The organism is Kribbella sp. VKM Ac-2569, from assembly GCF_004216905.1.
GTDB lineage: Bacteria > Actinomycetota > Actinomycetes > Propionibacteriales > Kribbellaceae > Kribbella.
In genome coordinates, this window is sequence record NZ_SGXJ01000001.1 from 1,144,950 (window position 1) to 1,202,141 (window position 57,192).

Below are 57,192 nucleotides of genomic sequence, written 5' to 3' on the forward strand. Positions count from 1 at the left end.
CGGCGCCTCCGCGACCGAGAAGCGAGAGGTGCGCGGCTCGAACGCGTGCCAGTGGGCGATGATCCGCGACGCGCTCGCGGCCGGCTGCGATGTCTACGATCTCCGCGGCATCACCCCTACCCTCGACGTCGACGACGCGCACGTCGGGTTGATCCAGTTCAAGGTCGGCACCGGCGGTCAGGCGGTACGGTACGTCGGGGAGTGGGACCTGCCCCTGCGGCCGGTGATGTATCGGGCCTTCGACCTCTACATGAGGCGGCGCGAGTACCTGAGAGGCAAGCGAAGATAGCGTGATGGTCAAGGACTGGCACCACTTGTTCGACACCTTCAACGGAGTCGTCCTCCTCACGATCGCCGCCGCGCCGGTGGCCGTTCTCGTGGTGTGCGTTCTGGCCGTCCGGCGACGTCCTGACGCGCAGCGTTGGCGTAGGTCGGTGGCCGAGGTCGGCATGGTCTACGGGACGGTGCCGTGGGTCTGGATGACGATGCTGCCGGGCAGTCACGCGGGCGAGGTCCCCGGTCGGTTCAGCCTGGTACCGCTGCGGGACCTGCTAACGATGTCGGCAGGTGGGATCGTCGGGAACCTGCTGGTGTTCGCGGCGCTCGGATTCTTCGCTCCGCTTCGGTTTCCTGTCTTGGCATCGATACCGCGAGTCCTTGCACTCGGAGCAGGCTGCTCGATGCTGGTCGAGATCGCGCAGTACGTGCTGCGGCTCGATCGGGTGTCGTCCGTGGACGACGTACTGCTCAACGCCACCGGTGCCGGGCTGGCCGCGTTGCTGTCGCGGCGCTGGTGGCGCGACCCGGCGACATTTCGTCGGCATATCGAAAACCGGATACAGGCTGGCAACAAGACCTCCTCTTGACTTGGAGGCATGACCTACAGCGAACCGGCTGCTACTGCGGTACGGCGCAACGTCACGGGCATCACCGTTTTCGGGTGTGAGCCGGACGAGGCCGCCTTGTTCCGGGAGCTGGCGCCACGCTTCGGCATCGCTCCGATCATCACGTCAGCGGCAGTATCCGAGGACCTTGTCGAACTGGCCCTCGGCAATCGATGCGTCAGCGTCGGCCATAAGACGCGAGTCATGAACGCCACCCTGCTCGCCCTCAGCCGGATCGGCGTCACGTACATCTCCACCAGAAGCGTTGGATACAACCACATCGACGTGCGGTACGCCGAACGCGTCGGCATCTGTGTCGAGAACGTCGCCTACTCGCCTGACAGCGTGGCGGATTACACGCTCATGCTGATGTTGATGGCAGTGCGGAACATGAAGTCGGTCCTCCGGCGCGCCGACGTACACGACTATCGGTTGGGTGCCACCCGCGGGCGAGAGCTCCGCGACCTGACCGTCGGGGTCATCGGCACGGGTCGCATCGGCAGTGCGGTGGTCGATCGGCTGCGCGGGTTCGGCTGCCGGGTGCTTGCCTATGACAAGGATCCCGGAACAGGTGTTCCGCTCGACGAACTGTTGCTGCAGAGCGACATCGTCACGCTGCACACGCCGCTTACCGCGGAAACCCATCATTTCCTGGATCGCCGGCGGATCGGGCAACTGAAGCCCGGCGCGTTCGTGATCAACACCGGACGCGGCGCACTCCTCGACACCGAGGCGCTGGTCGACGCTCTCGAAAGCGGGCGGCTAGGTGGCGCCGCACTCGACGTACTCGAAGGCGAAGAAGGGATCTTCTACGCCGACCGCCGCGACGAACCCGTCGAGAGCGAACTGCTGCTACGGCTGCAGAAGCTGCCGAACGTGCTCATCAGTCCGCACACCGCCTACTACACCGACCACGCGCTCAGCGACACGGTCGAGAACTCCATCATCAATTGCCTGAACTTCGGAAGCAGGGAACAGCATGGATAGGTTGAAGATCGGCGTCCTCTTCGGGGGCATTTCCGAGGAGCACCACATCTCGGTCAAGTCCGCGCAGGAGATCGCGAAGAACCTCGACCTCGAGAAGTACGAGCCCTTCTACATCGGGATCACAGAGCACGGCGCCTGGAAGCTTTGCGATGGCCCGGGTCCGGACTGGGAGAACGGCAACTGCCGTCCAGTGGTCCTGTCGCCTGACAGCAGCGTGCAGGGCCTGCTCGTGCTGGAGGTCGACCGGCTGGGTTCGCGGATCAGGCAGGGGCAGTACCGGACGATCAACCTGGACCTGGTGTTTCCGGTGCTGCACGGCAAGCGCGGCGAGGACGGCGTGATTCAGGGCTTGCTGGAACTGTCCGGGATCCCCTATGTGGGCTGCGATCTGCAGAGTTCCGTGCAGTGCATCGACAAGTCCCTGACCTACACCGTCGCCCGCAGCGCCGGCATCGCGACGCCGAACTTCTGGATCGCCACGGCCGACCTCGATCCCGAGAAGCTCCCGTATCCCGTCTTCGTGAAGCCGGCCCGTTCGGGTTCGTCCTTCGGCGTCAACAAGGTGTCCAGCAGTTCGGAACTGCCTGATGCTTTGGAAACTGCGAGCCAGTACGACTCGAAGGTGCTCATCGAAGAGGCTGTCATCGGCAGCGAGGTCGGCTGCGCCGTGCTCGGCAACGAATTGGGCTTGATGACCGGCGAACTCGATCGCATCGCGCTGTCGCACGGCTTCTTCAAGATCCACCAGGAGGACTCACCGGAGACTGGCTCGGAGAACTCGACCTTCGTCGTACCGGCGGACATCTCGGAGGAGTCGCGCGCGCTCATCCAGGAGACCGCGCAGGCCGTGTATCGCGCGTTGGGCTGCGGCGGACTGGCACGCGTCGACATGTTCCTGACGGCAGACGGGAGAGCCGTCCTCAACGAGGTCAACACCATGCCCGGTATGACGTCGTACAGCCGTTATCCCAGGATGATGGCGGCTGCCGGCGTACCGCTGAGTGAAGTGATCGACCGGCTGGTGTCGGTGACCCTGACCGGGAAGCTCCAGTGAACGCTGACTTCGCCTTTGTGGATGAGGTGGCGTCCGGGATTCGGTGGGATTCCAAGTACGCCACGTGGGACAACTTCACCGGCAAACCGGTGGACGGCTATCTGGTGAACCGCATCGTCGGGACCAGGGCTCTGTGCGCGGCGTTGGAGAGAGCACGCGAGAAGGCGGAACCGCGGGGTTTCGGCCTCCTACTGTGGGACGGGTATCGCCCACAACGTGCCGTGGACAACTTCCTGCGCTGGGCTCGGCAGCCCGAGGACAGGCGAACGAAGCCGCGGCACTATCCGAACATCGACCGTCTTGAGATGTTCGAAAAGGGCTATGTAGCAACGAAGTCCGGCCACAGTCGGGGCAGCACCGTCGACCTCACGCTGTACGACCTGGCGACCGGCGAACTGGCGCCGATGGGCGGCTACCACGACCTGATGGACTCGATCTCGCACCACGGCGCAACCGGCATCACCTCACTCGAAGCTGAGAACCGTCGGCATCTCTGCTCGATCATGGAGGCCGCGGGATTCAGCCGGTGCGATCACGAGTGGTGGCACTACACGTTGCTGGACGAGCCGTACCCGGACACGTACTTCGACTTCCCGATCGCCTGATGGACATCCGCCTCGCCCGCAGTACTGACGCTAACGCCATCAACGAGTTGCTGGACCAACTGGGCTATCCCCAGTCTGATCCGGCGGCGACCGCTGCGCGCCTCAAGACCTGGGCCGACGACCCAGCCGGAGCGGTCTACGTCGCCGACACCGACCGGGGCGTCCTAGGCGTCATCGCCGTACACACCTGCCCGTTCTTCGAACGCGACAGCACCTGGGCCCGCATCGTTGCCCTGGTCGTCTCGTCGCGCGCCCGCCGCCAAGGCGTCGGCGCCCGGCTTGTCGCGGCCGCGGAGTCCTTCGCCACCCACCACGGCTGCCTACGCATAGAAGTAACCAGCTCACCCCACCGAACCCAAGCCCACACCTTCTACCAATCCCACGGCTACACCATCACCCCCACCCGCTTCCTCCACCCCCTCCCCACTGACGATGTGCACTATCGACAGGTAGAGCACCCCGAGACACCGTACGCACCCAACACCACCACGCTCAGGTGCACTACCCCACCACCCAACACATCCTGTCCACCTGCACACGGCGCCGGCGGACTTCACGTCCGCCAGTGGTCGAGGGAGTTCTCGATGTAGGTGAGGTCGCGGAGGTAGCCGGCGCCGTGGCGCCATGGCTCGGGTTGTTCCCATTGCGCCTGCCAGCCGGGTCGTCCTTCGGAGGCCCAGATCCGCATCGTGTCGTAGGCGGCTTGGACGCGAACGGGGATGGTGTCGAGAACCGTGTGCCACTGCTCTTGCGTGCAGCCGTAGGCGTCCCGGATTCGCGCAAGCCGTTCGTGCACGGGAGTTGGGCTCGGCCAGCCCATCGGCTCCAGGTTCTCGGGCGCGGCCAGAGGGACGAGCGTGTAGGCCAGATACGCCAGGTCCCAGGTGCGCGGGCCGGGTGCCGCGGTATCCCAATCTACGAAGGCCACGACCGCGCCGTCTCGGGCTATCAGGTTCCAGGGAGCGGTGTCGTTGTGGCAGATGACCTCCGGATCACCAACCGACAAGGGCGGCGATTGCCACGCGTCGGTCGCGGGGCTCCAGCCCGCGACGGCGTCGTGGTACCTGCGCAACAGGGCGGCAGCGCTCTCGAGCAACGCCGGCTCGAATAACACCGGGCCAGGTGGCCACGGGTTCGCACCCGGCACCTTGGACAGGACCTCCCGACCGTCCTGATCGATGCCTAGGAATCGCGGCGCTCCGGTGAAACCGCTGGCTTCGAGATGCTCAAGGAGTTCATGGACGGATGCAGACCAAGGCCCGACCGGACGGCGGATCGTCTGCCCGATCTGCGAGACCTGATTGATGCCTCCATCGAGGCGGCGCTCGTCCTCCACACGCCATGCTCCCACGCGAGCCCATGGGTTCAGAAGCAGAACGGGTGGCCGGCTGGGTCGGCGTACACGACGTTCTGGAGGTGGATCGCGCCCAGTTCTTCGGCACGCGCCATCGCGGCCTTGGCTGCCGGGGTTTGGAAGTGGGGAACTTCGTGGTCGACCGTGAATCGGTAGTCGACGTGCAGTTGCGCCGGGTAGGCCGGGTCAGGCCACCGCGGGGCTAGGCACTGTGCGTGCTGAAACGCGAGGTTTGGCAGCTCATCGTCGTCGAGGTCGATTACGACTCGCTCGGGTGAGTCTTCGAGTCGCTCCGGTACGCCGACGAAACCCTCGTAGAACTTTGCGAGCGAACGCGGGCTGAAGCAGTCATAGACCAAGCGGGCGACTGTCGGCTCGGTCGCCGCTGGGTCTGGGTAGAGGCAGAGCGGGTGCCCAGCGGGATCGGCGTACACCCGGTGGTCGGCGTTGTCCTGAAGCAGCGCCCCACCTGCGGAGGTGACGCGAGTGCCGGCGGCGTCCAGATCCGGTACGGCGATGTCGAAGTGGATCTGCTGTGGGTACTCCGGGTCAGGCCATCGCGGCGGCCTCTGATCCGACCAGCCGTCACCGTCGAACCCGATCCGGAACTTGGGGCTTCGCGACAGGAAGAAGGTCCCGTACGCGTCGTACAGCTGCCAGCCGAGCACCTCGAGATAGAAGTTGGCCAGCACCGTCCCCCCATCCTCACCACCAAGCAGCTCGGGGCATCCGACATAGACAGTCATGCCAGCGTCATCCGCCAGAAGATGCACCACCGCTGCCTCCACACCTGTCGCGCGGCAAACACAGTCCCGTCGGCCACCATAGGTCCTGCACCGGTCGACCTCGCATCGCAACGCGGCCTTGCCGTGCGAGCCAACCGGTAGACACTCAGGTCACGCAAGAGGCCGGGTCAGGCCGATGGGACTTTGCTCAGAATCTGTGCGGCGTCGTCGTTCTCGGGGTTGAGATCGATGGCGCGTCGGAGAGCGCTCCTCGCCAGGTCGAGTTGCCCGTCCAGTTGATGGGCGCAGCCGGTCAACGTCCAGGCGTCGGACGAGTCCGGACGCAAGTCGGTCCACATTCGCAGGAGGGGCCAGACCAGACTCGGGCGGTGCAGTTCGATCGCTGCCCACGTGGCATCGACGAACCCCTCGTCGTCGAGGTTGAACTCGGCCGGCTCGACCGCGGCCAGTCGGCGGAACTCCACCTTGGCGGCTTCCGGTCCCGATGCTCTCAGCACCTCGGCGACAGGTCCGACGACCGATCGCGGGAAGGCGCGGAGGTCGGTCATCCCGTCAGGTTTCGCTGAGAGAGGTACGTCGGCGAGGGCGATATCGAGCGCCGCCGCGGCGATGTCCGAGGCAGGGATGTTGTTCGAGTTGGCCAGTACGACGACGCCTGTCCGCAACTCAGGCACCATCACGAGCCTCGATCCGAACCCGGGGTCCGAGCCGGCGTGGCTCACCGTTCGATGCCCGCGGTAGCTGCCCACGAACCAACTGAGTCCCACCGCGTCCATCCACGGCGGGCCGTCCAGCGGCAGCACCGGCTTCCACATCAGCTCGAGCAGTCCAGGATCCAGCCGCGCCCACCGCCCGTCGGATCCCTTGGCCGGCTCGAAGTGGGCCACCATCCAGCGACACATCTCGACCAGATTGGAGTGCAGGGTCGAACTCGGGGCATGGCGCCTGGTGTACGGATAGGAGCCCTCGGGCACCGTCAGTGGCATCCCCACGTGAGGTGAGGCAGCCAGGTGCGCGGGTACGTCGCCGCGCAGGAAGGTGCTGTTCCGCATTCCGAGTGGGGCCAGGACCAGGTCCCGGACTGAGTGCTCGAACGTCTTGCCCGTGACCCTCGACAGCAACAGCCCGAGAAGCTCGAAGCCGGCGTTGGAATAGGAGAACGCCGAACCCGGCTCCGACTGCAGCCGCCAGTCCGAGATACTGCCGGCGAACTCGCTGAGCGCGTCGTCGCCGAGCTGAGGATCGTGCCAGCCATAGTCGTCGATGTCGGGGAGTCCGCTCGAGTGGCTCAACAGGCGCCGGGCTGTGACCTCTCCTTCCCGACCGTCGGCCAGGGTGAACTCAGGCACCCATTCGGTGATCGGAGCATCCAGATCGAGCACCGGTTCGCCGTCGCCGCGACTGGTCGCCACGGACACGATCGCGGTCGCGACGAAGGGCTTCGACACCGAAGCCAGGTGGAACATCGTCTCGGGCGTGACCGGCGTACCGGTCCCGACGTCACGAACGCCGAACCCCCGCGAGACGACCTCCTCATCCCGCACCACCGCAACCGCCAGACCTGCCACGTCGTGCGAGCCGAGAAAGCCCTCGACCAGTGGCCACAACCCTTGTTCCATACGCTCCCGAAGGCCCGCCCCCACGTCCATCTTCCGAGAGTACGCCGCCCCGCAGCCCCTGGCGTCGCAGTTTCCTATCCGGTCTATGCGAGAACGCCGGGGTCAGAATGTGGCGATCGGGTTGACCGGGCTGCCCGACGTACCGGCGAAGCGGACCGGGGCGATCGCCAACTGGAAGTCCCACTGGCCGAGCTCAGCAGCCGTTGTCACGCACTCCTCCAGGTCGCAGTTGTCGAGCATCCACAGACCCATCGCGACGAGGCTCACGGCGTGCACCGGCATCAGTACGTCGTCGTACCCCGACGGCTGTACGTCCTGGGGCGTGTCAGCGCCGATCAACGCGACCTCCCGCTCCCGCAGCCACGGCAGGCAGGACGCGTGCCACCCGGCCTGCGTGATACCGCCGGCCGCACCGGCTTCGTGTCGAGCGCGGCCATAGCCGGTCCGCAGGAGTACCGCATCGCCGGACTGCACTCGCACACCCTGGCGACGCTCGGCCTCCTCGAGATCCTCGGGGAACACGCCCTCACCGGGTTCCAGCCACGGGACATCGCGGACTGCTGCGACGTCCAGCAGGACTCCCCGCGTGACGATCCCGTTCGCCGCCGCCGTGACGGCAGCCCACGCAGATCCGGTCTCCGCGTCGACCAGCGAGTGCGATCGCCCGTTGTACAACTTGCCGTCCCAGAAGAGATGGCACGGCGAGTCGAGGTGGGTGATCGTGTTGCCGTGGAACATCATCCCGAGCCGCTCGTTCGAAAAGCCCCAACGCCGATCCTTGTGGAAATGCGGCGGCATGTGCTCGGCGCCTGGCATGTCGGCGGCACACGGGCACGAGTTCGTCGCCCGCTCCATCTCTTCCGGTACGGCGACCTCCCAGGCGCACGACACACTCCGGCCATGGCGCACAGCCCGAGCCGCCGCCAGCCGAACGTCGTCGGTGATGTGGTTCAACGTGCCGAGCTCGTCGTCATCCCCCCACCGCCCCCAGTTCGACAACGAATCGAAGTACCCGAGCACGTCATCCTGCGTAGGCACCGCTCGCCCTGCCGTCATCCCACCATCAACTCCTCCAAGACCCACTGAACTGGCACGAAACTACATCGCCAGGCCAACAGCCGGGAGGAGCACGGTTCAGTCGCGCGTGCTCGGGGCGACCTCGCGGACCATTACGCAGTTGCCCAGGCCCTTGGGGCGGTCGTAGGTGAAGCCCTCGCGCTCGTACATCGTGCGGGTGCCGTTGTAGAGGAACGACGAGTTCTTCTTCCGGACCCCGCCGGTGTCGTGCGGGTAGCCCTCGACCAGGCCGCCGCCGGCCTGCGCGATCAGCTCGACGGCTCCGCGCAGCGCGATCGCCGCCAGGCCCTGACCGCGAACGCCGCGCTCGACCAGGATGCAGGTGACCCGATAGTCGGGCAGTCGCTCGGCAGTGGCGACGTACTCCTTGCGGTGTTGGATGTTGGGCAGCTCCTCGGGTGATCCGTACTCCGCCCAGGCGACAGCTCGATCGCCGTCGTAGACCAGCGCCGCGTGCGCGATCCCGTCGGCCACCAGACGTTGCTTCAGCACCCGGTTTCCCTCGGCGCTCTGGCCCTTCTCCGCGCAGTCGGGATGGAAATGCGTACACCAGCAACTGGCGAACATGCCCTTGTTCCGCTCGACAAGAGCGGCGAAGTCGTCGAACGTCTCCGGCGTGAGCGCCTTGATCGTGAAGTCGGACATACCGGCAACGTACCCCCGATTCCGGACGATCAGCGTCCGGTAGCTCGAACTGCCAGGGCGACGTCCGAGATCCTGCGGCGAAACCGGTAGTCACTCACGTCATGCAAAAGGCCGGTCTCCCGAGGTGGGAAACCGGCCTCTGATCTGTTGTGGAGCTTAGGGGATTCGAACCCCTGACCTCTTCCATGCCATGGAAGCGCGCTACCAACTGCGCCAAAGCCCCGCGGTGTCTTGCGACTCCGAAAGCTTAGCGGATGAGTACCTGCAAAGAAAAATCGGTTCCCTCGTGGGGCTGGTGAGGTAGACAACAGGCTGTTTGCGGTCTGCAACTGGGTACGACGAGAGCCTGATCTGCACGTTCTGTCCGCTGCTCACAGTACGTCGCAGCGCGGCCCGCACGCTCCCGAAGCAGGCATGATCCCCGCCCAACCGCGCGCCGCCGGAGGCGCAAGAGAACTGCCGCCGCGAAGCGGTGTCCTTCTTACCTTTGGGGGTCGTCGCTCATTACTGGTTCGGGGAGGGAGCCGGCGTTCCATTCTTCAATTCGCCAGCCGGCGCGGCCGGGGAGGAGGGAGACCCAGTTGCAGTTGGCGAGGCCTCCGAAGGCGGGCCAACTGGTTTGGGGGATGCCGAGGAACAGGCAGATGCCGACGCGGGCGGCGAGGCCGTGGGTGGCGATCACGATGGTGTCCTCGGAGGATCCCTCCGCAGAGATCCGAGACAACGCATCCGCGAAACGGGCCGCGACTTCTTCGATGGTTTCGCCGTTGGAGCCGCGGCGCTGGGGTTCGCCGCTGCGGATCCGGGTGGCCGCCTCGGGGTTGATGGCGGCGAGCTCGGACATGGTGAGGCCGGCCCAGTCGTCGACATCGATCTCGCGGAGCGCCTCGTCGTACTCGATCTTCAGGCCGGTCAGTACGGCGAGCTCACCCGCGGTGGACGCGGCGCGCTGCAGGTCACTGGCGAAGAGCCGCGTGGGCGCGAGCGACGCGAGTCGAGCGGCTGCGGCGCGTGCCTGCGCTACGCCGACCGCGTCGAGCGGGATGTCGGCTTGTCCCTGGATCTTGTCCTGCAGGTTCCATTCCGTCCGGCCGTGCCGCCAGACGATCAGTCGGCCCGCGCTCATTCCGCCGAAGCCGAACCAGGGACGGGCGACGGCAGCGGGATGACCGGGCAGTCGCGCCACAGGCGCTCCAGCGAGTAGAACGAGCGCTCCTCGTCGTGCTGGACGTGGATGACGATCTCGAGGTAGTCGAGCAGCACCCAGCGGCCCTCGCGGGCGCCTTCCCGGCGGACCGGCTTGGCGTCGAAGTCGACGCGGAGCTTCTCCTCGATCGCGTCCACGATCGCGCGCACCTGGCGGTCGTTGGAGGCGGACGCGACCAGGAACGCGTCGGTGATCGCGAGCTGCTCGGACACGTCGAAGGCGAGCACGTTCTCGGCCTTCTTGTCGTGGGCCGCTTCGGCAGCCGCGGTCAGCAGCTCGATTGCGCGTTCACTGGCAGACATAAACGTCCTAACGGTTGGTGTAGAGCTCACGCTTGGCGATGTACTGGACGATGCCGTCCGGCACCAGGTACCAGGTCGGGTTGCCCTTGGCGACCCGGGCGCGGCACTCGGTCGACGAGATCGCCAGCGCCGGCACCTCGAGCAGGGTGATCCGATTCATCGGCAGCTGGTCCAGCGGCAGTTCGAGGCTTTCGGTGCCGGGCCGCGTACAGCCCACGAACTGGGCCAGCTTGAACGTCTCGTCGACGTCCCGCCAGGTCAGAATCTGGGCGAGCGCGTCGGCACCGGTGATGAAGAACAGCTCGGCGTCCGGGTACAGCTTGGACAGGTCGCGCAGGGTGTCGATCGTGTACGTCGGGCCGGGCCGGTCGATGTCGACCCGGCTGACCGAGAACCGCGGGTTCGACGCGGTCGCGATGACCGTCATCAGGTACCGGTCCTCGGGCGGGGAGACCTTGCGATCCGACTTCTGCCACGGCTGGCCGGTCGGGACGAAGATCACCTCGTCGAGGTCGAAGTACGCCTGCACCTCGCTGGCCGCGACCAGGTGGCCGTGATGGATCGGGTCGAACGTGCCACCCATCACGCCGATGCGTCGTACCCGCTCCACAAAAGCCACGTCAGCCCTTCAGCAAGCCGCTCAGCTGTGCGGCCGGCCCTTGCCCATGATGACGGTGACGAGCAGCAGCAGGACGAGGACGAAGAGCGCGAACCCGCCGTACCACCACTTCGAGATGTGCGAAGCCTCGACCGCGGCCTCTTCGAGAGCCGCGACCTGCGGCACCAGGAGCGTGAACATGAGGCAGAGCCTATCTCGTGACCGCCGGAACGACAGCGACCGGTGGCCCGGACACTCGCCGCGGGGCACCGGTCGCGATAGGAAAGTCAGTTGTGGCGGCCGTTGCGGGTCAGCAGCCGGCGCCAAGTGGACGGTACGGCGTGCGCGCGGCGGGCCTGCGCTGCGGCGCGGTGCATCTCGTCGATACGGGCACGGGCAACTTCGGGGGTGATCATGGTTCCTTCACAGGGTTGGTACGGCGGAACCGGGGTGAACTGTCCCCGGTACCTCGAATTGTACGGCAAGAGTTACGCTCTCACAAACGAATTGAAGGCACGGGACATTCCTTGCCTTAGAATCTGCGGTGAACAGGAGGCGTCATGGACGCGATCGATCGTCAGCTGATCGAGGCGCTCCGGCTGAACGGCCGCTCCAGCTGGGCCGAGCTCGGCCGGGTGGTCGGCCTGTCCGGCCCGAGCGTCCAGGAGCGGGTACGACGCCTCGAGGAGCGCGGCGTACTGCTCGGCTACCGCGCGATGGTCGCCCCGGACCAGGTCGGCCTGGGCACGAGCGCGCTGATCGGGTTGTTCCAGCGCGACGACGTGGAGACCGACGACATCGTCGACCAGGTCCGCGAGATCCCCGCGGTCGAGGACTGCTGGTTCGTCGCCGGCGACCAGGAGCTCGTGGTGAAGGTCCGGGTGGCCGACGTGACGCAACTGGAGGCGGTCGTCGGCTCGCTGCGCCGCGTGAACGGCGTGGTCAGGACCCGGACGACGGTTGTGCTGTCGACTCGCTGGGAAGGACGTCCCGCACCTTTACCCGAGTGAGCAGCAGTACGGCGCCCGCAGCCAGCGCCAGGCCCGCCGCTACCGGGTAGAGCAGTCCCGGCGCGTGCTGGTACGTCGTACCGCCGATCGCCGGCGCGAGGAACATGCCGCTGATCGACGCGGCGGCGTACAGGCTGGAGTACCGCCCGATCATTCCCTCCGGCGCCGCATCGGCCACGTGCGCGGTAGCGGTCGGCTTGTAGAGCATCTCCCCCGCCGTCATCACCACGATCGCGAGCGCGGCCCCTGCCAGCGCGGGCCAGACGCCGATGATCGCGAGCCCCAGGCCGATGCACGCGAAGCCGGCCGCGATCACCCGGGTCGCACGATGGCCCTGGAGGCGTACGGCGATCGGCGCCTCGAACAGGACGATGACGACCGAGCTCGCCCCGAGCAGTACGCCGTACGCGACCGCCGGCGTACCCGCATCGCGCAGGAGCAGCGGCATTGTGGCGAAGATCTGCCGGTAGACGGTGTCGACAACCACGATCGTCGCCAGCACCATCAGGACCGGGCGGTCGCTCAGGACGGACTTCCACAAACCGGTTGCCGAGGGCCCCGGAGTACGACGCGCGCTCGGGACCCAGCGCCACACGATCGCGGCCATGACCAGGCTGGTGACGGCGTCGACGACGAAGACCAGCGAGAAGTCGTACGCCGCGAGCAAGCCGCCGAGGGGCGGGCCGATGGTGAAGCCTGCGTTGGCTGCGGTGCGAGACAGCGCGATGCCCTCGCGGCGGCGTTCGGGCGGAAGCGAGGTCGTGACGAGGGCACTGAGATTAGGGCGCCCTGCTCCACCGAAGAGACCGGCCAGAGCTGCGACGACCGCAATCGAAGCACCTGGCACGAGCGGCATCGCTGTACACGCGATCGCCCACAGCAGTTGGCTCGCGAGCGCCGCCGTACGCAGACCGAACCGGTCGCCGAACCAGCCGCCGCCGAGGTTGCCGCCGACCAGGCCGACGCCGTACGCCGCCGCCGCGAAACCGGCCTGCTGCGCCGACATACCGCGGTCCTCGACGAGGTAGAGCGTGAGGTAGACCCAGGCGAGCGCGCCGGCGCCGTTGACGAGCTGGCCGACCATCACCGCCTTGAGCCAGGTGGGCAGCTCCGCGATCCGGCGCCAGTACACGTCCGCCCCCTCCGGTACAGTGAGTTCCTGTTGGGAACTTACTCGACCGGTCGGCGTGGCGGCAACCGGGATTCCAAGGAGGGCGGACGTGCGGCGGAGCACCTTCTCGCCCGAGCCGGACTGTGCGATCGCGCAGTCCCTCGGCGTCATCGGCGACGGCTGGGAACTGCTGATCGTCCGCGATCTGGCGCGCGGGCTGGCGCGGTTCGACGAGCTGGCGGGGTCGTTGCACATCTCGCGGAAGGTGCTGACCGAGCGGCTGAACGACCTGCTGGAGAGCGGGATCGTCGAGCGGTCGGCGTACCAGGACCGGCCGACGCGCTACGCCTATGAGTTGACGCCGCGCGGGCGCGCGCTGCTGCCGGTGCTCGTTGCCCTGCAGGACTGGGGCGATCGCTGGCTGCTCGGCGACGGCTCACTCACCGGGACGAACGCCGCGGACGAGCCGCCGGCCCAGCGCCTGCAGGAGCTGGTGGGTCAACGAGTGCCGTACGTCGCGTTGCCGTCGATCGCTGGTACGACGGTTGACGTGGTGGATGCGGATGCGCGGGCGACTGTGCTCTTCGGGTACCCGGCGACCGGGCGACCGACTCGACTGCCGGACGGGTGGGACGAGATCGCCGGAGCGGCCGGGTGCACGTTGGAGAATCGCCTCTTCGCGGGCCGGTACGACGACTTCGCGTCGCAGCGGATCGCGGTCCGCGGGGTGAGTACGCAGCGGACCGACGAGCAGCAGGCGTTCGCCCAGGCGGAAGAGATCCCGCACCTGCTGCTGTCCGATGTCGATCTGGAACTGGCGGCGGCGCTGCGGTTGCCGACGTTCCGGGCCGGCGGGTACGAGCGGCTGAAGCGGGTTGTGCTGGTGGTGGGCGCGGACCGGGTGGTGCAAGCGGTGCGGTACCCGGTGACCGACATCGCGGATGCCGTCGACTGGGCGCTCACGACTGCTTGAAGAAGGCCTTCACCTCGGAAGCGATGCGTCGTACGAACTCGGGCTTGCCGTTCGGGTTGACGCCACCGGGATCCGAGGACGAGCCGTGGTCGTAGCCGTCGAACTCGATCCGGCGGCAGTGTGGTAGCACCTTCTCCAGGGTCGCCCGGCCGGGACCGAGGCCGGGAAGACCTTTGCTGCCGCCGAGGAGCAGGACCTCGGCCTCGACGGTGCGGAACTTGTCGAAGGTGCCGCCCAGTTCGGCGACGATCGTGCCCTCGGCGCGGATCGTGGGCGCCAACTGGCGCATGGTGATCGCGCCGGCGTCGGCCTGGCGCTCCTCCTTCGCCATCATCTTCTCGGTCATCCAACGGAGCAGGCCGCGCGGCATCACCTTGAGGAACGCCGGCGCCATCTCGAAACCGAACATGCTCGTCACCATTGCTCCGGCGACGTCCCCGCGGGCGATCTCCTGGTCGAACCGCGCGAGCCACTCGCGATGCGGCGCGCCGTCGGCGACGATCGCTGGCTCGTAGAGCGCGATCTGCTTGAGGTTCGGGAGGGTGCGGGCTGCCTCCAGGACCACCGCTCCCCCGGCGCTGATGCCGAACGCGCGCTCGGCTCCGGCTGCGGTGAGAACGGCGTCCAGGTCCTCGATCTCGGTGCGGACGCTGTGGTCCGGCTTGTGCGGGCCGGAGAGTCCGCGGCCGCGGCGGTCCGGGAGGTAGACGGTGAACTCGTCAGCCAGCGCCTCCGCGAACAGCGTGTGGCTGCGGGCCGACTCCATGCTGCCGTGCAGGACGACGACGGCCGGTCCTTCGCCGGTCTTGTAATAGCCGATCTCGGTGCCGTCGCGGGAGGTGACGGTGCCTTGGGTCAGTTCTGCTGCTCTCATGGATCGATAGTTACATGGGGTCTAGTTACATTGCAACTAGTTTCTTTGTCCCCTATGGTGGAGGGGTGACTTTTCGACGCTCAACGCTGGCGCTGGCGATCCTCGGCCTGCTGGAGAACGGGCCGCTGCATCCGTACGGGATCCAGCGGCTGATCAAGCAATGGGGCAAGGACCAGGTGGTCAACGTCGGGCAGCGGACCAGCCTGTACCGGATGATCGTGCGCCTGGAGGAAGCAGAGCTGATCACGGCCGGCGCGACGGAACAGGACGAGCGGTACCCGGAGCGGACGGTCTACCACCTGACCGACGAGGGGCGGGAGGTGTGCCGGGAGTGGTTGGCGGAGATCCTGACGACGCCGCGGAACGAGTTCCCGGAGTTCCCGGCGGGGTTGTCGTTCGTGATGCTGCTACCGCCGGAGACCGCGGGTGAGTTGCTTGGTCAGCGGCGCGAGCGGTTGACCAAGCGGATTGCGGAGCTGCAGTTGGAGCTCCGGTCGGAGGTGGACGGGCAGCCGGTCCCCCGGTTCGCGCTGCTCGAGACGGAGTACCAGGTCGCGGTCGCCGTCGCCGAGGCGAAGTGGATCGACTCAGTCCTCCACGACCTCCGAACAGGCACCCTCACCTGGACCCCCGGCCCGGTATGAGCCCAGCCCGGAACGAACAGGCCGAAGCGCGCGTGGGGGTTGAGGTTTGGTGGGTGGGGGTTGGGGAGGCCCGGGACGAGTTTGCGCGGGATCTGGATGAGGTGGAGCGGGGGCGGTTGGCGGCTTATCTGCGGGACGTGGACAAGGCGCGGTTTCTGCTCGGGGTGACGTTGGTGCGGCGGGTGCTGGCTCAGAGGTTTTCGTTGCCTGCAGCAAGAGTCGTTTTGGACAGGACGTGCCCGGAGTGCGCGAAGCCGCATGGGAAGGTGCGGGCTGCGGGGGTTGAGTTGTCGGTGACGCACTCCGGGGAACTGGTGGGCGTCGCGGTGGCTGATCGGCCGGTGGGGCTGGACGTGGAGAAGGTCGATCCGGGGATGGATGTCGACGCGGTGGCTCGGGTTGCGTTGACCGACGCGGAGATGCGCGAGTTGAGCGGGTACGACGGGATCGCGAAGGCGCGGGCGTTCACGACGTACTGGACGCGGAAAGAGGCAGTCGTGAAGGCAACCGGCGAAGGACTACGCGGAGATCTGCGCGCGACGGTGCCGGAGGGTGTTCAGGTGCAGGATCTCGACGTTGGCGTCGACCACCGCGCCGCGCTCGCGGTGATCTCGAACGCGACGCCCGTCGTACAGGTGCACGACGGGACGTGGCTGCTCGGGTGATTTAGGTACGGATCTGGCCTTCGCCGGTGACTACGTACTTGGTGGAGGTCATTTCGGGGAGGCCCATGGGGCCGCGGGCGTGGAGTTTCTGGGTGGAGATGCCGATCTCGGCGCCGAAGCCGAACTCGCCGCCGTCGGTGAAGCGTGTGCTCGCGTTCACCACGACCGCCGCCGAGTCGACCGCCGTCGTGAACCGGCGCGCTGCGGCCTGCGAGCGGGTGATGATCGCGTCGGTGTGACCGGAGCTGTACCGGCGGATGTGCTGCACCGCGTCCTCGAGCGAGTCGACAACGGCCGCCGACAGATCGAGCGAGTTGTACTCCGCCCCGAAGTCCTCCTCAGTAGCCTCGACCACAGTTGGTTGATTGTTGCTGGCTGCAACTACCTTGGGGTCGCCGTGGACGGTGACGCCGGCTTGCGCGAGGGCCGGCAATGCGCGGGCCAGGAACTCGTCCGCCACCGATGCATGCACCAGCAGCGACTCCGCGGCGTTGCACACACTCGGGCGTTGGGTCTTGGAGTTGAGCAGGATCTCCAGCCCGAGGTCGAGATCCGCCTCCGCGTCGATGTACACGTGACAGTTGCCGACCCCGGTCTCGATCACCGGCACCGACGACTCGCTGACCACGGTCTGGATCAGCCCGGCGCCACCCCGCGGAATCAGTACGTCGACCAACCCGCGCGCCTGCATGAGTTCCTTCACCGCGGCCCGATCCGTCGGCACGCCCTGTACGACGTCCGCCGGTAGCCCGGTCGACTCGGCGGCGTCCCGCAGTACGGCGATGATCGCCTCGTTGGACGCGGCCGCGGACGACGAACCGCGCAGCAGGACCGCGTTTCCGGACTTCAGGCAGATGCCCGCGGCGTCGGCGGTCACGTTCGGTCGGGCCTCGTAGATGATCCCGACGACGCCGAACGGCACCCGCACCTGCCGGAGCTCGAGTCCGTTGGGCAGCGTGTACCCACGGACCACCTCACCGATCGGATCCGTCAGCCCCGCGAGCTGCTCCAGCCCGGCCGCCATCCCGTCGACCCGCGCCGGGTTCAGCGCGAGCCGGTCGACCGTGGACTCCGGCGTACCGGCATCCCGCGCCGCCGCCACGTCCTTCGCGTTCGCCGCGACGATCGCGTCGGTGTTCGCCCGCAGCGCCGCCGCCATCGCGTGCAACGCCGCGTCCTTGGTTGCTCGGGAAGCCTCCGCCAACGCGTACGACGCAACCCGCGCCCGCCGCGCCAACTCGATGATCTCGCTCACCCCTTCATCGTATGGCCCCGCACGCACGAAGAAGGGCGCCGATCTCACCAGACGACCCCAAGCCCCGGACGCCCGCCACTCATCAACCGCCCAATCCTCGCCACGACCACGCTTGGGCACCGCGACGGATAGCCCGTCCGGAGGGGTTGGTGAGTGTTGGGGATCCGCGGATCGCCAGGCCATCACAATCGCTCCCAGGACGCGCGGCCGAGCGTCGCGGCGGTCACCGGTCGCGCATTGTGATGGGCTTCAGGTTCGTCGTAGGCGGGGAAGGCGGGCGATCGCGTGGGAGAGCGGGACGATCGCGGCGAGGGCGAGGGTGAGCCGGCGATCGGTCGGGGCGATCGGTACGCCCTCGGTCTTCAGCCGCCGCCAAGCCCACGCGCTGAATGGGATCACCACCAACGGCGTGGTGATCAGCCCGGGCGTGTAGCGGCGCAGTACGGCGGACTGGGCGAGGTGGGTGGCGGCGTGCAGGCCGAAGCCTGCCAACGTTGCCTGGAAAAACTTGCTGCGGCCGTTGGTGGCTGCGCCAGCGGCTGACGCGGCGGCAATCGCTACCCCGGTGAGGCCGATCGCGGTGGCTGCCTCGCTGCGGGACATCGGAAGCACCTTCGTCAGCGGCGCCGGGAGGTCGGTGCGTTGCGAGAACGACGGCATCGTGGCGAGCTCTTCAAGGTCGTGGACGATCCACGCCGCGAGCAGGCCCCACGCCACCTTCTTCACAGAAGGACGAGGTCGTCGCGGTGGACTACCTCGCGTTCGTACGCCGCACCTAGCTCGCGGGCCAAGTCCCGGGTTGAGCGGCCCAGGAGGTCGGGGAGCTCGGAGGCGTCGTAGTTCACCAGCCCGCGGGCGATGACGACACCTGTCGGCGACACGAGGTCGACCGGGTCGCCGGCGGAGAAAGTGCCTTCTACTGCGGTGATTCCGGCCGGCAGCAGCGACGCGCGGCGCTGCGTGACCGCACGGACAGCGCCTTCGTCCAACCGCAGGATGCCCTGGCCCGACGTGGCGTGTGCCAGCCACAGCAGGCGCGTCTTGCGGCGCCGGCCGGTCGGGTGGAACAGCGTGCCGACGGGCTCCCCGCGGAGCGCCTCGCCGACCCGCCCGGCGGAGGTGAGGATCACCGGAATCCCTGCCTCCGTAGCGATTGCGGCCGCCTCGACCTTCGTCTGCATGCCACCCGTGCCGACGCTCGACGAGCCGGTCTTCCCGATCGCGAGCGGCTCCAGGTCGGCAGCGCCACGGATCTCGGTGACCATCGACGTACCGGGTTTGCGCGGATCCCCGTCGTACAGCCCGTCGACGTCGGACAGCAGGAGCAGCAGGTCGGCGTGCACGAGGTGACTGGTCAGCGCGGCGAGCCGGTCGTTGTCGCCGAAGCGGATCTCGGTGGTCGCGACCGTGTCGTTCTCGTTCACGATCGGTACGACGCCCAGCTCGAGCAACCGCGCAAACGTCCGGTAAGCATTGCGATAGTGCGATCGGCGCGTCACGTCGTCGACCGTCAACAGCACCTGCCCGACCCGCAAACCGTGGGCCGCGAAGGCGTCGCTGTAGCGGGCCATCAACAGCCCTTGGCCGACCGAAGCAGCCGCCTGCTGCGTCGCCAGGTCACGCGGCCGGGTCCGCAACCCCATCGGAGCCAGGCCGGCAGCAATCGCGCCGGACGAGACGAGCACGACCTCGGCACCCTCCACCCGGCGCGCCGCGATGGCGTCGACGAGCAGCCGGAGCCGTTCGAGGTCGATCTTGCCGCGCTGGGTCAGCGACGACGAACCGACCTTCACGACGATTCGCGTGGCGTTCAACGCCTCCGCGCGCCCTGTCCTGGGATGCACCGTCATGGATCAACCGTTCTGGTCGAGTTCCTCCTGCGCCGCCAACTCGCGCGCCTCTTTGCGCGCCAGCTTCGCCGCAGCGTCCGCTGCTCGCTTCGCCTCGGCCGGGGACAGGTCGACCTCGTCGGCGTCCCAGTTCCGGCCGTACTCCGACCAGTCCTCGGTCCGCTCGCCCTCCCGGAAAGCGTGGTACTCGGTGTCCTTCGCCCGCCGCCGCTGCGCCGCGGGACGATCCTCCTCGAGCCGGTGGTCCTCACCGCGCCGGGCGAGGATCTCCGCACCGGCCTGGACGTCGGGCGCGAAGTCGAACACGATCGCGTTCGGTCCGTCCCCGATCACGACCGCGTCGCCCGGGTTCGCACCGAGCTTGAGCAGCTCGTCCTCGACCCCGAGCCGGTTCAGCCGGTCGGCGAGGTACCCGGTCGCCTCCGCGTTCGCGAAGTCGGTCTGCCGCACCCAGCGCTCGGGCTTCTGGCCCTGCACCAGCCAGCCGCCGTCCTCCGGCAGCTTCTTCACCTTGAACTCGGGCCCGCCCTGCACCTGCGGCCGGATCACGATCCGCGTGGTGTCGGGCTTCGCCTGCTCCGCACGCCGCCGTACGACGATCTCGGCCATCGCGAACTTCAGGGCCTCCAGGCCTTCGTGCGAAGCGGTCGAGATCGGGAACACCCGGTACCCGCGCTGCTCCAGCTCGGCCTGCACCATCTCGGCGATCTCGCGGGCGTCCGGTACGTCGATCTTGTTCAGGGCAACGAGTCGCGGCCGGTCCTCGAGCCCGCCGTGCGCCTGGAGCTCCGCCTCGATCGTGTCGAGATCGCTCAACGGATCGCGGCCCGGCTCGTACGTCGCACAGTCGATGACATGCACCAGCGCCGCACACCGCTCCACGTGCCGCAGGAAGTCGTGCCCGAGCCCGCGCCCCTCGCTCGCACCCTCGATCAGACCGGGTACGTCGGCGACGGTGAACGTGGTGTCACCGGCAACGACCACACCGAGGTTCGGGATCAGGGTGGTGAACGGGTAGTCGGCGATCTTCGGCCGGGCGCGGCTGATCGCGGCGATCAGCGACGACTTGCCGGCGCTCGGGAACCCGACCAGGCCGACATCGGCGACGACCTTGAGCTCCAGGACGAGAGTGCGCTCCTCGCCCTCCTCACCGAGCAACGCGAACCCGGGCGCCTTCCGCGAGCTGCTCGCCAGCGCCGCATTGCCCAGACCGCCCTTGCCGCCTTGTGCCGCGACGAACTCCGCGCCCGGTCCGACCAGATCCGCGAGCACCTCGCCGCTCGCCGAACTGATGACGGTGCCGTCCGGGACGGCGAGGATCACGTCGCCGCCGTTGCCGCCGGCCTGGTTGTCACCCTTGCCCTGGGCACCGTTCGTGGCGGTGCGGTGGCTGGAGCGGTGGTAGTCGACGAGCGTGGTGACGTCCGGGTCGACGCGCAGGATCACGCTGCCGCCGTCGCCGCCGTTCCCGCCGTCGGGGCCGCCGAGCGGCTTGAACTTCTCCCGGTGCACCGAGGCGCAGCCGTTTCCGCCGCGGCCTGCGGTGACGTGCACCGTGACGCGGTCGACGAAGCTGGGGATGGCCATCGGTGTTTCTCTACTTCCTGTTGGGTGTTACTAACACAGCAAAAGGGCGGGTCCGCGGTATTCCGCGACCCGCCCCTTCTGCGCTGTCAAGCGCAGCGCAGAGCTGCTGATACGTCCGGGTGGCGGTGTTACTCCGCCGGGGCCGGGACGATGTTGACGACGCGGCGACCGCGCCGGGTGCCGAACTCCACGTGACCCTCGGCCAGCGCGAACAGCGTGTCGTCGCCGCCACGGCCGACCAGGTTGCCCGGGTGGAAGTGGGTGCCGCGCTGACGGACGATGATCTCGCCGGCGTTGACCAGCTGACCGCCGTACCGCTTCACGCCGAGGCGCTGGGCGTTGGAGTCGCGACCGTTACGGGTCGACGCTGCTCCCTTTTTGTGTGCCATGTCTTGATCAGCTCACTTCTTCTTCGCGTCGATCGCGGTGACCTTGACCTGGGTGTAGTGCTGACGGTGCCCCTGGCGCTTGCGGTAACCGGTCTTGTTCTTGTACTTGAGGATGTGGATCTTCGGGCCTTTGGTGCGGCCCAGGACCTCGGCCGACACAGCCACGTTGGCCAGCGCCGCAGCGTCGGCCGTCACGGTGTCGCCATCGACGACGAGGACCGCCGGCAGCGACACAGTGTCGCCCACCTCATCGGTCAGGCTGTCGATCTCGATGACATCGCCGACGGCGACCTTCTGCTGGGTGCCGCCACTGCGCACGATCGCGTACACCGTGGATCTCACTCTCTGCTGGATCGGAAAACTAACGGGGGCCTGCACAGACCTGGCGGCCCACACAAACATGGCACGCGGAACCGCGCGCCGACGCTCAAGTTTACGGGTCCCCTCACAAGCGGGTCAAACTGGCGTGCCCGCCCGCTGAGGGACCCATGTCACATCGCGTCAACTACCGGTGGTGACGAGTTCCGAGGGTTCGGTCGTTTCACTGTCGGTAGCGGTCTTGCTCCGGCTGCGGCTGCTACGCCGCCGCCGGGTGCTCTTCGGGGCGCCGTTCTGCGCGGCGTCCGCTGCCTCGGCAGCCTCTGTAGCCGGTGCCTCAGCGGTCTCCGGGGCCGGGAACCCGGTGGCCTCGGGGCTCACGTGCTCGTCGGAGCCGGCGGACACCGGGTAGCCGGTGGGTTCCGGCGTACCGTCGGTCTGCTCGTCCGTCTTAGAGGAGGCGGCGGCGATCTGGGCCAGCTTCTGGGCCGCGTCGCCGTTGTGCTGTGCCTCGGGCTCGGTGGTCTGCTCGTCCTCGCCACGGCCCTTGCCGCGGCGGCGGCGCGAGCTCTTCCGGCCGCCATCCTCCGACTGCTGCGCAGGCTTCTGCTCCTGGCTGTTGCCGTTGTTCTGGCCGTTGCGACCGTCGCGGCGGCGGGACTCCTTGGGCTCGTCGTGCAGGATCAGCCCGCGGCCACCGCAGTGGTCGCAGTTCTCGCTGAACGCCTCGAGCAGGCCGGTGCCGATCCGCTTCCGGGTCATCTGGACCAGGCCGAGCGAGGTGACCTCGGCCACCTGGTGCTTGGTCCGGTCGCGGCCCAGGCACTCGACCAGCCGGCGCAGGACCAGGTCCCGGTTCGACTCGAGCACCATGTCGATGAAGTCGATGACGATGATGCCGCCGATGTCGCGGAGCCGGAGCTGCCGGACGATCTCCTCGGCCGCCTCCAGGTTGTTCTTGGTGACGGTCTCCTCGAGGTTGCCGCCGGACCCGGTGAACTTGCCCGTGTTCACGTCGACGACGGTCATCGCCTCGGTGCGGTCGATGACCAGCGAGCCGCCGGACGGCAGCCAGACCTTGCGGTCCAGCGCCTTCTTGATCTGCTCGTCGATCCGGTAGTCCGAGAAGACGTCGCTCTGGGCCTTCTCGAGCCGGTCGACCAGGTGCGGCGCGACGCCGTCGACGTACTCGCGGACCTGGTCGTAGGCACGGTCGCCGGAGACGACCAGCTTGGCGAAGTCCTCGGTGAACAGATCCCGTACGACGCGGATCAGCAGGTCAGGCTCGCCGTACAGCAACTGCGGGGACTGACCGTTCTTGGACTTCTTGTCGATCTCTTCCCAGGCGGCCTGCAGTCGGCTGACGTCGGAGGTCAGCTCCTCCTCCGAGGCACCCTCGGCGGCGGTCCGGACGATGACGCCGGCCTCGTCCGGGACGATGTCCTTGAGGATCGTCTTCAGCCGGTTCCGCTCGGTGTCGGGCAGCTTGCGGCTGATGCCGCCGTTGCCGCCGCGCGGCACGTACACGACGTACCGGCCGGGCAGGCTGATCTGGTTCGTGAGGCGGGCGCCCTTGTGACCGATCGGGTCCTTGGTCACCTGGACCAGGACCGACTGACCGGACTTCAGCACCTGCTCGATCTTGCGCGGGCCGTTGGCGCCACCAAGGGTCGCCCAGTCCACCTCACCGGCGTACAGCACCGCGTTGCGGCCCTTCCCGATGTCGATGAACGCGGCCTCCATGCTCGGCAGCACGTTCTGCACGCGGCCGAGGTACACGTTGCCGATCAGCGAGGTCTGCTCCGCGGTCGTCACGTAGTGCTCGACCAGGACGTTGTCCTCGGAAACCGCGATCTGGGTCACGTCCTCGCGGGACCGGATCACCATCGTCCGATCGACCGACTCGCGCCGGGCCAGGAACTCGGCCTCGGTGACGATCGGCGCGCGACGGCGGCCGGCGGCGCGACCCTCGCGGCGACGCTGCTTCTTCGCCTCGAGACGGGTCGAGCCCTCGATCGCGGTGACCTCGTTGGCGCTGTTCTTGCTGCGCGGCTCACGGACCCGTACGACGGTCTCGTCCGGGTCGTCGGGGGACGCGGCGCTGTCCTCGCCCTTGCGGCGACGACGACGGCGACGACGGCGGGTGGAGCTGCCGCCCGCTTCGCCGTCCTCGTCCGTGTCGGCCTCGGCGTCGGCTTCGGAGTCAGCGTCAGCGGCCTGGGCGTCGGTGTCCTGCTCGGACTCGTCGTCCTGGTCGTCGTCGGACTGCTCGTCGGCGCTGTCGTCCGCGCCGTCCGCGTCACCGGACTTGCGGCGACGGCGACCGCCACGACGGCGGCGGCGACGGCGGGTGCCTTCCTCGCCGTCCTCGCCCTGACCGTCGGCGGAGCTGTCGGCAGCCTCCGCGTCGGCATCGGTGGTCTCGTCGGTCTCGTCGCTCTTCGCGGCGGTCTCGGCGTTGGTCCTGCTGCGGGTCCTGCGGCTGGAGCGACCCTCAGGCTTCGCGTCGGTCTGGCCGTCGGCCTGGTCGGCGCTCACGGTCTGCGGGGCGTCCTCGGTGGTCGCCTCGGGCGCGGTGTCGCGGGCCTCGGCGTCGCGGCCGCGGCGGCTCCGGCGACGGCGCGTGCCGCTCGGCTGCTCGTCGGCACCCGGCTCCGGGGCTGCAGCATCCGCCGCGGCAGTCTCCGCCTGGGCGGTGTTGGCCTGGGTGGTCCTGGACTGTCCGGCCTTGGGCTGGGTGGTCCTGGCGGTCGCGGGCTCGTCGGCCTGCGGTACGTCGGTCGCGGTCGGCGCCTGGAACAGCACGGCCGCCGCAGCAGCCGGCCGACGGCGCGTACGCCGAGTGCTCGGCGCCTCGGCCTGAGTCTCGGCGCTCACGGACGCCTCGGGAGCCGTCTGAGCGTCGGGAGCCGTGGTCTGGGCGTCGGGCGCCGAGGAGTCGCCCGACGCGGCGGACTTCGTCGTACGGCGCCGAGAGCTGCGCTTGGCAGCCGGTGCCTCGGCAGGCGCACCGTCAGAAGCGCCGGCGTGCTCGCCACCCCCGGGGTTCGCGGACGCGTCCGCGGATGCGGAGGTGTCGGCGGCCGGGGTGGCTGCGGTCTTCTTGGTGGTGCGTTTGCGGGTGGTCTTCTTGGCCGGAGCGGGCTCCGCCTCAGCAGACTCCGCGGCCGGCGCGAACAGCTCCGGGAAGGTGTCCTGGGACGCGGCCTTCTTCGTGGTGCGCTTGGCGGTCTTCTTGGCCGCCGCGGCCTTCTTCGCGGGGGCCGCCGCAGCCTTCTTGGCCGGCGCCTTCTTCGCGGTCGCCTTGGCGGCCGTCTTCTTGGCCGGCGCGGCCGCCTCGGCGGCGGGCTCAGCGGTCTTCTTCGCGGCGCGCTTGCGCGTCGTGGTGGTCTTCTTCGCGGCGGCCGTCTTCGCAGTCTTGCGGGTGGCGGCGGACTGGGCGGGGGCAGCCGTGCCGGCTGCTTCGGTGGTCGGCTCGTTGTCGAGCATGTAGTGCGGGTCTCCTCAAGCCTTCCGGCGCATCCGGCGACCCCTGTCACGGGTCCGGCGCGGCCACAAGGCGGTCACGGTTCGCCTCACCGGGCCCTCAGATGGTGCACGGGCCGCGGTACGGCGGAAGCCTGCTGGATCCGCTCCGCCCGCGCTCAGGGCACAGAGGGAGCGGCGGCGTCGCCCTCCGCTGTGTGCGTCTGGCGGGGATCTGCCTGGCCGGTCGCGGTCGCCTGGTTGGCGTCGCGGTCACGAGCGAGCGGATCTTCCACCGTGCCGGTGTCCGTGGTGAGCGGGCCCTGGGCGAGCCTGGTCAAAAGAGCCGGGCCCGTCACCGGGAGCGTCGCTACCTCGAGCACGCCGGCGAGAACGTCGTCGGGTCTCACGGCCGGGGTTCCGTGCCGTAACACCACTTGCAGTATCGCACACGCCGCAACCGGCCCCGGTTCACTCGCGACGGTGAGTCGGAGAACAGCAGCCCGACAGTCGAACGAGCGAAGTCCCCGTTTGGTCATGCGCTCGACCAGAATTTCGTCCTGTTCGAGGAACGTCCGCACCGCCACGGCGGCCGCCTCCGGATCCGCTCCAGGCAGCGCGATCTGCCACTCACTGGCCTCCAGCCGCTCGGCCAGCGCACCCGGCCCCGCGACGACCACCTCGAGGACGTCCAGCCCTGGCGGCAGCGCCTCGTCGAGGGCGGCCCGAACCTGGTCGGCGTCCCGCTCGTGTGTGAGCGATATCTCCAGATACTCCGCCTCCGAGGCGGCTCCGGTCGGCGCGGCACCGGCGTACGAGATCTTCGGGTGCGGGCTGAAACCGTGCGAGAACGCCACCGGGAGCTCGGCGCGGCGTACGGCGCGCTCGAACGCCCGCTGGAAGTCGCGGTGTGAGGTGAATCGCAGCCGCCCGCGCTTGGCGAACCTCACCCGCAGCTTCTGGACCGCGGGGAGCTGCTGCGACGGCGGAGCTTGAACTGGTGGCACGCGGACAGTCTCTCAGAACCCGATCACTCCGACGGGGCGTACCGTGCCTGCACCTTGTGGAGCGCGTCGGACGAGCTGGAGTTATCCGGCACTTGTGACTGATGTGTGAGTGGTTTGGTGTGCCGGCGCGGGCAACTGGGTCTGCATTCTCGACAGGCCGTGTGGACTGGCTGGGCAGTGCACCTGAGCGTGATCGCTGCCTCGTGTACGGCGTCTCGCCGGTGCTCTACCTGTCGAACTGGCCCGCCCCCCGGCAAACCCCGGTGGCTGCCCTCGCTCCCCAAACCAGTTCGGGGACCATTTCGTCCGCGACTGGGGAGCCCCACACCCCCGAAACGGGAGGTGATCGTCCCCAAACCGGTTTGGGGAGCTCTGGTCCCCGAGAGTTGGCGGGGTGGGGAGGTGTGATGTCGCGTTGCTGCCCGGTCCGGGGAAGCCCGAAGAGCGGGGAAACAAAGTTGCACATAGCGACGGTTTCTTTCCCGACAAGACAGCTCACGCGGGCCGACGACGCAGCCCACTGTCGGGGGCACCGCCGAAACCCACGACTCGTTGTGCCTGGCGCTCACCGCACCTCAGTACCAGCGGTACGACGCACACCGGCACCTGGACAGCCCTTCGCACGAGGAGAGGAGTCGCCGGACCCGATCCATCCCGGTGGTGACCACCCGCCGGGCCGATGGCGGTGACCGGGGACAGGCAATGGTGAGTGGGGACAGGCAGTGGTGACCGGGGACAGGCAACGGTGACGGGGGACGGGTAATGCCAGGTGCTCACTCACCATTGCCTGTGGCGCGATCCGGAATCGGGTTGTTCGCCGCCCACACGTCGGACAGGAGAGCCGGTTATCCCCTCGCGTGCAGGGTTCTCCCGTCGCAGACCAGTAGAGAACCCCCAACGAGAAGGGATAACCCGTCGCCAAGGTAGCCCGGGCGGTACGACGGGAGGCGGGGAGGCGGGGAGGCGGTACGACGGCGGGGGGCGCCACTGACGCATCCGGACGGGAGAGCGGACTGAAGCTCAGGGCTGGGCCGCAGACTTTCCGGTCAGGTAGAGGGCCCAGCCGAGGAGGCCGAACGAGACCAGCGCGAGCAGGGTCCGGGCCAGGTTGAAGGCCACCCATTTCGCCTCGTCGAACGCCGCGCGGGCGGCCGCGACGTCGATCGTCGCCGGGTCGCCGGCCGCTTTCAGTGCGTCGTTCAGCGGCACGTTCACCGCCATCGTCAGGATCATCGTGACCAGGTACAGCACGAACGCGACCGCGATCCACGGCAGCGCCTTCTCCTTCAGGCTGAGCAGGCCGGCGAGCCCGGTGAAGAGCAGTGCGCCGACGAATCCGAGGCCTAGGAACAGCGGGTTCACGATCGCCCGGTCGACGGCCGTGAACGCCCCGACGAAGGTCTTGTCGTCGGTCTTCGCGAGGCCGGGCATGAACGCGTTCGCGTAGATCCCGTACACGCCGGCCACCAGGCCCGTCGTCATCGTGGCCGCCATCAACGAGGCCACCCGCAGTCCGTTCATCTCACTCCTCCAGTACGGCGGGAACTCCCCGCACCGAGAAAGTTAGAAGATCCCGGGGGCCGGGAACATGTCGGCGAAACTCACCTGCATGTCCGCCCGGCTCAGAGCTTCGCGCACTGCCCGGAACGCGGCCCGGAGACCTGGTTCGGCGCCTGCAGGTTGGTCGGCGCCAGGGTGTTGGCCGAGCAGGTGAGCGGGCCGTTCACAGTGTTCCCGGCGAGCGTGACCGGGTCGGTCGTGCGGCTGTTCGTGACGGACACCGGTCCCTGAACGGTGCTACCGACCGCGACCAGGCTGCGGGTGACGCCGCTCGCGCTGACCGGTCCGCCGATCGTGGAACTCAGCAGGTGCAGGTCTGCCGCCTGATCGGCACGGACAGGGCCGTTGACGCGCGAGTCGATGGCGACAAGGGATGCGCCGGCGGCGACCAGTACGGCGCCGTTGACGGTCGCGTTGGTCAGGCAGGTGACGCCTTTGCTGAGGTACAGCGGTCGGTCGTGCGTCCCGGTGAGTGTCGTCGTACAGGCCGGTGCCGGATGCAGGAGCGTGACGGCGAACCGGCGCGGGTCGCCGATGTTGCCGGTGGCATCGATGGCGCGGTACTCGACCTGATGACGCCCGTACCCAGGCGGTACGTCGTCCCACGGGACGATCCGCGGTACGCCGAGCTTTCCGTACACGAGCTGGTCGATCGCGGTCCCCTCGGCGGTGAACCGGAACGGTGCGGACGCGTCGGTCGGCCAGCCGTAGTAGTTGTACCAACCGTCCCCGTCGACGCGGAACTCCGGTACGACGTACCCCGCGCTGTCGTCCGTCGCGGCCAGGCCCATCGTGAACGCGTCGTTGTAGATGTACTCCGGCCCACTCGGTTTCTGCACTGTGAGCAGCGGTTTCGACAGCGTCGACGTGACGACCGGCTGTACACCGTCGACCGTCCACGTGAGCGTCTCGGAGCCGGTCTGTGCCGTCAGCGTATGCCGCCCGGTCAGCTTCAGCGGTGCGAGCGCGAGGTCGCGATCGTTGCCTGGGTTGTCGACAATCCGACCGTCGACTTTCCACACGATCGCGCCGACGGACTGCGCGGTCTCGGCGTACACGACCTCGTCGGCGCTCACCGGCTGCTCGGCCGAGGTGGATCCGGTGAAGGCCGGCGCCGTCGGCTGCGGTGCGATGGCAGACGGTTGGATTGTCCACAATCGGATTGCCGTCGGCCGGATGGCGGGATCGCGGATGAACGCTGTGTTGTCGACAATCTTCGCGGTGAGCGTGTGCGGCCCGGGCGCGAGGTCGAGCGTGGACAGGTCGACGGTACGGGCGTTCGCGGTCGGCAGCGCCGTACCGTCGAGGGTCCAGGTGACGTCGAGCTCGTGGTCGACCGGGTGCAGGGTCTGCAGCCAAACGACCTGGTCAGCCGCGACTGGGCCGGCCGGGGTGCTGTCCTGGAACAGGTTCGTCTTGGCGGACAGGCGTTGGGTCATCCGCTCGCGCGACGGCTGGTCGAAGTAGTAGCCGAGGGCCTTCATCATCGAGTGCGCACTGGGCCGCCAGACGCCCGAACCGGCGTACATGCCGCCCTCGTAGCGGCCGATCGTGCCGCCGGACTCGGACTTCTCCCCCAGCCAGCGCCACCACTTCTTGTGCTGCTCCAGCATTTGCTGCTCGGTCAGCAACGTGTGGTGGATCGAGGTCGGCTCAGGACCTACGTACGGCGCACCGCGCTCGCCGCGGGCGTAGTAGTCGTACTCGTCCTGCAGCCCACCGAGCGAGTGCCCGAGCTCGTGCGGCGTGATCAGGGCGGAGAGCGCGTTGCCCCCGGACGCCGTGGCGTACGTTCCGCCCGCACCGCCGTACGTGTCGCTGTTGCCGATAGCAAGGATCTGCCGGTTGGCGCTCGTGGTCCCCGGGACGAGGTCGGCGTATTGCGTCGCGGCGGCCTGGCTGACCGTCAGCAGGCGCTGGACGCTGCCCGGGTTGCAGCCACCCCAGAAGCCCATCTGCAGCGGGGTGTCGCGCTTCGGGTCGGTCAGACCTGGATCGCAGTCGACGCCGGACTCGGGGGACGCGATCTCGACGGCGTACACGTTGACGTAGTTCCGGTACGACTTGAACGGCTCGATGCTCCAGAGGATGTTCAGGTGCTTGTCGAGCTGCTCGCGGAACTTCGGCAGCTCGGCCGCCGTGTAGCCGTCGCCCATCACCACCAGGTTGAACCGCGACGCCGCCGGGCCGGTGACCTGGATCGGTACGACGGTCGCGTCCGGGGCGGCTGCTCTCGCGGGCAGGGTCACCAGAACCCCGGCTAGCAGTGCTAGGACTGCGATCAGGAGCTTCATGCGCATGGTTCTCTCCCCCACCTGGGCGACGGTGCCGTCAGCAGCTTACGAAGGCCGGCGGCGGAGTGTGAGGAGTTCCCGCGTGGCGACGTACGGGCCAAGTGGGCGATCGTGCGGCATCATGAGGGGTCGGGGAACGTGAGGCTGCGTGACTTTAAGGAAGGATGACCCGATGACGGAACCGGCACAGTCGCCGCGGCGCGAGCCGGACCCTGCGGTCGTGGATGCCGGCGACGGCGACGGCAAGGGCATCTACTGGGTGCTGAAGAACGTGGTCGTCGGACCGCCGGTGCGGCGGATCTTCCGCCCGAACGTGGTCGGCGCCGAGAACATCCCGGAGACCGGCGCCGCGATCATCGCCAGCAACCACCTCTCGTACTCCGACTGGATCTTCATGCCGCTGGTGCTGCGGCGGCGCGTCACGTTCGTGGCGAAGTCCGACTACTTCACCGGGGCGGGCATCAAGGGCCGGTTCCAGCGCGGGTTCTTCAAGGGCACCGGCCAGGTGCCGATCGACCGCTCCGGCGGGTCGGCGTCCGAGGGCGCGATGCGGGCCGGGATGAAGGTGCTGGAGCGCGGCGAGCTGTTCGGGATCTACCCGGAGGGCACCCGCTCGCACGACGGGCGGCTGTACAAGGGCCGGACCGGCGTCGCGCGGCTGGCGCTCGAGGCCAAGGTGCCGGTGATCCCGTGCGGCGTGATCGGGACCGACGTGGTCGCCCCGCCCGGGAAGATCGTCGCGTCGTTCGCCTCGCCGACGGTGAAGTTCGGTGAGCCGCTGGACTTCTCCCGGTACGAGGGCATGGAGAGCGACCGGCTGATCCTGCGGGCGGTCACCGACGAGATCATGTACAAGATCATGGAGCTGTCCGGGCAGGAGTACCTCGACATGTACGCCACCAAGGCGAAGGCGCTCGAGGGCCGGGCGGTGACCGGGACGCCGGAAAAGGTCCGCAAGTCGGACACCTGATCCGGGTCGTGAGATGGTCGGGGTCTAGGCTGGTAGATCGTGGACGGACCGATCGCTTACCAGGGTGAGCCAGGCGCCAACTCGGCGATGGCGTGCACCGACATGTTCCCGGACCGCGAGCAGTTGCCCTGCACGACGTTCGAGGACGCGCTCGAGGCGGTCAGCAGCGGACGTGCCGGACTCGCGATGATTCCGGTGGACAACTCAATCGCCGGCCGGGTCGCGGACATCCACCACCTGCTGCCGGAGTCCGGGCTGCACATCGTCGGTGAGTACTTCCTGCCGATCCACTTCCAGTTGCTGGGCGTTCCCGGTACGTCGCTCTCGCAGATCCGTACGGTTCGGAGCCACGTGCACGCGCTCGGGCAGTGCCGGAAGATCATCCGTGAGCACGGGTGGTCGACGGTCGTTGCCGATGACACCGCTGGTGCGGCGCGAGAGGTGTCGGAGCTGGGTGATCCGACCGTCGCGTCCCTGTCCCCGCGGGCCGCGGCCGGGCTGTACGGGCTCGAGACGCTGGCGTCCGACGTCGAGGACGAGCACCACAACACGACCCGCTTCCTGGTCCTGTCCCGCGAGCCCGAGGTCCCGCCGGTCGGGTCCGGGCCGGTCATCACGTCGTTCGTGTATCGCGTGCGGAACGTGTCCGCCGCGCTGTACAAGGCCCTCGGCGGCTTCGCGACCAACAGCGTCAACATGACCAAGCTCGAGTCGTACCAGTTGGGCGGCATGTTCTTCGCCACCCAGTTCTACGCCGACATCGAAGGCCACCCCGAGGACCCGAACGTAGCGCTGGCCCTCGAGGAACTCGCCTTCTTCTCGGTAGAGGTCCGCATCCTCGGCGTCTACCCCGCCAACGAGTTCCGCACCCAAATAGCCGAACCCGCCGCCAACCGAGCCCTCCGCCCCCACCACTGACTCAGCACACCCCCCGGTCACTGGGGACAGGCAATTGTCTGTCCCTACTCCCAACCGCCCATTCCCAGTTAGATCAAACGCCAGGACAGCCTGTACGACGGAGCTCACCTGGGTCTCGTCTTCGGTGCGGGTGTTGAACCATCGCGAGCCGGCCGTGTCCGGCGACACGTCGTGGACGGTGCGGTCGGTGGTAATTCGCGGGCGGTTGCGGATGGGCGCGCCATAGGGTCGGTGGGTGGAGATCATCAGGGTGGACGGGCGGGATTCCGAGGTTTTTCGGCGGTTTTATGGGGTGAAGTTCGGGGTCCGGCGGGAGGAGCTGGAGTTTCCTGCAGGGATGGGGGTGGAAGAGGCTCGGGTGATGATGGCTCGGGAGCATGCTGAGGTTCGGGCGGACGGGCTTGGGCTGGTGGATGGCGATACCTGGTTGGGTATCGCTTGGCTCGACTGGTGGTTGGTGGGGAACACCGACACCGTGGACGTGGAGCTCGCGGTCGCTCCGGCGTACCGGCGGCGTGGGGTTGCGACGAAGCTGCTCGACGCGGCGATCGAACGCGCTCGGGCCGACGGCCGGCGGATCGTGTCGGGGATGAACATGGCCGGTGATCCGGTGACCGGCGAAAGCCCGGGTACGGCGTTCGCGGCGGCGCGGGGGTTCGTGAAGAAGCATGCCGAGCTGCACCAGGTCGCCGAGCTGCCGATGACCGACATCGTGGAGCAGCCGGTCGACGGGTACGAGATCGTCCAGTGGCGGGAGCACGCGCCGGACGAGTGGCTCGAGCAGTTCGTGGAGTTGCTGAGCGGGATGAGCGAGGACGTGCCGACCGGCGATCGCACCTCCGAGGCGGTTCGCTGGACGCCCGAACTCGTCCGTGACGCCGAGGACCGCCGAGTCGCCCAGGGCCGGTTCACGTACACCACGGTCGCCGTACACACCGCCTCCGGCGAGCTGGCGGCGTACACACAGATGGGCGGTACGCCGGAAACCCCGGACCGGCTCAACCAGTACGACACCTATGTACGTCGTACGCACCGCGGCAACCGTCTCGGTATCGCGGTGAAAGGCCCCAACCTCCGCGCTCTCCAGGCCGGCGTCGCTCTCCCCGCCGTACTCCACACCTGGAACGCCCCGGAGAACGCGCCGATGATCGCCGTCAACACCAAGCTCGGCTTCCGCCCGGTCGCCCAACGCACGATGTGGGAGCGAACGATCTAGCTACAGCTTGCGCATCGCGCGGTAGGCGCAGTCGGCCAGGTGATCCAGCACCTGCGCCCGTCCGTCGTGCGGATGCTCGCCGGCACAGACAACCACCTTGGTGCCGACCGCATGGACCCGACCGCGGTGTTCGATCGCGTCCCGGAACACCCAGGACAGCAGAACCACCGTCAGCACCAGCCACACGGCCAGCTTCCGAGAACCGATCACGACCACAGCGTCGCACCCGGCCCATCGGCCGTCGCAGCCGGTCCCCCTCCAAGCTCTTGAAATTCGTCAACCACCACAGCGGATCGCTCGAAGTTGACTGCCGGTGCGCGAAGGGTTGTGCACGGGCGGTGATGAGCGGATCGTAAAACAAGAGCAGCGACTTGGGGGCCGACTGTTCGGTGGGGGAAGACGGCAGGACCGTCTTCGATCGAGGGCGCGCTGGGGGTGGACTCTTCGGTTCGGCGTACGCCGGCCTGCTCGTGCGCCCCCGCAGAAGGGGGAGAGATGCCGAGGAAGGCCAACGGGCGGGCGGACAAGCACCGGGACGACTACCGGATGCCGGGCGAGGCCCAAGCGACCGAGCCGAACGGGCACGCCAAGAGCGACCAGCCCACGGCGGACGGCATGCCGACAGCCGGGATGACCGGCGCGCCGGCTTCCAGCAGTACGACGAACATGAGCGGAGGTGGATCGCCGGCCGCTGACATGGGCGGTGGCGGATCGCCGGGCGGCGCGGGAATGACCGGCGGCGGAGTGCCGGGCGGTGCCGGGATGTCGGGTGGCGGCCAGGCCGGTGGTGCCGGTATGAGCGGCGCGATCGACGGCGGACGGACGGAGTTCCCGACCCGTCGCCAGTGCGGCGTGATGGACGTGCACCGGCGACTGCTGTCGACCTCACCGGCGTACGCCGCCGCGCGATCGGCACTCGAGACCGCGACGATGAGCTACGTCGCCGCGCAGCAACGGTTCACCGGGATCGCCCGTATCCCCTGTGTCGTCCACGTCGTCTGGAACACCAACGCGCAGAACATCTCACAGGCCCAGATCGACAGCCAGATCGACGTACTGAACCGCGACTTCCGCGCCACCAACCCGGACACCAGCATCGTTCCGGGCGTGTTCAGCGGCCTGATCGCGGACACCCGGATCGAGTTCTTCCTGGCCACCGAGGACCCGAACGGGAACCCGACGACCGGCGTCACCCGGACCCAGACGAGTACGGCGGGCTTCGGCACCGACGACAAGGTGAAGTCGTCGGCGACCGGCGGGATCGACCCGTGGGACACCGCCCACTACCTGAACATCTGGGTGTGCCAGCTCGGCGGCGGCCTGCTCGGGTACGCGCAGTTCCCCGGCGGCCCGGCGAACACCGACGGCGTGGTCATCCTGCACAGCGGATTCGGCACGAACGGTACGGCGGCGGCGCCGTTCGACCTCGGCCGGACCACGACCCACGAGGTCGGGCACTACCTGAACCTGCTCCACATCTGGGGCGACGACGGCAGCGGCTGCAGCGGCAGCGACGAGTGCGCCGACACCCCGAACGCGGCCGGCCCGAACTTCGGCGTACCGACGTTCCCGCACGTGACGTGCAGCAACGGGCCGAACGGCGACCTGTTCTACGACTACATGGACTACACCGACGACCGCGGCATGGTCATGTTCACCACCGACCAGGTGACGCGGATGCAGGCGTGTCTGGACACCGTGCGCAAGGATCTGCCGGATTTCGGCGGCACGGGTACGCCGGAACCCGCCGGATCGGTCGTGGCGTGGGGCTCGAACCGGCTGGACGCGTTCGTGCTCGGCACCGACCTGGCGATGTATCACAAGTGGTGGGACGGATCGGCCTGGGGACCGTCCGTCGCAGGTTACGAGTACCAGGGTGGTATCTGTATGAGCGCTCCTGAAGTCGCGTCCTGGGCGCCGAACAGGCTGGACGCGTTCGTCCTCGGCACCGATCACGCGCTGTACCACAAGTGGTGGGACGGCACGGCCTGGAACGGGTACGAGTACCTCGGCGGCGTCTGTATGAGCCCGCCGCGGCTGGCGACCTGGGGCCCGAACCGGCTCGACACGTTCGTCCTCGGCACCGACCGGGCGCTGTACCACAAGTGGTGGGACGGCACGGTCTGGAACGGGTACGAGTACCTCGGCGGGATCTGCATGAGCCCGCCGGAAGTCGTTGCCTGGGGCCCCGATCGGCTCGACGCGTTCGTGCTCGGCACGGACAACGCGGTCTACCACAAGTGGTGGGACGGCACGGCCTGGAACGGATACGAGTACCTCGGTGGCGTCTGCGCTTCGCCGCCGCGCGTCGTGGCCTGGGGCGAGAACCGTCTCGACATGTTCGTCATCGGCACCGACTCGGCGCTGTATCACAAGTGGTACGACGGCTCGGCGTGGTCGGACTGGGAGTACATGGGCGGCGTGTGTACGACGGCGCCGACCGTGGTCTCGTGGGGCCCGGACCGGCTGGACGTGTTCGTCCTCGGAACGGACTCGGCGCTCTACCACAAGTGGTGGGACGGGTCCGCGTGGGGACCGTCGCTCACCGGGTACGAGTCCTTGGGCGGGATCTGCACCGACGAGCCGCGCGTGGTCTCGTGGGACACGAACCGGCTGGACGTGTTCGTCACCGGAACCGACAAGCAGCTCTATCACAAGTGGTGGGACGGCACGGCCTGGAACGGGTACGAGCCACTCGGCGGCGTCATCAGCGACTTCAGGGTGACGGTGCCCGATTCGCCCGCCACGATCCAGCAGGGGGTGGGGATCTGACCACTCCACCGATCGGGCACTGGACGCATTCCGCCGAGGAGGACCACGACGGGATCAGCGTCTACCGCCGCGACGACTACGCCTTCCCGCCGGCCCGCGGCCGGCGGGGGGTGGAGTTCCGCGCGGACGGAACGTTCGTTCCCCTGATGATCGGCCGCGGCGACGCCCCGTCCCCCGGCCCACCCGGCCGCTGGGACACCGCCGGCCGCCTGTCCGGTGTCCCCGGGCGCATCGTTTCTGTCACTCCTGACCGGCTGGAGATCGCATGGCAAACCTGACTGCAGGACCTGTGCGCTATCTGGTCGTACCGACTGCGGATGCCGCTGACGGCGCGCAGTCGGCGCGGTTCGGGGAGCGGACGCTCCTCTGGGTCCCGGCCGACCAACGCCTCGGCCGGGCCTCCCGAACCGCTCCCGGACTGCTGCTCGTCACCCAGGTGGGCCGCAGCTTCCAGGACGACTACCCCGACGTCACTCCCCTGCTCGATCACGGCCGGCATCTGGTGATCTCGGCCGCCGACAAGCCCCGTCGACGGTCCAACCACTGCTGGCGGATCGAGCCCCTGCGAGCCGGTACGACGGTTTTCGACACCCCTCCCGTCGTACCGGCGCGCGCTGACCCGGCCGTCGCGCAACTCGTCGCCGACGTGTCCACGACGTCGTACCAGAGCGACCTGACCTGGCTGGCGAGCCTGCCGACCAGGCACTCGCTGAGTCCGACGTTCAGGCAGGCGATGGACTTCGCCGACGACCGGATGGTTGCCCTCGGCTACCAAACGTCCCGGACGCCGGTCACCGTCGGCGCCGGCCACTCCGCAAACCTGATCGGCGACCGGGCCGGTATCGGATCCAGCCGTGGACTGGTGATCGTCACCGCCCACCTGGACTCGATCAACCTGGCGGGCGGCCCGGCCGCAGCGGCACCGGGGGCCGACGACAACGGCAGTGGCTCGGCCGGGGTGTTGGAGCTCGGTCGATTGTTGGCAATCCGATCGTGGAAACACGACATTCGCCTGATCCTGTTCGGCGGCGAGGAGGAGGGCCTGTTCGGCAGCAAGCAGTACGTCGCGACGCTGCCGCCGGCCGAGCGCTCCCGCGTCCGCGCCGTACTGAACATGGACATGATCGCGACCAAGAACAGCGCTATACCGACCGTTCTCCTCGAGGGCGCACAGGTATCGGCAGCTCAGATCAGTGCGCTGGCGACCGCGGCCGCGACGTACACGGGGTTGAAGGTGGAGACCTCGCTCAACCCCTTCGCCAGCGACCATGTCCCGTTCATCGACGCCGGGATGCCCGCGGTGCTGACGATCGAGGGCGCGGACAGCGCGAACGGTCACATCCACTCCGCCAACGACACGCTGAACTTCATCGACTGGTCGTTCGCCACAGAGATCCTGCGGATGAACATCGCCGCCCTGGCCGGCTGGCTGGAGCCCGCGGCCGTCCGCCCACGCCCGGCCGGCTCGGTCGTCTCCTGGGGCCCGGGCCGCATCGACGTCTTCGCGGTCGGCACGGATTCCGCCTTGCTCCACAAGGCTTTCGACGGATCCTGGCACGATTTCGAGTCGTTGGGAGGTGTTGTTCTAAGCTGACAGGTATGTGGAGCCCGAATGCGCGTGACGTTGGCGGACTTCCGACGCGGTACGGCGTCCAGACCCGGCCGCGGGCCGTCGTACGCAGCGATGCTCTCGACGCTGCGGACCTGGCGGATTTCGAGGCGCTCGACGCGGGACTCGTTCTTGATCTGCGGTCCGACTGGGAGATGCAGCAACCCCATCCGCTCGAGGGCACATCGGCGTACCAGAGGATCCCGTGGATCGACCCGGAGGCCGAGCTGCTGCGTGACGCGGATGCGGAGCCGCGGCTGGTCGATGTCTACCGCAACAGCCTCACGCGCAACGCGACCCATATCGGCCGCGTCTTCAGCGCGATCGCGGACGCGCCGGCGGACCGGCCGGTCGTGGTGCACTGCAAGGCGGGCAAGGACCGGACCGGTCTGACCATCGCGGTGCTGCTCGACCTGGCCGGCGTACCGCGGGAACAGATCGCGGCGGACTACGCGATCAGCGAGGTGCACCTCGGGATCCAGGACGGACCGGAGTTCACCCGGACCCTTCCGGAGACGATCCTCGGGTCGCTCGAGCACCTGGACGACCTCGGCGGTGTGCGTGCGTACCTGTCCTGGCTGGGGTTGAGCGCGCTCCAGATCCATCGCCTCGCAACCCGACTCGTGCCGGTGGAAGTGCAGTCGATCGTCTTCGATTTCGACGGCCTGCTGATGGACACCGAGACGACGATGGTCGAGAGCTGGCAGGCCGAATGGGCGCACCACGGTCTGGAACTCGAGCTGGACGGCTTCTGGCCGGGCCACGGAGGCAACGTCACCGACGACCGGTACGCCACACTCGCCGCGGCCGTCGGCCCGGGCTTCGACCTGGCCGAGAGCCACGCCCGCCGCATCGCGCACCGAGAGCTGCTGCACGCCGAACTCGACTTCCGACCGGGGATCCGGGCCTGGATCGCGGGAGCACGGGAGCTAGGGCTTCGGGTGGCGATCGCCAGCAGCTCGCCACGCGAGTGGGTGGTCGGCCACCTGGAACGAGTCGGTGCGATCGACCTGTTCGACCACATCGTCACCGGCGACGAGGTGGAGACACACAAACCCGATCCGGCGATCTACGAGCTCGCCCTGCAGCGTCTCGGCGTACCCGGCTCATCGGCGATCGCCGTCGAGGACACTGCCCACGGCGTGGCTGCAGCACAGGCGGCCGACATGTACGCGGTCGCCGTACCCAATCCCTTCGTCACAGCCGCCGCGGTGGCGGAGGCCGACCTCGTTCTGGGCAGCGCTGACGAGCTCTTGCTCACCGATCTGCTTCTTTCCGCCGCGCCGAAAGGGTCGACGTCCGTAACTGAGTGACCTAATCTGCTGACCCTCTGTAGGTTTCCAACAGGAGGGTGGTCAGATGCGGAAACTCGTAACGACGGTCGCGGCCGTTGCGGCGGCTGCGGCAGGTCTGACGGTCGCGGCGCCGGCCCAGGCGTCGACCTCGGCCTGCGATCTGGTGACGGCGAAGTCGGTCGGGTACTCGGCGTTGATGCTGTACGTCGCCGTGGGCCTGGAGGGCTGCTCCAACAGCGTGACCGAGGTGCGCGTCGAACTGCAGAAGGGCGACAGCGCGAGCGGACCGTTCACCACGGTTGCGGAGACGTACGCGTACTCCGGCGGCGGCGCCTGGTTCGACGAAGGCACCGGCTGCGGGTACTACGTCGGCGTAGCCCACTGGCAGGACCAGACCGAAACAACCCCAACCCCGGCGTACTACTGCAACTGAAGGCTCGAGGGGCCTGCGGCGTCGCGCCGCAGGCCTCACACCACGGACAGCGGCAGCAGCTTCTTGCCGGTCGGGCCGATCTGGATGCTCGTGTCCATGGCAGGACACACGCCGCAGTCGAAGCAGGGGGTCCAGCGGCAGTCCTCGACCTCGATCGCGCCGTCCTCCTCGAGTGAGTCCTGCCAGTCCTCCCACAGCCAGTCGCGGTCCAGCCCCGAGTCCAGGTGGTCCCACGGCAGTACTTCGGCGTACTCGCGCTCCCGCGTCGTGTACCAGGCGAGGTCGACCGGCTCGTCGGCGAGCGCCTTCGCGGTGCAGTCGATCCAGCGGTCGTACGAGAAGTGCTCGCTCCACCCGTCGAAGCGGCCGCCGTCGCGCCACACCGCCTCGATCACGCGGCCGACGCGCCGGTCGCCGCGGGACAGCAGTCCCTCGATGATGCCGGGCTTGCCGTCGTGGTACCGGAAGCCGATCGCCTTCGCGTAGCCCTTCTCGGACCGGATCGCCGCGCCGAGCTTCGCCAGCCTGGCGTCCGTCTCCTCCGCGCCGAGTTGGGCGGCCCACTGGAACGGCGTGTGCGGCTTCGGTACGAACCCGCCGATCGACACCGTGCACCGGATGTCGCGCCGGCCGGACACCTCGCGGCCGGTCTCGATGACCCGCTTCGCGAGGGCGGCGATCGCCAGTACGTCCTCGTCGGTCTCGGTCGGCAGGCCGACCATGAAGTACAGCTTCACCTGCCGCCAGCCGTGGCTGTACGCCGCCGCGACCGTGCGGATCAGGTCCTCCTCGGTGACCATCTTGTTGATCACCTTGCGCATCCGGTCCGACCCGCCCTCCGGCGCGAACGTCAGACCGCTGCGTCGGCCGTTGCGGGAGAACTCGTTGGCCAGCGTGATGTTGAACGCGTCGACCCTTGTCGAAGGCAACGACAGCGAGACGTTGCTGCCCTCGTACCGGTCCCCCAGGCCCTTCGCGACATCCGCGATCTCGCTGTGGTCGGCACTCGAGAGACTGAGCAGTCCGACCTCCTCGAACCCGGACTGCTTCAGCCCGTTCTCGACCATGTCGCCGATCGTGCTGATGCTGCGCTCGCGCACCGGCCGGGTGATCATGCCCGCCTGGCAGAACCGGCAGCCCCGGGTACAGCCGCGGAAGATCTCCACGGAGTACCGCTCGTGCACGGTCTCGGCGAGCGGGACCAGCGGCTTCTTCGGGTACGGCCACGCGTCGAGGTCCATGACCGTGTGCTTCGCGGTCCGGAACGGAACGCCGTGGCGGTTGGGTACGACGCGCTGGATCCGGCCGTCCGGCAGGTAGTCGACGGTGAAGAACTTCGGGATGTACACACCGCCCGACTTCGCCAGCCGCATCAGTACCTCGTCGCGGCCGCCCGGGCGGCCCTCGTCCTTCCACTCCCGGATCACCTCGGAGATCGCCAGTACGATCTCCTCGCCGTCACCGAGCACCGCGGCGTCGATGAAGTCCGCGATCGGCTCCGGGTTGAACGCGGCGTGTCCGCCGGCCAGCACGATCGGGTCCTCGTCGGTCCGATCGACCGCCTGCAGCGGGATCCCGGCGAGGTCGAGCGCGGTGAGCATGTTCGTGTACCCGAGCTCGGTCGAGAACGACAGCCCGAACACGTCGAACGCCCGCACCGGCCGGTGGCTGTCGAGCGTGAACTGCGGGATCTCGTGGTCCCGCATCACCTTCTCCATGTCCGGCCAGACGGAGTACGTCCGCTCGGCCAGGATGTGGTCGCGCTCGTTCAGCACCTCGTACAGGATCTGCACGCCCTGGTTCGGCAGCCCGACCTCGTACGCGTCCGGGTACATCAGCGCCCAGCGGACACTGACCGCGTCCCACTCCTTACTGACCGAGTTCAGCTCACCACCGACGTACTGGATCGGCTTCTGCACACCCGGCAGCAGAGCCTCCAGGCGCGGGAACAGCGATTCGACAGTCATAGCCACTTCCAGTCAGCGATCAGAGCGCCTACCAGCCTAACCGCGACTCACCCCCAGATCATCATCGCTCGGGCTTCGGCGGCAACACAGGTGCCAGTACGCCGACCATCGCGTCCCGGCGCTCCCAGGTGCAGTCCTCCGGTTGATCACCGCACTGCGCCATCAACAGCGGACCGACCTCGCGGAACCCGGTGAACACCCCGGACGCCTCCAGAGCACCCCGTCCCCCGAGCAGCCGAAGATGCTCCGGCCCCAGCAGAATCTGCCACGCCGGCCCGCGAACGCTGCTCCGCGGATCACGCCGTACGTCGGAGCGCACTCCGGCGAACGACTCGTACCGCGACTGACCGTCGCCCAGGTAGAACCGCCGCGCAGCGTCGATCCAGCCCCCGACGACCGGCAAGGTCTCGACCGCCCGAGTGACGAGATCGCTCACGAACAGTCCTGAGACGAACGAGCGCATCGGATGGGAGATCTCGACAGTGAGATGGGCGGGCAGGCTGTACAGGCGCTGGTCCGCTGCGAGCTGAGCACCGATCAGCAGATCGCCCCACCGTGCCGCGTCACCCACCACCTTCCCCTCGAACTTGACCGACGTCAGCTCTCCGGACCGGAGCCGCTTTTGCACCCGATGCCAGGCCTTGTCGTCCGCACCGCTGGTCGCGTAGCGGCCGCGAGCCGATGTGTAGACGAGCGTCAGCGTCAGGCCGTACAGGGGCACATCCTGATTGTCGAAACGAACCTGCCCGCCGAGCTCCGCGTAGCCGTCGGCCACCGGGGTCAGCAGCAGGCCGCGGGCCTGTTCGAGCCAGTCCGCGACCTCATCGACCTTGTCCAGAAGGTCCGTACCCATCGCGAGCTCGATCGCCACGTGCTGCGGTCCGGCGATCGAGTGCCGCCACCCCTCCTGCCTGCTGAGGTCGTGGTACCAGGGCACCTCCTCGACGCCGTCGGGGTAGTCCGGCGGTACTTCGAGGTTCAGCGGCAACCGGTGCTCGTCCGCCGGCCGGCCCTGGACTCCGACGTTCTCGCGTGCCCAGGTGGCGGCGGCCGGCAAACTGCCGGCATGACTGGAGGGCACCTCTTGCCACTCCACGCCGAGGTGTTCCGAGACCCAGGCGCGGTCGGTGTCAGGGCCGTAGCTGACCAGGCTGATGGGCGGATCGAAGGCGACGTGCAAGGATCCGTCGATCGCGACGAAGGACGGCGGCTCACCGAAGCTCTGCAGTGAATGCTCGACGACCAGCCGGCGCCAGGCCGCGGAACTGTGGTCGATCGGCGCCGCGAACACCCCGGCCATGGTCGGCCCAGCCGGCGCTTCCTGTTCGGTCTCGGCCGCACCGAACGGCTTGCCGTCGGCGTCGACCGTGGGATCGAGATCCTGGTACTCGGTAGGGCTGTCGGCGGACACGATGCCGAGTGCCTCCAGCACCTCGCTGACGCCTTCCTCGGCGAAGACGTAGCCGCGTTGCAGGATCTCCGTCAACGCCTCCCCGTCGACAGCGAGTCCGGTCCCGGTTGCCCACTCCGCGATCAGCTGCGACGCTGCCCTGGCCCGTCCGGGCAGGGTGGTCTCGAGTTCGAGATGGTCGACGGGTCGCTCTTGGAACGCGGCGAGCATGGCCTCTCCGTACACCCACTGCCAGGCGGGTTCCCCCGCGACCAGCCCCCGGATGTCCGCGACGTCGCTGTCGAAGATGTGTGCGACGACGGCATGGCCAGGTCCCGGATCCCAGTCGGCACCCCTGGCCAGCGGAAGCTCCCACCAGACCCATCCCGGCACGGTTTTGCTGTGCCGGGCGTACGCAGCCGGAGGATCCTCCCGCTCACGCGCGATCAGGTACGTCGCCCAACGCCCCACCCTGGCCTCCTCGCCGATGTGGGTGGGAGCGTAGCGGCTGCGTCGGACAGTCCTCAGCCGAGGTGGGCGAGGAGGAGGGGATTGATGACGTCGGGGTGGGAGTAGGTGACCAGATGGGCGGCGTTTTCGATGATTTCCAGGTGGGCGCCGGGGATCTGGGTGGCTACGGGTACGACGGTTTCGGGTGGGATCGAGGTATCGGAGTCGGCGGTGACGACGAGGACCGGGGCGGTGATGTCGCTCAGCCCGGGGAGGAGGTTGGTGGTACTGAGGGCCTCGCAGCAGGCGGCGTAGCCCTCGGCGGGGCAGTCCTGCAGCATCCGTCGTACGGGCTCGATGTCCTTGAATTCGGGGAGGAACCAGCGGCCGAGGGTCGCGTCGGTGATCGCTTGGGTGCCCTCGGCACGTACCTGCGCGGCGCGGTCGATCCACATCTGCGGGTCTGCGGCCGGGTTCGACGGCGGGCAGATCACGACGAAGCGGTGGAAGCGTTCCGCGGCGTTCTGCGCGAGCCACAGGCCCACCGCGCCACCGAGCGAGATCCCGACGTACGACGCCTGCTCGACTTCGAGCGTGTCAAGCAGTTCGACGACGTCGCCGCCCAGGTCGTCGATCGTGTACGGCCCGTCGGGGACCTCCGACCCACCATGACCCCGGTGATCGAACGCCACCACCCGGAACCGCTTGGCCAGTACGTCGACCTGCGGCGCCCACATCCCCTGATCCGCACCGAGCGACGACCCGAGCAGCACTACGGGCGCATCGGCCGGTCCTGTCTCCACGTAGTTCAGTCGCATGCCCCCACCCTACGAAGTCAGCGGCATGATCGTGGTGCGGCGGTGGTGTTCGAAGACGACCGAGCTGCGGATGTCGGCGATTTCCTGGCGTTTCGCGAGGGCTAGGACCAGATCGCGGAGGGCCTCGGTGTCCTTCACGGCGACGTGGGCGAGGAAGTCGGAGCCGCCGGAGACCATGTACATGTCCAATGTCTGCGGCAGGTCCATCACGTACTTCTGGAACGCGGTTGCTACCGCCATCGCCTGCGGGCGGAGCTTGATCGAGATGATCGCCTGGGTGGACCGGTCGATCGCCTTCAGGTCGACGGCCGCGTGGTACCCGCTGATCACGCCGCGGTCGCGCAGCCCGCGGATCCGCTCCAGGCAGGTCGACGGCGCGATCTTGAGCTCGGCCGCCATGTCCCGGTTGGTCCGGCGGGCGTCGTTCTGCAGCATCCGCAGCAGCGCCGTATCAAGTTCGTCCATGCCGCCCAGTTTTCCAGATCCGCCGAACGATGTTCGGAGTACGCCGAGATCGGCCGCCCATCGAGCTAGCGTGACCGCCGTGCTGACGAACAAGATGGTCGTGATCATCGCGGCCGAAGCCCCCATCGGTGTCGCCTTCAACACCGCCGCTCTGCTCGGAGTCGGCGTCGGCAGGCACCACGACGACACCGTCGGACCCGACACCGCCGACGCCGCCGGCGTCCCCCACACCGGCATGTGCGCGTACCCGATCCCGATCCTCCGCGCCCCCGCTGACACCCTCAGCACGCTCCGTGCCGAGGCTGCCGCGCGTCCCGACGTCACCATCCACGACATGCACCAGGTCGCCCAGCAGGCCCGCACTTACGACCAGATGTCCACGACGCTCGCCGGCACCAAGCCTGATGACATCGAGTACTTGGGCCTGGCCCTTTACGGTCCTCGCGCCTCGATCGACTCGCTGACCGGAGCGCTCCCCCTCTACCGCTAGTCCGGCAGGTGTGGGGCGATGAGTTCGAGCAGGATCGCGTGGCTCTTCTCATCAGCCGCAGCGATGACTCCCGGACCGGAATGGAGCGGCCCCCCACGCAGATCGGTGACGACGCACCCGGCGGCGCGGCCGCCGCGATCGCCAGCTCGAGATCAGAACTCATTCCGTCATCTAACACGCGTCACACAGCGGAAAGCTTCTCCGGGTTGGCCACGACGCGGATCGCCGTGATCGCCGTGCCGTCGGAGTCCACGGTCAGCAGATGGTGGTTGCCTCGGACAACCACCATCAAACCGGGTCCGGTGATCAGGTCCACCGGGGTAATCGTCACGTCAGGACGCCCGTAGATGTGGGCGAAGAAGGTGGCGACCTTCTCGCGGCCCGTGACGGGTTTGCGGGCGGCCCGGCGGCGACCGTTGGCGTCGGTCCAGGAGATGACGTCGTCCCTGAGCATCGACTCCAGACGCGGCAGGTCGCCGTCGCGCGCGGCGGCCACGAAGTCCAGGAGCAGGCGCCGCTGTTCGTCGACAGTCGGCTCGTAGCGTGGCCGGTCGTCGGCCAGCGCATGCGTGGCCCGGCGGTGCAGTTGGCGGCAGTCGTCCGGCGTACGGTCGAGGATCTCGGCGATCTCGTCGTACGGGAGGGTGAACGCGGTCCGCAGTACATAGACCGCGCGTTGCGGCGGGGTGAGGCGCTCCATCACGTGCAGGAGCGCCATCGACACCTCCTCGAGGTCGAGCGCGTTCGCCGGGACCGGCTCGGGAAGCCACTCGCCGATGTAGCTCTCGCGGCGCGACTGCCGAGCTCGCAGTACGTCGACGGACAGCCGCGTCACCACCCGCGTCAGGTAGCGGCGCGGCTCGGCCACGTCGGAGCGGTCGGCGGCGGACCAGCGGACGTACGCCTCCTGCAGCACGTCCTCGGTGTCGTGCCAGCTGCCCAGCATCCGGTACGCGAGCCCAGCGAGCATGCCGCGCGCCGACTCGTACTCCTGCAGGATCAACCGGCCAGTTCCGGCTGTTTCCGGGTCGCGACGTTCAGACGGGTCCACAGGTTGATGGTGCCAATCGCGAGCAGCACGTTGGCAGCCCCCTCCTCGCCGAACTGCTCCAGCGCCGCATCCCACACGTCATCCGGTACGCCGGTGCGCTCCAGCACCGTGACCGCGTCGGTCAACGCCAGCGCCGCGCGCTCCCGGTCGTCGTAGAACGACGAGTCGTGCCAGGCGGCGAGACCGAACAGGCGCTGGCTGCTCTCGCCGTCCTTCAGCGCGTCCGTGGTGTGCATGTTCAGGCAGAACGCGCACCCGTTGAGCATCGACGCCCTGACCTTGATCAGGTGCAGCAACGTGTGGTCCACCACGCCCTGCACGTACTTCTCCACGCCGAACACGGCCCGGAAGCCGGCCGGCGAGACCTTGCTGAAGTTCATCCGCTCGTCCATGCCAACACGACGGCGGCTCGGCCGTCCTACGTGACGACTACGCCTGTGACACCGATCACGCGGGCTTCAGGACGTGCCTGGCCTTCGTGACAGCCGCCTCGGTCGCGGGGTCGAGCTCGGTGCCCTGGCCGGCGAGGACGCCGACGGAGATGATCACGTCGTCGACGCCCGTGACGGCGGCGGCGTACTCGAGGCCGCGCTTCGGGCCGCTGGTGCCGGTGAGGCGGAATGCGAAGGGCTTCGAGCCGTACTGCGGGGCGGTGATCTTCTCGACCTTCATCGACGTACTGGCGGCGCCGTCGGTCTTCAAGGTCACCTTGGCGCAGGAGTCGACGGCCTCGGCGTACGCGTCGCGCAGGTCCGTGACCTCGTCCGCGGTGCCCATCGAGTCGAGGCCGTAGTCGATGTACGGGCCTTCCTGACCGCCGGTGAACGTGCGGGTCACGCTGGCCTTGGAGCCGGGCGCCTTGGTGGCGTTCAGGTACTTCACCAGCGTCTTGCACCGGCTGCTCGACGACGAGAACGGCTTCGTGTCCTCGTCGGCCTCGTCCTTGTCCTCCGCGAAGCCGGTCGGGAGGTCCGCGAGCTCGAGGAGTGCCTTGGTGAGCTCGGTGGTCGTCCGGGTGACGGGCACGGCCGGCGTCGACGCAGTGGCGCTGGGCGTCGGCGTCGGTGTGGTCGCCGGTGGATCGGCGGCAGGCTTGTCGTCCCCACCGCCACAGGCAGCGAGGGACAGCGTCAAGACGGCAAGTAGCGCAACGAACCTGGTCATGGGGCCTCCCGGTCTGGACTGAGGAGCGGAGGGAGCGAAGCGACCGGAGCGACGAGGGAAGGCCGGGAGTAACAGCCCCATGACCCGCCGCGCCGGAGGCGTGGCATTCAACAGAGTCATCGGGCCTTCCAGCGGGGCTCTGGGCGGGGGCCGAGCAGGGAGCAGCGTACCTGACGGGTCAGTCGAGCGATCAGTAGCGGTGCGAGCGGAGGTGGATGTTCTGCAGCAGGCCGACCGCCAGCAGGCACGCGAACATCGAGGAACCGCCGTACGACACGAACGGCAGCGGCAGGCCCGTTACCGGCATGATGCCGAGCGTCATCCCGATGTTCTCGAATGCCTGGAACGCGAACCAGCAGACGATCCCGGTCGCCACCAGCCGGCCGAACGCGTCGCGCGCGTTCACCGCGATCCGCAGCCCGCGGAACAGGATGATCGCGAACAGCACGATGATCGCGCCGGCGCCGATCAGCCCGAGCTCCTCCCCCGCGACCGTGAACACGAAGTCGGTGTGCTGCTCAGGGACGAACGCGTTCTGCGTCTGGCCGCCGTGGAACAGGCCCTGCCCGAACACGCCGCCGTTCCCAATCGCGATCCGCGCCTGGTTCACGTTGTACCCGATGCCCTGTGGGTCGGACGACGGATTCGCGAACGCGGTGAAGCGGGCGATCTGGTAGTCCTTCAGCACCTGCAGCTTGATCGCGATCGCCGCCACCAGTACCCCGCAGGTGAGCAGCCCCAGCATCCAGCGTTTCGGTACGCCGGACACTGCGATGATCCCGAACACGATCGACCCGAGCACCATCACGGTGCCGAGGTCCGGCTGCAGCATCACCAAGATCACCGGTACGGCGGCGACCCCGACCGCTTGCGCGACGTCGATGGTCCGGGCGTCCTCGTTGCGGTCGGTCTCGCTCTTCTCCGCGATCAGCAGCGCCATGCCGACGATCACCGCGAGCTTGGCGAACTCGCTCGGCTGGATCGACATGAACGGCAGCTGGATCCACGACCGGGAACCGTTGATCGTCGAGCCGACGCCGGGCACCAGGACCAGGATCAGTCCGACGACCGAAGCGGCGTACAGCAGCGGGGCGAGGATCCGGACCCGGCGGTGGTCGGTGATCGCGGCGCCGATCGCGAGGACCAGGCCGATCGCGAAGTTCAGCGCGTGCCGGAGCAGGAACGCGTCCGGTTTGCCCTCGGTCAGCGAGGTCCGGTTGTGGGTCGCGGACCAGATCAGCAGGGCGCCGATGAACGACAGGGCGACCACGCCGAACACCAGGATCCAGTCGACGTGCCACACCGTCGACCGGCGATCCATCCGCGGCCGGGTCCGGATCGGAGTCAGGAACGCCATTTCACCGCACCGGCTTTTCTTGGCCGGGCGGCGGTGCGGGCTTGATGTTGTACAAGGTCTCGTAGATCTTGCGGACCGCGTCACCGCCGGCACCCGAACCGGTACCGGCCTGGCTGAGCATCATCACCACGGCGTACCGATCGGTGTACGACGCGAGCCACGACGTGGTCTGCTTCCCGTACACCTCGGCCGTACCGGTCTTGGCGCGGACCGGGATCTTGTCGAGCGGGAAGCCCTGGAACTTCCACGCCGCCGTACCGGTCTTGGTGGTGCCCTTCAGCGCGGTGTCGATGTACTTCAGGGTGTTCCGAGGCACCGGGAGCTTCGACTTCACGACCGGCTTGATCTCGTGCGGCTTGCCGTTCGCGCCGACCCAGGACTGGACGACGCGCGGCTCGTACAGCGTGCCGCCGTTCGACAGGGCCGAGTAGACGGTCGCGAGCTGCAGCGGCGTGATCGTGGTGTCGCCCTGGCCGATCGCGAAGTTCACCGCGTCACCGGCGCGGTACTTGTACCCGTCGACGCAGAACTCGCGGGCGAACTGCTTCAGGAACGCCGACGTCCCGGCGGGCGGGGTGGACGCGATCTTGCAGTAGTAGTCCTTCTGCGAGTCGTAGTACGTCTTCTTCCACTTGCGGTCCGCGATCCGGCCGCTCACCTCGCCGGGCAGGTCGATCCCGGTCGGCTTGCCGAGCCCGAACTTCTGCGCCATCTCGACCAGCGGGTCGCGGGTGCTGGTGTCGCTGGAGTTGCCGCCCTCCTTGAGCCAGAGCGCGTACGCGATCCGGTAGAAGAATGTGTCGCAGGACAGCGCCAGCGCCTGGTCGAAGCCGATCGACCCGTACGACGCGGACTCATAGTTCTTGAACCGGCGGTTGCCGACCTCGAAGTACGACGAGCAGTCGAGCCGCGTCTTCGGACCGTACCCGGCGCTCATCGCGGCCGCCGTGGTGATCGGCTTGAACGTCGACCCCGGCGCCAGCTGGCCCTGCAGCGCGCGAGACACCAGCGGCGTCCCGGACTTGGTCGAGTAGAGCGCGTCCAGCTCGCGCTGGCTGATACCGCCGACCCAGACCCCCGGGTCGTACGTCGGGTAGCTGGCCATCGCCACGACTCGGCCGGTCTTCGTGTCCATCACGACCGCGGCGCCGGAGTCGGCGACGTACTTCTTCTTGGTGATCTTGTCGTACTGCTTCCGGGCGGTCATGATCGCGTTCTTCAGCTGCGCCTCGACGGACGCCTGGATGCGGGCGTCGATCGTGGTCACCAGCGTCGCGCCCGGGACCGGAGCGGTCTGCTTCTTGATGCCGGTGGTGTACCCGACCGCGTCGACGATCACGTCCTTCTCGCCCGGCGTACCGCGCAGGAGCTTGTCGTACGACCGCTCGACGCCGGCCCGGCCGACCAGGTCCGAGCGGTGCGGGACCGAGTCCTGCCCGGCCTTGTCCATGTCCTCGAGCTCTTCGGTGGTGATCGGCGACAGGTACCCGAGGATGTGCGCCGCGTTCACCTTGTACGGCGAGGGGTACGCGCGCAGCGTCTGCGAGTCGGCGGCGATCCCGGGGAAGTCCTCGCGACGCTCCATCACCTCGATCGCGACCTGCTCACTGACGTCCTTGGCCACCGGGATCGGCTGGTACGGCGTCCCGTTCCAGCAGGCGGGTGGTTTGGACGCGCCCGGCTCACCGCACAGCATCGTGCGCGCCTTCAGGTCCTTCGGCTTCTGCCCGAGCACCTTCGCGAGGCGGGCGAGGACGACGTTCTGCTGGCTCTCCGGGAGCTTGGCGAGCACCGAGCGGTCGACCGTGATCACCACCGAGACCCGGTTGCCGACGAGGGTCCGGCCCTGCGAGTCGACGATCGTGCCGCGCGGGGCCGGGACGAGCACCTGCCGGATGTGCTGCGCGGTCGCCGCCTGGCTGTAGTCGGCGCTCGACATCACCTGCATGTACCAGAGGCGGCCGAACAGCGTGCACAGCAACGAGAAGACCAGCACCCCGATCACGAACAACCGGAGCCGTGCCTTGAGCGGGGCCTCGAACCCGTCCCAGCTCACGGCGCTACTCGTCTACTGCGTTCACGTGCCGGTTTGACGCGGCCCATGAGCCACATGACCAGCGGAATCACGACGATCGCGCCAACGACGTCGTACCCGGCGGCGATGCCGAGGCGGACGCCGAACTCGCCCCAGTCGACCGACGGGTCGTGCAGCAGCGATCCGGTCGCGCTGTAGATGAAGAACGAGACCGCCGTCCCGAGCACGACCGTCAGCGCGACACCGAGCGGCCCGACCGGGCTGCCGGAGGTCTCGCGGCGGATCAGCCCGGCGATGTACCCGGCGATCGCCAGCGACAACGCCCAGCGTCCGGCGGTGTGGTCGGCGGGGGGCACGACATCCAGCAGCAGACCGCCCATGAACCCGGCGATCGCGCCCCACTCCGGGCCGCGGGACAGCGCCAGCGCGATCACCACGATCAGCGTCAGGTCGCACGTCACACCGGCGACCGCGATGTTCGTCAGCACGGACGTCTGCACGGTGACGGCGAGCATCAGGAAGAGGGCAGCCAACCCGATCCGTAGTGCAGTCACGTCAGTTCCCCTTCCCTGTGATCTGAGTGCGCGGCGGACGGGCGGGTGGCCCGGTCACCACGCCGACGGTGTCGATCCGGGTCGGATCGACGTACGGCTTGACGGTCGCGGTGGACCCGAGAGACCCCTCGTTCGCCGTCACCGAGGTGACGACGCCGATCGGGACCCCCGGCACGTACGGCGCGTTGCCGCTGGAGCCCCAGGTGACGATCCGGTCGCCGACCTTCGGCCGCGCCTTCGGGTCGATCAGCTTGTAGTCGAGGGTGCCGCCCACCTCGCCGCGCCCGGAGACGAAACCGAGCGCCATCGACGCGTTCAGCCGGCCGCCGACGGTCGAGTTGCGGTCGCCGATCAGCAGCACGGTCGCGGTCGCCTGGGTGGTGCGCACCACCCGGCCGACCAGACCGGTTCCGTTCAGCACCGTCATGTCGGTGTGCACGCCGTCCGCCGTCCCGGCGTCGATCGTGACCGTGTGGCTGAACGTCTGCGCGCTGCCGATCCCGATCACCCGGGCCGGCGTCATCGTGTACGCCGGCGCGATCTTGAGCAGCTTGTCCAGCTCCTGCGCCCGGTTGCGGGCGTAGTCGGAGGTGGTCAGCTCCCGGGTCAGGTCCTCGTTGTCCTTCTTCAGTTTTTCGTTCTCTGCTTTCAACCTATCCATTTCCGCGAATCGGTCGCGGAGGTTGTCCACAGGCTGCCGGGCCGAGGTCGCGGTGGACTCCAGCGGGCCGAAAACGCCGGCCGCGGCCTCCCGCAGCGGCTCGACCGGCGATCCGGCCGACCGGCGGGCGTCGAGCACGATCAGCGTGAAACAGGCCAGGATCACCAGCACCAGCACGGTACGGCGGCGGCGCACGTCACGCGGCGTACCGGCCGAACGCAGCGGGGTCTCCCCCGCCGACCGGAACGCGCTCCTGGTCGTCGGGGTACCGAGGTCTTTGAGCATCGCCTGCTACCTCAGCGCCGGTTGTCGGTGACCAGGATGCGGTTGAGGGTCTCGATGTTGTCGACGCACTTGCCGGCACCCAGGACGACCGCGTCCAGCGGGTTCTCGGCGACGTGGATCGGGATGCCGGTCTCGTGCCGCAGCCGCTCGTCCATGCCCTTCAGCAGCGCACCGCCGCCGGTCAGCACGATGCCGCGGTCGACGATGTCGCCGGCCAGCTCCGGCGGGGTCTTGTCCAGCGTGGCCTTCACCGCGTCGACGATCGCGGTGATCGGCTCCTCGATCGCCTGCCGCATGTCCGCCGACGACACCTTCACGGTCCGCGGCAGGCCGGAGATCATGTCCCGGCCGCGGATCTCGCTGTCCGGGCCGTCGGTGGTCGGGAACGCCGACCCGATCGTCATCTTGATCTGCTCCGAGGTGGCCTCGCCGAGCAGCAGCGAGAACTCCTTCTTGCAGTAGTTCACGATCGCCTTGTCGATGGCGTCGCCGGCCACCCGGATCGACTGGCTGGTGACAATGCCGCCGAACGAGATGACCGCGACCTCCGTCGTACCGCCGCCGATGTCGACGACCATGTTGCCGGTGGCGTCGCGGACCTCGAGGTTCGAGCCGAGCGCGGCGGCCATCGGCTCCTCGATGATGTACACCTTGCGGGCGCCGGCCATGTATCCGGCGTCGCGGACCGCGCGCTGCTCGACCGCGGTGATCCCGGACGGGACGCAGACCACGATCCGCGGCTTCGCGAAGTACCTGCGGCGGTGCACGCGCTGGATGAAGTACCGCAGCATCTGCTCGGCGGCGTCGAAGTCGGCGATCACGCCGTCCTTGAGCGGCCGGATCGCGGTGATGTTGCCCGGCGTACGGCCGATCATCTTCTTCGCCTCGTGCCCGAACGCGACCGCCTCGCGCGGCTCGTCCGTCCGGGTCGCCACGACGGAAGGCTCGTTCAGTACGACGCCGCGGCCACGCACGTACACCAGCGTGTTCGCCGTCCCGAGATCGACCGCCATGTCGCGGCCCAGCATGCTGTTCGCCACCGCGGCACCTCCCACTCGGACCAACTCAGGCTAAGCGCCGCCCGCGCACAGCCCGTGGACCGACACGACCGGCCCGCCCAGAACAGATCGTATCGGTCCACACACCTGCAGTCCGCAACGGCCTGCAACTACAGCGTTCCTGCGACCTTCTCCAGGTCACACAGGACCGCTTTCCGCACGCGGTCAGGGGAGGTCGGGGAACCAGATCTTGATTTCTCGGGTGGCGGAGTCCTCGGAGTCGGAGCCGTGGACGAGGTTTTCGCGGTTGGAGAGGGAGAGGTCGCCGCGGATGGTGCCGGGGGCGGCCTTGCGGCCGTCGGTGGCGCCGTTCAGGGCACGGACCACCTCGATCGCCTCGTCGCCCTCGAGGACCAGCGCGACCATCGGGCCGCTGGTGACGAAGTCCCGCAGCGGCGGGTAAAAGGCCTTCTCGACGTGTTCGGCGTAGTGCTGGTCGGCCAGTTCGCCGTCGATCGTGCGCAGATCCATGGCGACGATCCGGAGCCCCTTGGCCTCGAACCGGCCCAGCACCTCACCGACCAGGCCGCGGCGGACCGTGTCGGGCTTGAGCAGGACCAGGGTGCGCTGCGACATCTGTCAACTCTCTCTCGAAGTAGCCGGGGCGGATGAGCCTAACCGGTCTGTGCCTGGTGTGCCTTCTTGGCCACTTCGATGCGGCGGCCGAGGACGATGGCCGCGACCCAGAAGGCCGCGAAGAAGACGCCGAGGACGAACATCACGGAGACGACGAAACCGAGCCCGACCGCGCCGACCTGCACCACCGAGCCGAGGACGTACCCGGCCTGGAACCGGAGCAGACCGGCCGAGACGATCGCGAGCGCCGCCAGGCCGAGACAGACCGGGACGGCGATCGCGGGGCGGATGTCCGCGACCGAGATCATTACCGGCGTGACCAGGGCGAGCACGATCGACTCGAACGCGAGCACGATCGACGCGAGCGACCTCACTGCTCGGCCTTGCCCTTGCGGACCAGCAGCGCCCGCGCCTCGCCGGCGGTGATGACCGATCCTGTGATCAGTACGCCGCCACTGCCGAGCGCGACCGCATCCTCCTCGGCGAGCCGGATCGCGTCGTCGATCGCGTCGATCAGGTGCAGGCGGACCAGGACGCGGTCCTCGCCGAACACCTCGGCGGCCAGTTGGCCCAGCTCCTCGGCCGGCATCGACCGCTCGACGAAGCTGTTCCGGGTGCAGATGACCGTTTCCATGATCGGCTCGTACGCCTCGAGGACGCCGTACACGTCCTTGTCCTTCATACAGCCGAGTACGCCGATCAGCGGCTGGAACTGGAACGCCTCCGAGACCGTGGCCGCGGTCGCCTCGGCGCCGTGCGGGTTGTGCGCGGCGTCGACGACGATCGTCGGGCTGTTGCGGACGACCTCCATCCGGCCGGGGCTGGTGACCTGCTCGAAGCCGGCCTGCAGCAGTTCGGTGGTGACCCGGCCCTCGGTCTCCGGGCTGGCGCCGAGCAGGGCCTCGACCGCGGCGACCGCGGTGGTCGCGTTGTGCGCCTGGTACTCGCCGTGCAGCGGGATGAACAGGTCGTCGTACTCGCCGCCGAGGCCCTTGATCGAGACGACCTGGCCGCCGACCGCCAGCGCGCGGCTGACGATGCCGAACTCGATCCCCTCGCGGGCGACCTGCGCGCCCACCTCGGCGGCCCTGCGGAGCAGGACCTCGAAGACTTCCAGGCTCTGCTGCGCCATCACCGTCGTACCGCCGGGCTTGATGATGCCGGACTTCTCGCCCGCGATGGTGACCGGATCCGCGCCCAGCAGGTGCGCGTGGTCGACCGCGATCGGGGTGATCACCGACACCGTGCCGTCGGCGACGTTGGTGGAGTCCCAGCTCCCGCCGAGGCCGACCTCGATCACCGCGACGTCGACCGGGGCGTCCGCGAAGACGGAGTACGCCATCGCGGTCATCACCTCGAAGAACGTCAGGGGGTGCTCCTGCTCGGCGTCGACGACGTCCAGGTACGGCGCGATCTCCTCGTACGCCTCGACGAAACGCTGCTCGCTGATCGGTTCGCCGTCCAGCGTGATCCGCTCCCGGACCGACTCCAGGTGCGGGCTGGTGAACCGGCCGGTACGCAGCCCGGCCTCGCGCAGCAGGGTGTCGATCATGCGTGCCGTGGACGTCTTGCCGTTGGTCCCCGTCAGGTGCACCACCGGGTAGGCCTTCTGGGGGTCGCCGAGCAGCTCGACGAGCCGCTGGACGCGCTCCAGGGTGGGCTCGATCTTGTGCTCCGGCCAACGCTGCTGGAGCCGTGCCGATACCTCGGCGAAGGAAAGGTCGCTCATCAGGAGGCCAAGTCTAGGAGGGGTTGTGGATAAAGCGGTCGGAGCACCCCTTGACAACCACTAACATTGTGCGCATGAGCCAGACGTCCCGTGTTCCAGACAAGCCCAGCCTCGACGGTCTCGAGGAGAAGTGGGCTGCCGTATGGAAGGAGCAGCAGACCTACGCCTTCGACCGCACCGCCGAGCGCGCCGATGTCTACTCCATCGACACGCCGCCGCCGACGGTCTCCGGGTCGCTGCACGTCGGGCACATCTTCAGCTACACCCACACCGACCTCGTCGCGCGGTTCCAGCGGATGCGCGGGAAGAAGGTCTTCTACCCGATCGGCTGGGACGACAACGGCCTGCCCACCGAGCGCCGGGTCCAGAACTACTACGGCGTCAAGTGCGACCCCTCGCTGCCGTTCGACCCCGACTTCACCCCGCCGGCCAAGCCCGACCCGAAGAAGCAGGTCCCGATCTCCCGGCAGAACTTCGTCGACCTGTGCGGTGAGCTCACCCACATCGACGAGCAGGCGTACGAGGCGATGTGGCGGCAGGTCGGCCTCAGCGTCGACTGGTCGTACCTCTACACCACGATCTCCGAGGATTCCCGGCGTACGTCGCAGCGCGCCTTCCTGCGCAACTTCGCCCGCGGCGAGGCGTACCTGTCCGAGGCGCCGACGATGTGGGACGTCACGTTCCAGACCGCCGTCGCGCAGGCCGAGCTGGAGCCCCGGCCGTACCCGGGCGCCTATCACCGCATCTCCTTCCACAGCGCAGACGGCCCGATCTACATCGAGACCACCCGCCCGGAGCTGATCCCGGCCTGCGTCGCGCTGATCGCGCATCCGGACGACGACCGCTACAAGCACCTGTTCGGTACGACGGTGAAGTCGCCACTGTTCGGTGTCGAGGTCCCGGTCCTGGCGCACGAGGCCGCCGAGACGGACAAGGGCGCCGGCATCGCGATGTGCTGTACCTTCGGCGACCAGACCGACATCCAGTGGTGGCGCGAGCTGCAGCTCCCGGTCCGCACGGTCATCGGCCGCGACGGCCGCCTGCTGCGCGACACCCCGGCCTGGCTCGAGGGTTCGGAGCTGTACGCCGAACTCGCCGGGAAGACCGTGTTCAGCGCGCGCGAGCTGATGGTCCAGAAGCTCCGGGAGTCCGGCGACCTGGACGGCGAGCCGAAGAAGACCGAGCGGATGGCGAACTTCTACGAGAACGGCGACAAGCCGCTCGAGATCGTCTCCACCCGGCAGTGGTACATCACCAACGGCGGCCGCGACGCCGGGCTCAAGCAGGAGTTCCTCGAGCGCGGCAACGAGCTCGCCTGGGCCCCGGAGCACATGCGGCACCGCTACCTGAACTGGGTCGAGGGCCTGAACGGCGACTGGCTGATCTCCCGCCAGCGGTACTTCGGCGTCCCGTTCCCGGTCTGGTATCCGCTGGACCACGACGGCGAGCCGGACTACGACCACCCGTTGATGCCGTCCGAGGCCGAGCTACCGATCGACCCGACCTCTCAGGCGCCGCGCGGGTACGACGAGTCGCAGCGCGGCAAGCCGGGCGGGTTCGAGGCCGACCCCGACGTGATGGACACCTGGGCGACGTCGTCGCTGACGCCGCACATCGTCTGCGGGTGGGAGCGGGACGACGACCTGTTCCGCCGTACCTTCCCGATGGATCTGAACACGCATGCCCACGAGATCATCCGCACCTGGCTGTTCTCGCGCATCGTCCGGGCGCACTTCGAGAACGGCTCGCTGCCGTGGGCGCGGTCGCTGATCTCCGGGTTCGTCGTCGACCCGGACCGCAAGAAGATGTCGAAGTCCAAGGGCAACGCGATCGTCCCGTCGGAGATCCT

The 57,192-nt window shown here is 68.3% G+C and carries 57 protein-coding genes and 1 tRNA gene (2 of these 58 running past the window's edge); 19 read left to right on the plus strand and 39 right to left on the minus strand.

Annotated elements, in window-relative coordinates; translation table 11 throughout:
- The 6 genes in view from EV649_RS05225 to EV649_RS05250 are tightly spaced (at most 9 nt apart) and all read left to right on the plus strand, a layout consistent with a single transcriptional unit that may run on beyond the window.
- A protein-coding gene (locus tag EV649_RS05225) for a peptidoglycan bridge formation glycyltransferase FemA/FemB family protein (protein WP_130381032.1) crosses the window boundary here: on the plus strand, positions 1-289 show its 3' end. 839 nt of this gene lie to the left of the window's left edge; only the last 289 of its 1,128 coding nucleotides appear in the window; the start codon falls outside the window, past its left edge; it ends in the stop codon at positions 287-289.
- A 4-nt stretch (positions 290-293) separates the two neighbouring features.
- Complete coding sequence (locus EV649_RS05230) at positions 294-866, plus strand: VanZ family protein (protein ID WP_130381034.1); 573 nt, start codon at positions 294-296, stop codon at positions 864-866.
- A gap of 9 nt (positions 867-875) precedes the next feature.
- The gene (locus tag EV649_RS05235; protein ID WP_198682309.1) at positions 876-1,871 is read left to right on the plus strand and encodes a D-isomer specific 2-hydroxyacid dehydrogenase family protein; all 996 of its coding nucleotides are present in this window, start codon (positions 876-878) and stop codon (positions 1,869-1,871) included.
- Positions 1,864-2,925 carry a D-alanine--(R)-lactate ligase gene (vanA, locus tag EV649_RS05240; protein ID WP_130381036.1) on the plus strand — a complete coding sequence of 354 codons (1,062 nt, stop codon included), beginning with the start codon at positions 1,864-1,866 and terminating at the stop codon, positions 2,923-2,925. The genes EV649_RS05235 and vanA overlap by 8 nt, the downstream gene beginning before the upstream one ends.
- Positions 2,922-3,530, plus strand: coding sequence for a D-Ala-D-Ala dipeptidase VanX (gene vanX / locus EV649_RS05245; RefSeq protein ID WP_130381038.1), 609 nt, complete (start codon positions 2,922-2,924; stop codon positions 3,528-3,530). The genes vanA and vanX overlap by 4 nt, the downstream gene beginning before the upstream one ends.
- Complete coding sequence (locus EV649_RS05250; RefSeq protein ID WP_130381040.1) at positions 3,530-4,120, plus strand: GNAT family N-acetyltransferase; 591 nt, start codon at positions 3,530-3,532, stop codon at positions 4,118-4,120. Before vanX ends, EV649_RS05250 begins: the two co-directional genes overlap by 1 nt.
- On the opposite strand, the gene EV649_RS05255 is transcribed toward EV649_RS05250, so the two are convergent.
- The 11 genes from EV649_RS05255 to EV649_RS41955 all read right to left on the minus strand — a co-directional run bounded on the left by EV649_RS05255 (position 4,084) and on the right by EV649_RS41955 (position 11,494).
- Positions 4,084-4,866 carry a phosphotransferase gene (locus EV649_RS05255; RefSeq protein ID WP_157996176.1) on the minus strand — a complete coding sequence of 261 codons (783 nt, stop codon included), beginning with the start codon at positions 4,864-4,866 and terminating at the stop codon, positions 4,084-4,086. The two genes, EV649_RS05250 and EV649_RS05255, sit on opposite strands and share 37 nt — an antisense overlap.
- 29 nt (positions 4,867-4,895) lie before the next feature.
- Complete coding sequence (locus EV649_RS05260; RefSeq protein WP_157996177.1) at positions 4,896-5,630, minus strand: VOC family protein; 735 nt, start codon at positions 5,628-5,630, stop codon at positions 4,896-4,898.
- 167 nt (positions 5,631-5,797) lie between these two features.
- On the minus strand, positions 5,798-7,279 hold the full coding sequence (locus EV649_RS05265; RefSeq protein WP_130381046.1) for a serine hydrolase domain-containing protein: 1,482 nt from the start codon (positions 7,277-7,279) through the stop codon (positions 5,798-5,800).
- Between the two features lie 72 nt (positions 7,280-7,351).
- A complete protein-coding gene (locus EV649_RS05270) occupies positions 7,352-8,287 on the minus strand; it encodes a cyclase family protein (protein ID WP_130381048.1) in 936 nt (311 codons plus the stop codon).
- A gap of 96 nt (positions 8,288-8,383) precedes the next feature.
- Positions 8,384-8,971: a GNAT family N-acetyltransferase gene (locus EV649_RS05275; protein WP_130381050.1), complete on the minus strand. Its 588-nt coding sequence runs from the start codon at positions 8,969-8,971 to the stop codon at positions 8,384-8,386.
- Positions 8,972-9,121: 150 nt separating this feature from the next.
- Positions 9,122-9,194: transfer RNA gene (locus EV649_RS05280), tRNA-Ala, on the minus strand.
- Positions 9,195-9,452: 258 nt separating this feature from the next.
- Positions 9,453-10,097, minus strand: coding sequence for a histidine phosphatase family protein (locus EV649_RS05285; protein ID WP_130381052.1), 645 nt, complete (start codon positions 10,095-10,097; stop codon positions 9,453-9,455).
- Positions 10,094-10,480, minus strand: a complete 387-nt coding sequence (rsfS, locus tag EV649_RS05290) for a ribosome silencing factor (protein WP_130381054.1) — start codon at positions 10,478-10,480, stop codon at positions 10,094-10,096. The genes EV649_RS05285 and rsfS overlap by 4 nt, the downstream gene beginning before the upstream one ends.
- A gap of 7 nt (positions 10,481-10,487) precedes the next feature.
- On the minus strand, positions 10,488-11,099 hold the full coding sequence (nadD, locus tag EV649_RS05295; protein WP_130381056.1) for a nicotinate-nucleotide adenylyltransferase: 612 nt from the start codon (positions 11,097-11,099) through the stop codon (positions 10,488-10,490).
- Positions 11,100-11,120: 21 nt separating this feature from the next.
- Positions 11,121-11,279 (minus strand): hypothetical protein, encoded by a 159-nt coding sequence (locus EV649_RS41070; RefSeq protein ID WP_165546626.1) that lies wholly within the window; start codon positions 11,277-11,279, stop codon positions 11,121-11,123.
- 86 nt (positions 11,280-11,365) lie between these two features.
- On the minus strand, positions 11,366-11,494 hold the full coding sequence (locus EV649_RS41955; RefSeq protein ID WP_277875621.1) for a hypothetical protein: 129 nt from the start codon (positions 11,492-11,494) through the stop codon (positions 11,366-11,368).
- A gap of 144 nt (positions 11,495-11,638) precedes the next feature.
- On the opposite strand from EV649_RS41955, the gene EV649_RS05300 reads away from it, so the two are divergent.
- Positions 11,639-12,088 carry an Lrp/AsnC family transcriptional regulator gene (locus EV649_RS05300; protein ID WP_130381058.1) on the plus strand — a complete coding sequence of 150 codons (450 nt, stop codon included), beginning with the start codon at positions 11,639-11,641 and terminating at the stop codon, positions 12,086-12,088.
- Here EV649_RS05300 and EV649_RS05305 read toward each other — a convergent pair.
- A complete protein-coding gene (locus tag EV649_RS05305; protein WP_241997720.1) occupies positions 12,021-13,220 on the minus strand; it encodes an MFS transporter in 1,200 nt (399 codons plus the stop codon). The genes EV649_RS05300 and EV649_RS05305 overlap by 68 nt on opposite strands.
- 88 nt (positions 13,221-13,308) lie before the next feature.
- Here EV649_RS05305 and EV649_RS05310 point away from each other — a divergent pair, with 88 nt between their 5' ends.
- Positions 13,309-14,172, plus strand: a complete 864-nt coding sequence (locus EV649_RS05310; protein ID WP_130381060.1) for a winged helix-turn-helix transcriptional regulator — start codon at positions 13,309-13,311, stop codon at positions 14,170-14,172.
- On the opposite strand, the gene EV649_RS05315 is transcribed toward EV649_RS05310, so the two are convergent.
- On the minus strand, positions 14,159-15,046 hold the full coding sequence (locus tag EV649_RS05315) for an alpha/beta hydrolase (RefSeq protein ID WP_130381062.1): 888 nt from the start codon (positions 15,044-15,046) through the stop codon (positions 14,159-14,161). The two genes, EV649_RS05310 and EV649_RS05315, sit on opposite strands and share 14 nt — an antisense overlap.
- 65 nt (positions 15,047-15,111) lie before the next feature.
- Between EV649_RS05315 and EV649_RS05320 the strand changes: the two genes are divergently transcribed.
- Both EV649_RS05320 and EV649_RS40735 read left to right on the plus strand, forming a co-directional pair.
- Positions 15,112-15,690 (plus strand): PadR family transcriptional regulator, encoded by a 579-nt coding sequence (locus EV649_RS05320; RefSeq protein WP_198682311.1) that lies wholly within the window; start codon positions 15,112-15,114, stop codon positions 15,688-15,690.
- Positions 15,691-15,983: 293 nt separating this feature from the next.
- Entirely contained in the window at positions 15,984-16,355 is a 372-nt protein-coding gene (locus EV649_RS40735; RefSeq protein WP_157996178.1) for a 4'-phosphopantetheinyl transferase superfamily protein, read from the plus strand.
- Position 16,356: 1 nt separating this feature from the next.
- On the opposite strand, the gene EV649_RS05330 is transcribed toward EV649_RS40735, so the two are convergent.
- The 10 genes from EV649_RS05330 to EV649_RS05375 form a co-directional block, all read right to left on the minus strand.
- Complete coding sequence (locus tag EV649_RS05330; RefSeq protein WP_130381068.1) at positions 16,357-17,610, minus strand: glutamate-5-semialdehyde dehydrogenase; 1,254 nt, start codon at positions 17,608-17,610, stop codon at positions 16,357-16,359.
- Between the two features lie 249 nt (positions 17,611-17,859).
- On the minus strand, positions 17,860-18,336 hold the full coding sequence (locus EV649_RS05335) for an HXXEE domain-containing protein (RefSeq protein WP_130381070.1): 477 nt from the start codon (positions 18,334-18,336) through the stop codon (positions 17,860-17,862).
- Positions 18,333-19,460, minus strand: coding sequence for a glutamate 5-kinase (gene proB / locus EV649_RS05340; protein WP_130381072.1), 1,128 nt, complete (start codon positions 19,458-19,460; stop codon positions 18,333-18,335). Before proB ends, EV649_RS05335 begins: the two co-directional genes overlap by 4 nt.
- Positions 19,461-19,463: 3 nt before the next feature.
- Positions 19,464-21,047 carry a GTPase ObgE gene (gene obgE, locus EV649_RS05345; RefSeq protein ID WP_130381074.1) on the minus strand — a complete coding sequence of 528 codons (1,584 nt, stop codon included), beginning with the start codon at positions 21,045-21,047 and terminating at the stop codon, positions 19,464-19,466.
- 128 nt (positions 21,048-21,175) lie between these two features.
- Positions 21,176-21,436 (minus strand): 50S ribosomal protein L27, encoded by a 261-nt coding sequence (rpmA, locus tag EV649_RS05350; RefSeq protein ID WP_130381076.1) that lies wholly within the window; start codon positions 21,434-21,436, stop codon positions 21,176-21,178.
- 12 nt (positions 21,437-21,448) lie between these two features.
- The gene (gene rplU / locus EV649_RS05355; protein WP_130383537.1) at positions 21,449-21,766 is read right to left on the minus strand and encodes a 50S ribosomal protein L21; all 318 of its coding nucleotides are present in this window, start codon (positions 21,764-21,766) and stop codon (positions 21,449-21,451) included.
- Between the two features lie 171 nt (positions 21,767-21,937).
- The gene (locus EV649_RS05360) at positions 21,938-25,243 is read right to left on the minus strand and encodes an Rne/Rng family ribonuclease (RefSeq protein WP_130381078.1); all 3,306 of its coding nucleotides are present in this window, start codon (positions 25,241-25,243) and stop codon (positions 21,938-21,940) included.
- A 155-nt stretch (positions 25,244-25,398) separates the two neighbouring features.
- A complete protein-coding gene (locus tag EV649_RS05365) occupies positions 25,399-26,226 on the minus strand; it encodes a TIGR03936 family radical SAM-associated protein (RefSeq protein WP_130381080.1) in 828 nt (275 codons plus the stop codon).
- Between the two features lie 1,020 nt (positions 26,227-27,246).
- Complete coding sequence (locus EV649_RS05370) at positions 27,247-27,747, minus strand: anthrone oxygenase family protein (RefSeq protein ID WP_130381082.1); 501 nt, start codon at positions 27,745-27,747, stop codon at positions 27,247-27,249.
- A gap of 101 nt (positions 27,748-27,848) precedes the next feature.
- Positions 27,849-30,086, minus strand: a complete 2,238-nt coding sequence (locus tag EV649_RS05375; protein ID WP_130381084.1) for a M64 family metallopeptidase — start codon at positions 30,084-30,086, stop codon at positions 27,849-27,851.
- Positions 30,087-30,252: 166 nt separating this feature from the next.
- Here EV649_RS05375 and EV649_RS05380 point away from each other — a divergent pair, with 166 nt between their 5' ends.
- From EV649_RS05380 to EV649_RS05390, 3 genes are all read left to right on the plus strand, one after another.
- Positions 30,253-31,050, plus strand: a complete 798-nt coding sequence (locus tag EV649_RS05380) for a lysophospholipid acyltransferase family protein (RefSeq protein ID WP_130381086.1) — start codon at positions 30,253-30,255, stop codon at positions 31,048-31,050.
- Positions 31,051-31,089: 39 nt separating this feature from the next.
- Positions 31,090-31,968 (plus strand): prephenate dehydratase, encoded by an 879-nt coding sequence (locus EV649_RS05385; protein ID WP_130381088.1) that lies wholly within the window; start codon positions 31,090-31,092, stop codon positions 31,966-31,968.
- 337 nt (positions 31,969-32,305) lie between these two features.
- Positions 32,306-33,184 (plus strand): GNAT family N-acetyltransferase, encoded by an 879-nt coding sequence (locus EV649_RS05390; RefSeq protein ID WP_241997722.1) that lies wholly within the window; start codon positions 32,306-32,308, stop codon positions 33,182-33,184.
- On the opposite strand, the gene EV649_RS05395 is transcribed toward EV649_RS05390, so the two are convergent.
- The gene (locus EV649_RS05395) at positions 33,185-33,394 is read right to left on the minus strand and encodes a hypothetical protein (protein WP_130381090.1); all 210 of its coding nucleotides are present in this window, start codon (positions 33,392-33,394) and stop codon (positions 33,185-33,187) included. It abuts the gene before it with no gap.
- Between the two features lie 285 nt (positions 33,395-33,679).
- Here EV649_RS05395 and EV649_RS05400 point away from each other — a divergent pair, with 285 nt between their 5' ends.
- From EV649_RS05400 to EV649_RS05415, 4 genes are all read left to right on the plus strand, one after another.
- A complete protein-coding gene (locus EV649_RS05400; protein ID WP_241997723.1) occupies positions 33,680-35,956 on the plus strand; it encodes a M43 family zinc metalloprotease in 2,277 nt (758 codons plus the stop codon).
- A 265-nt stretch (positions 35,957-36,221) separates the two neighbouring features.
- Positions 36,222-37,550, plus strand: coding sequence for a M28 family metallopeptidase (locus EV649_RS05405; RefSeq protein WP_130381092.1), 1,329 nt, complete (start codon positions 36,222-36,224; stop codon positions 37,548-37,550).
- A 5-nt stretch (positions 37,551-37,555) separates the two neighbouring features.
- Positions 37,556-38,878, plus strand: coding sequence for an HAD-IA family hydrolase (locus EV649_RS05410; protein WP_130381094.1), 1,323 nt, complete (start codon positions 37,556-37,558; stop codon positions 38,876-38,878).
- A 46-nt stretch (positions 38,879-38,924) separates the two neighbouring features.
- Positions 38,925-39,293 (plus strand): hypothetical protein, encoded by a 369-nt coding sequence (locus EV649_RS05415; protein WP_130381096.1) that lies wholly within the window; start codon positions 38,925-38,927, stop codon positions 39,291-39,293.
- 35 nt (positions 39,294-39,328) lie between these two features.
- On the opposite strand, the gene EV649_RS05420 is transcribed toward EV649_RS05415, so the two are convergent.
- From EV649_RS05420 to EV649_RS05435, 4 genes are all read right to left on the minus strand, one after another.
- Positions 39,329-41,260, minus strand: a complete 1,932-nt coding sequence (locus tag EV649_RS05420) for a TIGR03960 family B12-binding radical SAM protein (RefSeq protein WP_130381098.1) — start codon at positions 41,258-41,260, stop codon at positions 39,329-39,331.
- A 61-nt stretch (positions 41,261-41,321) separates the two neighbouring features.
- Positions 41,322-43,121: a hypothetical protein gene (locus EV649_RS05425; protein ID WP_130381100.1), complete on the minus strand. Its 1,800-nt coding sequence runs from the start codon at positions 43,119-43,121 to the stop codon at positions 41,322-41,324.
- Between the two features lie 53 nt (positions 43,122-43,174).
- Complete coding sequence (gene pcaD, locus EV649_RS05430) at positions 43,175-43,918, minus strand: 3-oxoadipate enol-lactonase (protein WP_130381102.1); 744 nt, start codon at positions 43,916-43,918, stop codon at positions 43,175-43,177.
- 9 nt (positions 43,919-43,927) lie between these two features.
- Complete coding sequence (locus tag EV649_RS05435; RefSeq protein ID WP_130381104.1) at positions 43,928-44,383, minus strand: Lrp/AsnC family transcriptional regulator; 456 nt, start codon at positions 44,381-44,383, stop codon at positions 43,928-43,930.
- 79 nt (positions 44,384-44,462) lie between these two features.
- Between EV649_RS05435 and EV649_RS05440 the strand changes: the two genes are divergently transcribed.
- Positions 44,463-44,873: a DUF2000 domain-containing protein gene (locus EV649_RS05440; RefSeq protein ID WP_157996179.1), complete on the plus strand. Its 411-nt coding sequence runs from the start codon at positions 44,463-44,465 to the stop codon at positions 44,871-44,873.
- A 181-nt stretch (positions 44,874-45,054) separates the two neighbouring features.
- Here EV649_RS05440 and EV649_RS05450 read toward each other — a convergent pair whose 3' ends face one another.
- From EV649_RS05450 to EV649_RS05500, 11 genes are all read right to left on the minus strand, one after another.
- Positions 45,055-45,924, minus strand: a complete 870-nt coding sequence (locus tag EV649_RS05450) for a sigma-70 family RNA polymerase sigma factor (RefSeq protein ID WP_198682312.1) — start codon at positions 45,922-45,924, stop codon at positions 45,055-45,057.
- The gene (locus tag EV649_RS05455) at positions 45,873-46,304 is read right to left on the minus strand and encodes a carboxymuconolactone decarboxylase family protein (protein ID WP_130383541.1); all 432 of its coding nucleotides are present in this window, start codon (positions 46,302-46,304) and stop codon (positions 45,873-45,875) included. Before EV649_RS05455 ends, EV649_RS05450 begins: the two co-directional genes overlap by 52 nt.
- 67 nt (positions 46,305-46,371) lie before the next feature.
- Positions 46,372-47,088, minus strand: coding sequence for a sensor domain-containing protein (locus EV649_RS05460; protein ID WP_157996180.1), 717 nt, complete (start codon positions 47,086-47,088; stop codon positions 46,372-46,374).
- Positions 47,089-47,278: 190 nt separating this feature from the next.
- Positions 47,279-48,445, minus strand: a complete 1,167-nt coding sequence (rodA, locus tag EV649_RS05465; RefSeq protein WP_130381110.1) for a rod shape-determining protein RodA — start codon at positions 48,443-48,445, stop codon at positions 47,279-47,281.
- 1 nt (position 48,446) lies between these two features.
- Positions 48,447-50,501 (minus strand): penicillin-binding protein 2, encoded by a 2,055-nt coding sequence (mrdA, locus tag EV649_RS05470; RefSeq protein ID WP_130381112.1) that lies wholly within the window; start codon positions 50,499-50,501, stop codon positions 48,447-48,449.
- On the minus strand, positions 50,498-51,034 hold the full coding sequence (gene mreD, locus EV649_RS05475; RefSeq protein WP_130381114.1) for a rod shape-determining protein MreD: 537 nt from the start codon (positions 51,032-51,034) through the stop codon (positions 50,498-50,500). The genes mrdA and mreD overlap by 4 nt, the downstream gene beginning before the upstream one ends.
- Position 51,035: 1 nt before the next feature.
- Positions 51,036-51,980, minus strand: coding sequence for a rod shape-determining protein MreC (gene mreC, locus EV649_RS05480; protein WP_130381116.1), 945 nt, complete (start codon positions 51,978-51,980; stop codon positions 51,036-51,038).
- Positions 51,981-51,991: 11 nt separating this feature from the next.
- On the minus strand, positions 51,992-53,008 hold the full coding sequence (locus tag EV649_RS05485) for a rod shape-determining protein (RefSeq protein ID WP_130383542.1): 1,017 nt from the start codon (positions 53,006-53,008) through the stop codon (positions 51,992-51,994).
- A 195-nt stretch (positions 53,009-53,203) separates the two neighbouring features.
- On the minus strand, positions 53,204-53,614 hold the full coding sequence (gene ndk / locus EV649_RS05490) for a nucleoside-diphosphate kinase (RefSeq protein ID WP_130381118.1): 411 nt from the start codon (positions 53,612-53,614) through the stop codon (positions 53,204-53,206).
- 38 nt (positions 53,615-53,652) lie between these two features.
- A complete protein-coding gene (locus tag EV649_RS05495; protein ID WP_130381120.1) occupies positions 53,653-53,988 on the minus strand; it encodes a DUF4233 domain-containing protein in 336 nt (111 codons plus the stop codon).
- Complete coding sequence (locus EV649_RS05500) at positions 53,985-55,343, minus strand: folylpolyglutamate synthase/dihydrofolate synthase family protein (RefSeq protein ID WP_130381122.1); 1,359 nt, start codon at positions 55,341-55,343, stop codon at positions 53,985-53,987. The genes EV649_RS05495 and EV649_RS05500 overlap by 4 nt, the downstream gene beginning before the upstream one ends.
- 74 nt (positions 55,344-55,417) lie before the next feature.
- Here EV649_RS05500 and valS point away from each other — a divergent pair, with 74 nt between their 5' ends.
- Positions 55,418-57,192, plus strand: the 5' portion of a protein-coding gene (gene valS, locus EV649_RS05505; RefSeq protein WP_130381124.1) for a valine--tRNA ligase. The gene runs 766 nt beyond the window's last position; the window shows 1,775 of its 2,541 coding nt (coding positions 1-1,775); it begins with the start codon at positions 55,418-55,420; its stop codon lies beyond the right edge, outside the window.

Coding starts and splice junctions, on each gene's coding strand:
- EV649_RS05230 (WP_130381034.1), top strand. CDS start 294: ATGGTCAAGGACTGGCACCACTTGTTCGACACCTTCAACGGAGTCGTC.
- EV649_RS05235 (WP_198682309.1), top strand. CDS start 876: ATGACCTACAGCGAACCGGCTGCTACTGCGGTACGGCGCAACGTCACG.
- vanA (WP_130381036.1), top strand. CDS start 1,864: ATGGATAGGTTGAAGATCGGCGTCCTCTTCGGGGGCATTTCCGAGGAG.
- EV649_RS05250 (WP_130381040.1), top strand. CDS start 3,530: ATGGACATCCGCCTCGCCCGCAGTACTGACGCTAACGCCATCAACGAG.
- EV649_RS05260 (WP_157996177.1), bottom strand. CDS start 5,630: ATGACTGTCTATGTCGGATGCCCCGAGCTGCTTGGTGGTGAGGATGGG.
- EV649_RS05265 (WP_130381046.1), bottom strand. CDS start 7,279: ATGGACGTGGGGGCGGGCCTTCGGGAGCGTATGGAACAAGGGTTGTGG.
- EV649_RS05275 (WP_130381050.1), bottom strand. CDS start 8,971: ATGTCCGACTTCACGATCAAGGCGCTCACGCCGGAGACGTTCGACGAC.
- EV649_RS05285 (WP_130381052.1), bottom strand. CDS start 10,097: ATGAGCGCGGGCCGACTGATCGTCTGGCGGCACGGCCGGACGGAATGG.
- rsfS (WP_130381054.1), bottom strand. CDS start 10,480: ATGTCTGCCAGTGAACGCGCAATCGAGCTGCTGACCGCGGCTGCCGAA.
- EV649_RS41070 (WP_165546626.1), bottom strand. CDS start 11,279: ATGTTCACGCTCCTGGTGCCGCAGGTCGCGGCTCTCGAAGAGGCCGCG.
- EV649_RS41955 (WP_277875621.1), bottom strand. CDS start 11,494: ATGATCACCCCCGAAGTTGCCCGTGCCCGTATCGACGAGATGCACCGC.
- EV649_RS05300 (WP_130381058.1), top strand. CDS start 11,639: ATGGACGCGATCGATCGTCAGCTGATCGAGGCGCTCCGGCTGAACGGC.
- EV649_RS05315 (WP_130381062.1), bottom strand. CDS start 15,046: ATGAGAGCAGCAGAACTGACCCAAGGCACCGTCACCTCCCGCGACGGC.
- proB (WP_130381072.1), bottom strand. CDS start 19,460: ATGACGGTGCATCCCAGGACAGGGCGCGCGGAGGCGTTGAACGCCACG.
- obgE (WP_130381074.1), bottom strand. CDS start 21,047: ATGGCCATCCCCAGCTTCGTCGACCGCGTCACGGTGCACGTCACCGCA.
- rpmA (WP_130381076.1), bottom strand. CDS start 21,436: ATGGCACACAAAAAGGGAGCAGCGTCGACCCGTAACGGTCGCGACTCC.
- EV649_RS05360 (WP_130381078.1), bottom strand. CDS start 25,243: ATGCTCGACAACGAGCCGACCACCGAAGCAGCCGGCACGGCTGCCCCC.
- EV649_RS05370 (WP_130381082.1), bottom strand. CDS start 27,747: ATGAACGGACTGCGGGTGGCCTCGTTGATGGCGGCCACGATGACGACG.
- EV649_RS05375 (WP_130381084.1), bottom strand. CDS start 30,086: ATGCGCATGAAGCTCCTGATCGCAGTCCTAGCACTGCTAGCCGGGGTT.
- EV649_RS05380 (WP_130381086.1), top strand. CDS start 30,253: ATGACGGAACCGGCACAGTCGCCGCGGCGCGAGCCGGACCCTGCGGTC.
- EV649_RS05390 (WP_241997722.1), top strand. CDS start 32,306: ATGGGGGTGGAAGAGGCTCGGGTGATGATGGCTCGGGAGCATGCTGAG.
- EV649_RS05400 (WP_241997723.1), top strand. CDS start 33,680: ATGCCGAGGAAGGCCAACGGGCGGGCGGACAAGCACCGGGACGACTAC.
- EV649_RS05405 (WP_130381092.1), top strand. CDS start 36,222: ATGGCAAACCTGACTGCAGGACCTGTGCGCTATCTGGTCGTACCGACT.
- EV649_RS05410 (WP_130381094.1), top strand. CDS start 37,556: ATGTGGAGCCCGAATGCGCGTGACGTTGGCGGACTTCCGACGCGGTAC.
- EV649_RS05415 (WP_130381096.1), top strand. CDS start 38,925: ATGCGGAAACTCGTAACGACGGTCGCGGCCGTTGCGGCGGCTGCGGCA.
- EV649_RS05420 (WP_130381098.1), bottom strand. CDS start 41,260: ATGACTGTCGAATCGCTGTTCCCGCGCCTGGAGGCTCTGCTGCCGGGT.
- pcaD (WP_130381102.1), bottom strand. CDS start 43,918: ATGCGACTGAACTACGTGGAGACAGGACCGGCCGATGCGCCCGTAGTG.
- EV649_RS05435 (WP_130381104.1), bottom strand. CDS start 44,383: ATGGACGAACTTGATACGGCGCTGCTGCGGATGCTGCAGAACGACGCC.
- EV649_RS05455 (WP_130383541.1), bottom strand. CDS start 46,304: ATGAACTTCAGCAAGGTCTCGCCGGCCGGCTTCCGGGCCGTGTTCGGC.
- EV649_RS05460 (WP_157996180.1), bottom strand. CDS start 47,088: ATGACCAGGTTCGTTGCGCTACTTGCCGTCTTGACGCTGTCCCTCGCT.
- rodA (WP_130381110.1), bottom strand. CDS start 48,445: ATGGCGTTCCTGACTCCGATCCGGACCCGGCCGCGGATGGATCGCCGG.
- mreC (WP_130381116.1), bottom strand. CDS start 51,980: ATGCTCAAAGACCTCGGTACCCCGACGACCAGGAGCGCGTTCCGGTCG.
- EV649_RS05485 (WP_130383542.1), bottom strand. CDS start 53,008: ATGCTGGGCCGCGACATGGCGGTCGATCTCGGGACGGCGAACACGCTG.
- ndk (WP_130381118.1), bottom strand. CDS start 53,614: ATGTCGCAGCGCACCCTGGTCCTGCTCAAGCCCGACACGGTCCGCCGC.
- EV649_RS05500 (WP_130381122.1), bottom strand. CDS start 55,343: ATGAGCGACCTTTCCTTCGCCGAGGTATCGGCACGGCTCCAGCAGCGT.